This window comes from Cohnella endophytica (assembly GCF_003628305.1).
Classification (GTDB): Bacteria; Bacillota; Bacilli; order Paenibacillales; family Paenibacillaceae; genus Cohnella; species Cohnella endophytica.
Genome location: NZ_RBZM01000002.1, coordinates 345,465 through 403,135, shown reverse-complemented (window position 1 = coordinate 403,135; position 57,671 = coordinate 345,465). Strand labels below are relative to the sequence as shown.

Below are 57,671 nucleotides of genomic sequence, written 5' to 3'. Positions count from 1 at the left end.
GATAGAGGTAGAAAACGGTTCTCTAAATGCCAACCGTTGTCGGCGGGGAGCAGGTGCTTATCGCTCCCAGCTTTAAGGAGATGAGCTATACAATGAAAACATGAACAAATCGACCGATAGGAGACGACTACGATGACCGAGCCTTCCATTCTGGTTCATGCGAGCAAACCGAAAGGTTACGGGAGGGGATCGTTCCGTAAGCTTCCGAACAAATACAAATTGTTTTTGATGGCATTCCCGTTCCTTGTTACGACTTTTATTTTTTTCTATTTGCCGATTAGCGGGTGGATCTATGCCTTTTACGATTTCACGCCGGGTATCCCGCTATCCGATACGCCGTACGTCGGGTTAAAGTGGTTTAAGTCGATCGCCCAAAACCACACCCAGATGGAAGAAGTGCTTCGCGTCATGAAGAACACGGTGGCCATGAGCGCGCTGGGCATCGTCACTTCGGTGTTTCCGGTCATCTTTGCCATCCTCCTCTCGGAAATCCGGACGCCCTGGTATCGCAAGTTCGTGCAGACGTTAACGACGATACCCAATTTCATCAGTTGGATTCTCGTCTATGCGCTTGCGTTCACTTTGTTCTCGGTCGATAACGGCGTCGTCAATACGATTCTTATCAAACTCGGTTTTATCGACGAGGGAATCAATTTTCTGGCGACGAATTCGAACGTTTGGCTTACGATGATCGCCTGGTATTGGTGGAAATCGCTCGGTTGGGGAGCCATTCTGTACTTGGCCGCGATTACCGGAATCGATCAGGAGTTGTATGAAGCCGCGGATGTGGACGGTGCTAGCCGCTTTCGCAAAATATGGCACATTACCGTTCCGGGCATCATTCCGACTTTTTTCGTTCTGCTCATTCTATCGATCGGCAATTTCATTAACAACGGCGTGGACCAATACTTCGCTTTCCAGAATGCGATGAATAAGGATTCGATCGAGGTGCTCGACCTGTACGTGTACAACATCGCGTTCGCCAACAATTTCCCGTTTGCTACCGCCGTCAGCATGCTGAAGTCGCTCATTAGCATTTTCCTGCTATTCACGGCGAACTCCATGTCCAAGCTAATTCGCGGCGAGTCCATTATTTAGTGAAGGGGGGGAGATCATCATGCGAAAGAAAAAGTCGCCCAAAGATGTGGCGTTCCACGCGATTAATTACGCGTTATTCGGTATTTTCACCTTATCGTGCATCTACCCGTTTTACTACCTGTTTATTAATACGATCAGTTCCAACGATTTGAGCGCTGCCGGTTACATCACGTTCTACCCGAGGGAAATCCACTTCGATAACTATGTAAACGTGCTCAAAATCAGCGGATTAGCTCACGCCGCTTACGTTTCCTTATATCGGACGGTCGTGGGTACGCTGCTTACGGTAGGCGCATCGGCGTTTCTCGGCTATCTGTTCACCAAGAAAGAGATGTGGTTGCGCAGATTATGGTATCGAATGCTCATCGTGACGATGTATTTTAGCGCGGGGCTCATTCCCTGGTACATCACGATGAACAATCTCGGACTTACGAATAATTATTTGGCTTACGTCCTCCCGACGATCATCACCCCTTTTAATATCATCTTAGTCAAAACTTTCATCGAAGGGATTCCCCCTTCTTTGGAAGAATCGGCGGAAATCGACGGGGCGGGCTATACGAAAATTTTTCGGAGCATTATCGTTCCGCTTATCACGCCGATCCTGGCGACGATTACGATTTTCTCCGCGGTAAACCAGTGGAATTCCTTCATCGACACCGCCTTTCTGATGACGGACACGAAATATTACACGTTGCAATTCCTGCTTTGGCGATATTTGAACGAGTCGTCTTCGCTAGCCGCGCTTATCCGGAATTCTCAGGACATGGCGGCCAGCGTGCAGCATATGCAGACGCCGGGATCGGTGAGAATGACCGTAACGATGATCGTCGTGCTTCCGATTCTTATCATCTACCCGTTTTTTCAGCGTTTTTTCGTCAAAGGCATTCTGATCGGCGCCGTCAAAGGTTAGCAGGCTCTTATTGTCGGGTTTAAACCCTATTACCGGGGGTTGAACTAATATCGAACCATTTAAAGGGAGGCACTACCAAAAATGAGATTAAAAAGAACGCTCATTCTCATGCTCGCGATCATGATCGTTGTCGTCATGGCTGCTTGCAGCAAAGGGAATAACGGCGCGAAGGAGTCCGCTCCGTCAACCGAGTCGACGGCTTCCGACAGCTCGCCGTCCGCGTCCGACAATCCGTCGGATTCTGCGTCGGAAAGTCCGTCAAGTACCGGTCTGGACCACTCGCAGACACTTAAGCTGTCCGTGTTCTCGACGACCGCGAATTACGCGGGACCGCAGATCGGCTGGTTCGCCAAAGCGATCAAAGACAAGTTCAACATCGAGTTGGACATCGTCTCCTCCAACTTAACGGGCGGCGATACGAAAATCGCGGCGATGATGGCTTCCGGGAACCTCGGCGATATCGTCATCTGGGGCGACGACAAAAACAATTACCCGAACGCGATCAAAGGCGGCTTGTTGCTCGATCTAACCAAGGACGGCTTGCTGGACGATTACGGCAAGGACATCATGGCGACTTATCCGAAAGCGATCGAAAAAGCGAAAATCGCGTTCGGCGGAGGATCTTCCGTATATGGAATAGGGAACAACGTTGCGAGCAATCCGAGCGGACCGTCCGAAGGGAAAGATATGACGTGGGGGCCTGACTTGCGTTGGGACTTGTACCAAAAGGTCGGTTCTCCGGATATTAACAGCCCGACGGATTACCTTCCCGTACTTAAGAAAATGCAAGAGCTCGAACCGAAAAACTCCCAAGGCAAAAAAACGTACGCGTTTTCCCTATGGTCCGATTGGGACGGCAATTATAAGATGACGCTGGCGAAGCAATTCGCGAACATGTACGGCTACGACGAAATCGTAGATACGGCGCTATATACGAAAGCGGACGAAGAGAAGTACTACGACTTTCTGTCCGAAGAGAGCTGGTACATGAAGTCCTTGAAGCTCTATTTCGACGCGAACCAAATGGGATTGCTCGATCCGGATTCCTTGACCCAGAAATTCGACGACGTAGTCGCCAAGTACAAGGACGGCCGTCTGTTATTCTCTTGGTTCCCTTGGCTAGGCGCGGCGAACTATAACACTCCCGAGAACATCGCCGCCGGCAAAGGCTTCGCGACGGTTCCGTTCAAGGAAGAAGTCATGTATTCGACGGGCTTCAACGTATACGGAGGCAACGGCATCATCTCGATCGGCGCGAAAGCAAAAGATCCGAAACGCATCATGGAATTCATTAACTGGATGTATACGCCGGAGGGCGCGATGCTGTCCGCGGGCAGCGGAACGGCCGTGCCAAACGGTCCCAAAGGTCTGACTTGGGATCTGGATGCCGGAGGTAAACCTTTCGTTACGGATTTCGGTCTGAAAGCCTATGCCGACCAGCAGAACACCAAGCTGCCGGAGGAATTCGGCGGCGGAGACTATTACTATGGCGCGAATCAGATGAACTTCTCGTTCGTCGTGCCGGCGGAGGTTAATCCTCAAACGGGAGAGCCATACGACCATAACCTTTGGGAGTCGTCGATCAAACGCAATCCGAACGCGATCGAGAGCAGTTGGAGGGAGAAATACGACGCGCTGACCGCCAAAGACTATTTCGTCAAAAACAACAAAATCGCGGTCGCTCCTCAAGGATTCACTGGCAAGGAACCGCTAGTCATGGACAAAACGCTGGAGCAAAAAAACAAATTGATCGGTACGGTCATCCAGCAATATTCATGGAAGCTGGTATACGCGAAAAACGAGGAACAATATAACAAGCTGAAGCAAGAAATGTTGGATAAGGTCAAAGGTCTCGGTTATGACGAGGTTATGGCATTCTCCATCAAGAAGGCTGAGGAATTGTTCGAAGCGCGCAAAAGCGTGAAATAAAAGCAGGTAAGTAATATCGGCGTCGACGCGTCTGGCAGAGGGGAATTCCGCTTTCTGCCAGCTTGTCGTCGCTAGCCTGATAGAGTCGGAAATATGGTATAATCCGGGAATAGAGGCGCTTACGAGAGGGAGAAACCATTCAGGATGCTTGGACTTGGACGCGTTGTCTGGCGAAATCGGATCGCCGTACGTTCATTAAGAAGAACGCTCGTGATCTATTTGATGATCGGCTGCTTGCTGCCGCTCGTCTTGGTATGCGCGCTTACGTATTCCTCGATCTATTCGATTCTTATGGGCAAAATTCAAAGCGGAATCAGCGCCAGCTTGCAACAAGAGTCCGCGAGCCTCGAGAATACGATCAATAACCTCGATTTCGCTTCCAAGCAATTCGCGCTGGACGGCCAGATCGTCGACGAAGTTTCGGCTTTTCTTCAGGAAAAACAAATTTTCCGCAAATCGCAAATCATGGCGTCGATAAACGAAAAAATGAACCTCGTCAATTTTACGAATCCGTATTTGGGCTTAACGGCTTACGTATTGCCGGGAGCCGACGATCAAATTTTATTCTCGAACCTGAGCATGGACCCGACTTTCGATAGCGGTAAGCTTCCGAGCTTCATGGTATATAACGGAGCCGAGTATTTCGGTCCTCACAAAACGTTATATCGGGACGGCTCCAATCTCGTATTCTCGGGTTTAAGAGTCGTGCGAGCGACGGGCGACCGTAAAGTGTACATCTATTTGGAGACGAATTACAGCCTGTTTCGCAAAATATTAAGCCAGCAATCGTACGGCATGAAAGTTAACCATCTGCTATTCAACGAGCAAGGCAAGATGACTTACATGGAAGATAAGGACGTTCCGGACGGTATTCAGAATTTGAAATGGAGCGATCCGTCCGACGTCCATAAAGAATATAAGGGATATCATCTGTTCCGTTATCTGAGTCCGCAAGGGTGGCAATTGATCGCCGCGGTGAAGAAATCGACCTTTAACAGCGAGATCTATTCCTGGATCGCGAAAATGATCGTCGTGGCGCTGTCCACGTTTCTCTTCGCCGCCTTGCTCGCCTACTTGATCTGGAGGCAGGTGTATAAGCCGCTTCGCAAGGTCAACGTGGAAATCGTTCGCATGGCGGAAAACCGGACGACTCCGGTGTCGTTCACGAGCGTAGCGGAGTTCGACCTCGTATTGAACAACTTTCAAGAGATGAAAACGCAAGTAAACGAATTGATCGACGCCGTGGCGAACAACGAGAAGCAGAAAAGCCAGTTCGAGATCGAGAAGCTGCTTAGCCAGATTAACCCGCATTTTCTTCACAATACATTGAATACGGTCCAATGGCTCGCTCGCTTGAACGGTCAGAAGGAAATCGATAAATTAGTGACGCTGCTCGTCAAGGTGCTGCATTACAACTTAGGCAAGCAAAGCTTGATCGTTACGGTCGGGGAAGAGCTCGAAGCGATTCAACACTATATGGAGCTCCAAAGAATCCGCTATGATTACGAATTCGAGTTCCACGTGGATGCCGACGAAGACGCGTTGTCCGTCGCGGTTCCGAGATTCCTGTTACAGCCGATCGTGGAAAATGCGATCTATCACGGAGGCAGCGAAAGAAACGGCAAGGTGGACGTGTCCGTACGTTCGTTGGGGGCCGATCGCGTGATGCTCAGCGTAGAGGATAATGGAATCGGAATGGAACCGGAAGCTATAGGAAAGCTCTTGAACGAGGATGAAGGGTCCAAACGAAGAGGATTAGGAATCGGTCTTTCCTACGTGAATCGCATGCTCAAGCATTATTACGGAGATCTGGTCCAGTTCGATATCCAGAGCGAGCCCGGCGTAGGGACGAAAATCTTGATCGTCATTCCTAGGAAAGCGAAGGGGGAGTTCGATGATTAGGGCGGTCGTCGTCGATGACGAGAAGCTGGTGCGCAAAGGGTTTATCTCATTGATCGACTGGGAGCGATTAGGCATCGTCATGGTCGGGGAAGCCGCGGACGGGCGTTCGGCGCTGGAGTTGCTGGAGAACGTCGATGCCGATTTGCTGTTCACGGACATTACGATGCCGGGTTTATCCGGGTTCGAACTCATTAAAGAGGTAAGGCATCGTTTTCCCCGGGTTAAATCGGTAGTGCTGACTTGCCATCACGAATTCGATTTCGTGCAAGAGGCACTGAGATTGGGCGCAATCGATTATATCGTGAAAACGTTATTAGAGATGGATAACGCGGACGAGGTCGTTAACCGGATCGTCGAACGTTATGAATGGGAAGAAGGCAATCGCGCCACTTTCCTATCCGACGTTAATCAGAAGCGAGTTCTGGCCTCCTCGGCACTCCTGTTTCTTCCTTTGTCCGAGGAAATGGAAAGTACGCCGTTGTTCCAGCTTGGAATCGTCCGTCGTAATCCATTGGAGGAGATCAATCGAATCTGGTTGGCGCAACTCGTACATCCTCCGACTCAAGAAGATTTGAATCGCGAGCTTTCCCGCGAATTGCTTGCAAACTGGCAGGTAGCGATCGTGACGGGGTTGGATGACGCGGCGTTGGAAGACGTGCGCGTAACGATCGGCGGCAAGCTTCCTCTCTATCTCTTTTACCAAGAGGACGACATGGAAGTGCCGGCACGGGTCGCTTATGGAGAACTTTCCCGGATATTCCGGAAACCAACCGGCGAAGCCAATAACTTGGGAATGGGTCTGAGATGGACGCTTTACGCGGGCGAATGGGATAATTTTGTGCGCGCCGTGGACGAGGAACGGCCGGAACCCGCGGAGCTAATCCGGCTCGCGGAAATGCTGTGCAGGGATTGGCAGGGGACGTTATTAACGCACAGGGATGCCGAGAATTTACTTTCGGGGTTCAGGCGCAACCGGAACTGGTCCGATTGGAGGCAGTGGTTTAAAAGGTACTCCGAAGTCATACAACTGCGAATGCTGGATTTGTCGATGTCAAAAGAAGTGATGCTCTGCCTCATTCGGGCCATTTCGTATATGAAGCGGAATGCCGGCGACAAGATCAATCAAGCAGATGTAGCGTCCTACGTCAATATGAGCCGAAGCTATTTCAGCCAATGTTTCGCCCGGTTAGCGGGGCAATCGTTCGGCGTCGTGCTCCGGGACTTGAGGCTCGCCAAAGCCAAGACGTTATTGCTGGAATCCTCCGCGCCAATTTACGAGATCGCCTCCATGGCGGGCTTCGAGGACGATAAGTACTTCAGTAAGCTATTCCGGGAGCGGGTAGGCAAGCTTCCGACCGAATACAGGGCGGATTGCGGCAAGGAGGCGGGGGTATGAGAGCGAGAGCCGATCAGAGGGCTTACGTTGTACTTTTGTCCCGCTTGCTCCTGATGCTCGCCATGCTTATACCGTTACTGATTTCCTGTTCGAATGGAAATTCGGCGCAGCAGGAAGGGCAAGGCGAAACGTCGGGAGATGGCGTATTCCCCTCCATTCCGTCGATCGAGGAGGATCCGGCATACGGCAAGTACGACGAACCGATTACCGTAAATATCGGTTTTAAAATTCCGGACGAGAAGAACGCAAGCGGAGAAACAAACGATAACAACCCGGTATCCCGCTATTTCGAGAAAATCACGAATATTAAAGTCGTTCATACCTGGGAGGCGAAACGGGACGATTCTTTCCTCCAGAAAGTCAACCTGGCGATCGACAGCGGCGACCTTCCCGATGCGATGGTCGTCGATCGCAATCAATTGCGGAAGCTGATCGAGAACGACATGATCGCGGATTTGACGGACGTTTATCGCGAATACGGTTCGAGCTTAATCAAAGCCATGTACGATTCGACGAAGGGCATCGCGTTGCAGGATGCTTCCTCCGGCGGCAAGTTGTACGGGCTTCCTAACGTGGCAATCGATGCGGATGCTCCGTCTTTGCTGTGGATTCGTCAGGACTGGCTGGAGAAGTTGCATCTGGCGCCGCCCAGAACGTTCGACGACTTGGCTAGAATCGCCCAGGCATTCGCGTACGGAGATCCGGACGGAGACGGCAAGCGGGACACGATCGGTTTACCGGGGGACAAGAAGGTCGTCCATGGGCAGGACAAAGCCGGACTAAACGGCTTCGATACGTTATTCAGCGCGTACCACGCGTTCCCCAAAAATTGGATCAAGGATAGCGACGGGAAAGTCGTGTACGGTTCCATAACTCCCGAAAATAAGGAAGCGCTGACGATGTTGGCGGATTGGTATAAGCGGGGGATTATCGATAACGAGTTCGTTTTATACAGAGAAGCGCAAGAGCCGATCGTCTCCCATAAAGCCGGCATGTTTTTCGGGCCGTGGTGGGCGCCCTACTGGCCTTTGGCCGAAGCCGTCGCTAACGATACGAAAGCGGAATGGCGTGCGTACGCCGCGCCCGTGGACGGGGACGGCAAGTTCGTAACCCATATGTCGCCGACGACGGATCGCTTTCTGGTCGTACGCAAAGGATTCGAGCACCCCGAAGCGGTCGTCAAAATGTTGAACGCCTTTACGCGGCTCGAAAGAAGGCAGGACCCGAATTCCGGAGAAGTAAAGAAGCTGGATTCGTTTTCCGCGCAAACGGGAGTTCAGTTACGAAGTTATTATCCGTTCGATTTGTTGCTCGATTACGCGGACGCCATTACGCAACGATACGTGAATATTCAGAAGGCGTTGCGGAGCGAGATCGATTATTCTTCCCTCGATCCGGATACGAAGCTCATCTACGAGCAGTCCGTAGCCGAAATGGATAACCCAAAGAAAAACATGGACGGATGGAAGGCGGCCAAAGCTTACGAGTATGGCGGCGGCGTTCTTTATACGACGGACATGGTTCAAGTCAGAGGCATTTTCTACGGGACGACGAAAACGATGGAGACGAAATGGGCGGCGCTGCAGAAGCAGGAAAACGATACGTTCTTGAAGATCATTGTAGGCGACCAGCCGATAAGCGCGTTCGACGATTTCGTCGCGGAGTGGAAAAGGTCGGGCGGGGACATCATTACGGGAGAAGTTGCGAGAATCGTGAACGGGAAATAAAAAAAGAGCTTGCTGCCTCTTCGAAGGAGGTTGCAAGCTCTTTTTGAGATCGACGCGTTGAAAGGGCGGCAGATTATAAGCGGATGATAATCGACGCCGTACCTACGACAGAGCTAACAAGTGTGCCTTGCTCGTGAGCGGTCGCAAGGCCGTTATCGACGCTAGCGACGGAAGAAATGCCGCGAAGCAACAGTTGCCAGCCGGAATCCGCCGTACCTTCGCTAGTAACCGTAATCGTATTGCCTCTCCGGCTAGCTTGGACCGATAGGCGTGGATCTCCCTGAGCGGAGGGGATATCGGCCGTGGCGACGGCCCCGTCTTGCAGCGCGAACAAGTGTAGCGTCGCTCCGTCGGCATACTCGTAGTCCGGGCGGCTATCTTCATTCCCTACGGCGATCAGACTATTCTCGCGGGCAAAGAGCGGAAGGCTGAAGTAATCGTAAGTTTCTTTGCGCCACGAACCGCCTTGCACCTGCTCGCCGGATAAGAAGTGCGTCCAAGTTCCTTGCGGCAAGTAATACGTCGCTTCGCCTTCCGGATTAAAGATCGGCGCCACGAGAAGAGAGTCCCCGAGCATGTATTGGCGGTCGACATAATCGCACGTTGGATCGTCGCCGAACTCGAGAATCATCGCCCGCATAAGCGGGATGCCGATGCTGGAGGATTCGACCGATTTGCCGAACAAATAAGGCATCAAGCTCAGCTTCAGTTTGGTGAAGAAGCGAAGCACGTCGACCGCTTCTTCGTCGTATAACCAGGGCACGCGATAAGACGTGCTGCCGTGCAATCGGCTGTGGCTGGACAGCAAGCCGAATTGGACCCAGCGTTTGTACAGATCCGGCGGAGAGCTCTGTTCGAATCCGCCGATATCGTGGCTCCAGTAGCCGAAGCCGGACAATCCAAGCGATAAGCCGCCGCGTAGGCTTTCCGACATCGACTCGTAGGTCGCTTCGCAATCCCCGCCCCAATGCACCGGGAATTGCTGGCCGCCGGCCGTAGCCGATCGGGCGAAGAGCGCCGCTTCGCCTTTGCCCCGTTTTTCTTCGAGCAGTTCGAACACGACCTTATTATACAAATGCGTGTAATAGTTGTGCATAGGCTGAGGGTCCGAACCGTCGAAATAAACGACGTCGGTCGGAATTCGTTCGCCGAAATCGGTTTTGAAGCTGTCGACGCCCATGTCGAGCAAAGCTCCGAGCTTGCTCTTGAACCACTCGCATGCGGCAGGGTTCGTGAAGTCGACGATCCCCATTCCGTATTGCCACAAATCCCACTGCCAGACGCTTCCGTCGGCGCGTTTCAATAGGTAGCCATTTTCCATGCCTTCGTCGAACAAAGCGGAGCGTTGGGCGATGTAAGGATTAATCCAAACGCAAATATGAAGTCCTTTGGCTTTCAGACGTTGCAGCATGCCTACCGGATCGGGGAATACGCGCTCGTCCCACTCGAAGTTGCACCATTCGTATTCCTTCATCCAGAAACAATCGAAGTGGAAGACAGCAAGCGGTAAGTCGCGTTCGGCCATGCCTTCCACGAAGCTCGTCACCGTCGCTTCGTCGTAATTCGTCGTGAACGAAGTCGTGAGCCACAAGCCGTACGACCAAGCCGGAGGCAAAGCGGGTTTGCCGGTCAAGGAAGTATAATTCGACAATACGTCTTTGAGGGTATCCCCTCCGATCAGGAAATACTCCAGGCTTTCGCCTTGTACGCTGAATTGGGCTTTCGAGACGATCTCCGAACCGACCTCGAACGATACAAGCTCGGGGTGATTGACGAATACGCCATAGCCGCGGTTTGTGACGTAGAAAGGAACATTCTTATACGCTTGCTCCGATGCGGTACCGCCGTCTTCGTTCCACATATCGACGACTTGCCCGTTTTTGACGAACGGGGTGAACCTCTCTCCGAGGCCGTATACCGTCTCGCCGACGCCTAGCGACAATTGCTCGCGGAAGTGGTGAACGCCGTCATCCCCTTTGACGTAAGCCGTCGAACGCGTCCCGCTGCCGGTCAAATGTTTTCCTTTATGGGTATAGGTGATTTTAACCGGATTCCGCTTCGTAATCTTCACTACCGTGTTTCCGCTTGCGAGGCTTACGAATTCCTCGTTGTTGTCGATCGTGACCGAAGCGTTGCCTGTTACATGTAGATCGAACGAATTCGGTCCTTTCCGAAATTGTCCTTTATGATGGTAAAATTTCGCTTTGATCACGTCCGGCATCGGAGAGGAGAACTCCATCGTCATGAGCGGCTCGTTCAGCGTGTTGCCCCGGTTTTCGAGATGTCTATGCGTTGCATACACCGTAATGGAATTCGTCCCTATGCGCACATCGTGAATTTCAAAGGGGCTAAACAGTTGGTATCCTTTACGCGTCATCCAGTAACCATCGGTAAATTTCATCGTCCCATCATCCCTTCTTATCGAAATTGTTTATTTTATCTTTATTAATGACATTATAATGATTTTCGGAAGCGGAATCTTGCATTATAATGCTTATTAATAACACGATTATGATTATATGGAGAATAAAACATGGATCAGAGGCATTTGAGGGAAAATCGTCGTCACGGCACGCCTCAATTTCCGCTTGCGGTGTATGAAATGGATTGCAAACCCAACGAGACGATTCTGGACAACCATTGGCATGATGAAGCGGAATTTCTCTGGGTCACGAGCGGCAAAGCCGTGTTTCAGATCGGTCTCACAACGTTCGCACTTCAAGCGGGAGAAGGGATATTCATACCTTGCGGAGAAGTGCACGGCGGTTATTCGATAGACGAAAATCACTGTTCTTTCAAAGCTGTCGTTTTTCATATGAGCTGGCTTGCGGAATCGAAAGATGCCATCGCGACGCGATTTTTTCAGCCTTTGCAGAGAAGGGAAGCCGCAATCCCGCCCAAATACGATTCTGGTTCGCAATGGGGCATTTCCATGCTATTGCACCTGAACGAGATTTATCGACTGGTCGAATCGGGTGATGCTGCCAAGGAACTGCGGACGAAATCCGAATTGTATTTACTGTTCGCGGATCTGATCACCAATGGGGTATGGACACGCCGAGATCCCGCGACACCAGTCGATACGCAGACGACCGATCGATTGAAAAGCGTAGTAAATTATATCGAGAATTATTGCGGACAGCCGTTAAACATCCCCCAGCTAGCTTCCCTAGCGGGAATGAGCGCCGGTCACTTCGGTAGAGCGTTTAAGGCTTTTATGAGGAAAGCGCCTATGGATTACGTAAACCATTATCGAATTCGGCAGGCGGCGTTTTTGCTGCAAAACTCGGATCTGTCCGTCGCGGAGGCGGCAATGGAAGTCGGAATCGATAATTTCAGCTATTTTAGCAAGCGATTTAAGTCGGTATACGACTGCACGCCCTCGCAATTCCGCAAAAAATTTAGGAGTCTTTAAGGTATTTATCCGAAATTCTGATATAGTAAAAATGGTCGATTGGCAAATAACGAGGAGGTCATACAGAAAATGACTGAACGTAACGAAAATGAATTGAACGATAAGACTAAGTTAACGAACGCCGAAGAGGAAAACGAACTCGAATTAAATGAGACGGAAGGCGTCGACTCGGAAATCGGAGCGCAAGACTTAGCGGACGAAGAACTGGAGGCGACGAGCGCCGAGACAGCGGCGGCGATTGCGGCTCCGGTCGTGCCCGTCGCGTCAGCCGCGCCAACTGCGTCTACCAAGAATCCCGCGGCCGTTGCCGTACCTTGGATTATCGCGGTTATCGCGATCGCAGCGTTCTTATTCGTGCTTCTAAAAAACCCATCGGACGATTTGAACAAAACCGTCGCGAAGATGGACGGCATCTCTGTGAAAAATTCGGATGTGTTGAACGCGATTTCCAAGCAGATGGGAGAAGATCAATTCAGCTCCTACGTGGACAGAACGGCGGAGCAGATTTTGGTAGACTCCCAGCTAGATAAAGCCGGCATTAAAGTGAAAGACGAGGACATTCAGAAAGCGATCGACAGCATCAAGCTGAGCAACAACATTGCGTCCGACGAAGATCTTACCGCTGCGCTGCAGCAATCCGGCATGACGCTTGAAGGCTTTAAGGAGCAACTCAAACCGGAAGTAGAACTCAAATTGCTATTCGATAATCAAAACAAAGCATCTGAAGACGATTTGAAAGCGTACTTCGAGAAATACAAGGATTCGAAGTTCGCAACGACTCCGAAAGAAATCAAAGCCTCGCATATTTTGTTGCAAACGAAAGAAGAGGCGGAAGCGGTTCTGGCCGAGCTTAAAGCCGGCAAAGACTTCGCGACGCTTGCCAAAGAAAAATCCCAAGACACGGGTTCCAAAGATAACGGCGGCGATCTCGGATTTTTCGGCAAGGGCGTTATGAATTCGGGCTTCGAGACAGCGGCATTCGCGCTTGCCAAAGGCGAAATGAGCGGCGTCGTGGAAGCCGAGAGCGGATTCCACATCATCAAAGTTACGGACGTGAAGGAAGCGGTCATTCCCGCTTACGACGACGTGAAAGAAAAAGTCAAAGATGCTTATTATCAAGAGAAGTACAGCACCGACGGACAAGCATGGCTCGAGAAGTTGAAAAAGGACAACAATTACAAAAACCTTCTCGTCAAGGCTGCTGAACCAGCGGCTTCCGCTTCTCAGGAAGCATCGCCGAGCGCAAGCCCAGCAGCCAAGTAATCCGCGTAACTTACTTGTAAGACAACAGCTTGTTCGATCCTCCGGTAGTTGAGGTCGAACAAGCTGTTTTTCGTTATTGTTAAACTTTAAGATAACCTTAAACGTTTCTTAAGATGTGTAAAACCTTGCCGGACTAGCGGACACGAAGATGAAGGATGCGGTATAGTGGGAAGCATAAAGCATAAAGAAAAAACGTCAAGCAAAGGAGATTTTCTCTGTAATGGCCAAATCTATTCTCATCGTTGACGATGATCGCGAAATCGCCAACTTAATCGATATTTATTTGAAGAACGAAGGTTTCGATACGGCGCAAGCCCATGACGGGGAAGAAGCGTTGGCGAAGCTATCCGAGAAACCTTTCCATCTCATCGTCCTCGACGTGATGATGCCGAAGATGGACGGAATGGAAGTTTGCAGGCGTATACGAGAGAACGGCTCCATCCCGATCATGATGGTAAGCGCCAAGGCCGAGCATATGGACAAAATTCTCGGGCTCATGACGGGAGCCGACGATTACGTCGTTAAACCGTTTAATCCGCTGGAGCTTGTCGTTCGGGTCAAGACGTTGCTTAGGCGCGCTTACCAATACGTCCAGCAAGTCCTCCCGGGGGAGGAAGAAGGATTGCTCAGAGTTAACGAGCTAACGATAAACAAATCCACGCACTCCGCGGAAGTGGAAGGGCGTCCCGTTCATTTGACGTCGACGGAATTCGGCATTTTGCATTTGTTGGCGAGCAACCCCGGTCGCGTTTTTAGCGCGGAGGATATTTTCCAACAAGTATGGAAGGAGAAATATTTCGAATCGAACAATACCGTGATGGTTCATATCAGCAAGCTAAGGGACAAGCTCGAGCAGGAGCTTGGACGCAAGCTGATTACGACGGTATGGGGGGTGGGCTACAAAATTGAGAGCTAATATCGCGATTCGAATGGCTTGGCGACTAGTCTGGCAAATTATTATGAGTTCGGTGCTCGCTGTCGCAACTTGTTATTTGTGCCTCATTATATTAGAGCGTATGACTCGGGGGGATGCCGGTTCCAGAAGCTTTCTTATTAGCGTGTACCGCGTATTCGGACAGACTCCGATTATGTTATTCGGTTGCTTCGTCCTATTCGTTGTATACATGGTGCTGCTTAATTGGAGGCGTTACAGTTATTATGACCAGTTGAGCCATTCCGTAGAGCATCTTGCCAAGGGCAATTTCGACGACGTCGTCCCCGTGAAGCAAAATAACGAATTAACCGTTTTATCGGAAAATATGAACCTGCTAGTCGAGGAGCTAAAGCGTTCGTTGGATGAAGAAAGGCGAACGGAGCAAACGAAAAACGAGTTGATCACGAACGTTTCTCATGACTTGCGTACTCCGTTGACGTCGATCATCGGATATTTGGGTTTGATCGAGCAAGATCGGTACCGAGACGAAGTAGAACTGCGCTATTACGTTCAGATCGCGTACGCTAAGGCGGAGAGGCTAAGAGGACTCATCCATGATCTGTTCGAATACACTCGCATGCGCCACGATGCCGTACCGTTAAACGAGAAGTCGTTTAATCTCGTCGAGATGATGAATCAATTGCTCGTTCATCACCGGTTGGCATTGGAGAACGCCAAGATGACGGGCAAGCTGATCACGAACGCAAGCGAACTAATAATAATGGGAGATCCGGACAAACTCGTGCGAGTGTTCGAGAATCTGCTTTCCAATGCCATTACTTATGGTTACGCCGGCGGAAAAGTCGAGATTTACTTGAACCTACACAACGAGGCGGCCGTCGTGGATATCGTGAATTACGGCGAGGCGATCCCATCGGCGGCTCTGCCGCATCTGTTCGATCGATTCTACCGAGTAGACAAGTCCAGAACGGAGAACAGTGGGGGATCCGGGCTGGGGCTTGCCATCGCCAAAGGTTTCGTCGAGAGGCATGGCGGAACGATTTCCGTTACTAGCGACGTCGATGGCACGAACTTCCGCGTGAGGCTTCCGCTTTCTTAAGGGAATCTTATGATTTGCTTTGAGTTTGCTTAAAAAGTTCCTTCTACAATAAGATTATCGCTTGTTGTTCAGGGGGAACCGGATATGATAAGAAAACGCAAAGCGCTCGCGACGGGTCTGATCCTCGTGGTCGTTTGGCTCATATGGAACAAAGGGTCTTTAGGTTTAACGAGAGTGGACGACGGGCCGCAGCTTGAGGTAGCTTCCGCGGTCATGATGGATGCGGAAACGGGCAAGTGGCTTTATCGAAGCCATGCGAAGGAACCTCTTCCTCCCGCTAGCATGTCCAAGATGATGACGGAGGTTCTCGTGCTCGAGAGTACGAGAAGCGGCGATGTCGGATGGGACGACCTGGTAATGGCCAGCGACTATGCGGCGCATGTCGGAGGTGCCGGCATGGGGCTTGCGGAAGGTTCGAAAACGTCCGTAAAAAGATTATTCAATGCGATGGCGATTCATTCGGCCAATGACGCGGCGGTGTCACTAGCCGAGTACGTAGCGGGCACGGAGGCGGAGTTCGTGGTCAGAATGAATAAAAAAGCCGCTGAAATCGGGCTGTCGGCGAAGACGCGTTTCGCGAACGCAACCGGATTGCCGAGCTCCGACTTGGAGGGGTTCGCGACCGCTTCGGCTGATTATGACACGGTAATGACTGCGGAAGACGTCGCGATATTGGGACGATATTTAATCGAGACGTATCCGGAAGTATTGATGGTTACGAAGAAGCAGTCGGCGGACGATTCGGACAAAGGACCGTTGCAAACGACGAATGAGATGCTGCCGGGTCAAAGGTTCGGCTTGAAAGGAAACGAAGGGCTCAAAACGGGGTATACCAAAAGCGCCGGATACTGTTTCACGGGCTCCACCGTCATAAACGGGCGTCGCTATATTACTGTCGTGATGGGCGCGAGCACCGCAGAAAGTCGGTTCACCGAAACGAAGAAGTTGCTCGACTATGCGAAGGAGGCTGCATGATGAGCGACTATGAACGACGAATCGAGTGTTTAAAAGCCGTCGAAGTGTTATGTTATTCGTTATGCATGAACCTTCTTGACGAGGAAGTTTTAGCCGCGCGAGCGGCGAAGTCGGCCTTATTCGATCTGTTCGCGGATGACCGAATGATCGTTCTGCAAGGCGCGGACAGGGATCGTTTAGTGCGCAAGCGGTCGATTGCCAGAGCGCTCGAGCTTATGGCAACGCAAAAAGGCACCGTTCCCTCGGTAGGGTAACAGTGCCTTTAAAGCCGATTCATCGACTACTCGCGAGAGCCGTCCGTAACGTTTCCTCCGTCCAATCGCTCCGTAAACTCGCTGCGTTCCGGACGAGGAGGACGCGGCGTACGAGGGCGGAAGCGCGAGGACAAGTAATTATGCTTGCGGTCGCGGAAGAAAATCCAACCTCCGATAAATCCGATGCCGATCAGGAAAAGTATTGCGCCGCCGATAAATCTACCCCATGAAAAATCGGGAGTACTCGTGTCGACGCCGCCCATTATGGCGAAATAATCGTATAAGGCGTCTTTCATCAGCAGAAAGCCATAGGCTGCCGCTATGCCGGGGATTACCAAGAGCATGATGGCAATGAGGCGCTGTATGATCAGTTTCATAAGATGATAAGGCCCTCCTTCCAATCCTTTAATCATAACGAAAAGGCGAAGTTTTGTCCATGTATGGCAACAAGCTCCTACTGAATCCCCTATGATCAGACAGAATCCTATGGTATTATGACACAAGAAAACGAGAGATAGAGAGAGGAGTTCGGGTAGTGGTATTTTCCAGTTTATTCTTCTTATATTTGTTCTTACCGATACTGCTTATTGCCTATTTCGTATTTAAGAATACGACGTACCGGAACTGGATCCTGATCTTCTTTTCCTTTGCCTTCTATGCATGGGGAGAACCCGTATGGATCATCTTGTTATTGTTAGCTTCGATAATTGGTTATTTATTCGCGCTAGGAATCGAGAAATATAGGGGTACTTGGCTGGCCAAAGCACAGTTCATAGCCGCGGTCGTCGTTAACATTGGAATATTAGGATTTTTCAAATACGCAGGTTTCTTGGTCGACAACGTCAATGCGATTTTACCGTTCGATATCCCTCATCCCGAGGTTACGTTGCCGATCGGAATTTCTTTTTTCACTTTTGAAATCATTTGTTACTTGACCGACGTCTATAAAGGTACGATCACCGCTCCTCGATCGCCGAAGAAGCTCTTGTTGTATGTATCCTTCTTCCCGCATCTGGTCGCGGGGCCGATTATTCGTTATTCCGATATTCAGCATCAGATCGATAATCCAAGAGTGACGATGGCCGGCTTTAGCGAAGGGATTACGCGCTTCATGATCGGTCTCGGCAAGAAGGTCATCATCGCGAATCTGCTCGGAGAGAGTGTATCGCAAATGCTGAATCCATCGTCAGGCTCGGCTACCGTGCTGGGCATCTGGTTCGGAGTATGTTTGTTCGCCCTGCAAATTTATTTCGATTTCTCCGGTTATTCGGACATGGCGATTGGACTAGGCAAAATGTTCGGATTCAATTTGCGCGAGAACTTCAATTATCCGTATATTTCGAAATCCGCGGGAGAGTTCTGGCGTCGTTGGAACATGAGTCTAGGCGGATTTTTCCGGGATTACGTGTACATTCCACTAGGCGGCAACCGAAAGTTTTACTTGCGCAATTTGTTCGTCGTCTGGTTCTTGACCGGCTTCTGGCATGGCGCTAGCTGGAACTTCATCATTTGGGGTTTGTATTTCGGGTTGCTGATCTATTTGGAGCGGGTATTCCTTGGCAAATGGTTGGAGAAAGGTCCTCGATTCGTCGCGCATCTTTATTCGACGCTCGCGATGCTGATCGGATGGGTATGGTTTTACTTCACCGACCTTCATCAAGCGATTAAAGCATTACTGACGATGTTCGGCTTGTATCATAGGAATTTCTATTCGACGGAAATGCAAATTTACTTCAAAGAAAACGTATTGCTGTTCATCGTTGCGATTATCGCTTCGACGCCGCTCATGAAATGGACATTCACCCGCCTCGCCGAATCCAATCCGAAACTCGGGGCAGGTTTGCAAGGAGTCGGCGTACCGGTGCTCAACATCGCGATTTTGATCATCGCGACGATCTTGCTCATCGGCAGCACGTATAATCCGTTTCTTTATTACCGGTTCTAACGAGGAGGGTGGAAATGAAACTGCAAGTCAAACTCAATCTTCTGTTATTCTTGGTGTTCATATTCGGCTTCGGCGCCGTGAATTTATTAGGAAAAGGATCTCAAGGGGTTTCCCAGCTCGAACAACGGGACATCGCGAAGAGCCCGGAATTCACGGTCGATCGATTTTTCGGAGGGGAATACACTCGGGATTACGACAACTATTTCTCCGACAACTTCGCTTATCGGACTTCGTTAGTTCAGGTGGGAACGAGCTTGAAAGAGCTTAAAGGATTCCAAGGCGGGGATGGGGCATCCATTATCGTGCAAGGCGGAGATAACATGGCCGTCGATCTGAACAAAAACGGAGGCGACAACGGAAAAGGAGATGCGAATGCCGGAACGACGCCTGGAGACTCCAGCACCGTTACGGATGCCAGTGCGGTGAAATACTTGGTGCTTAAGGACCGGGCGTTTACCTTGTTCACCTATTCCGCTTCGGCCGCCGAGATGTACGCGGAAGCGCTCAACCGCTTCAAGAAAGAAGTCGGAACTAACGTGAACGTTTACTCGTTGCTCGCTCCTACATCCGCCGAGTTTATCGACAACGACAAGTACCGGGCCATGTCCGCGTCGCAAAAAAAAGCGTTCGACCATATCAACGAGCGACTTGATGCTTCGATCGGCCAAGTCAACGCGTACGGCGCGCTCGACCAGCATCAGAGCGAATACGTATTCTTCCGCACGGATCATCACTGGACGGCGCTAGGCGCGTATTACGCATACGTCGAGTTTATGAAAACGATCGGCGAGAAGCCCGTGGCGCTCGATAAGTACAAGAAAGTGACGATGGAAGGATTCCTGGGTACGGCTTACAAAGCGACCCTCAGCGACAAGCTCAAGTCCCATCCCGACACATTGACGTACTACACGCCGTTTACCGATTACAAATACACTTTGTATTCGACCGCGGATAAAGCGATCGATCATAAAGTCGTAGACGCAAAATACGGCAAACAGAGCAGCTCCTATTACGCGGCTTTCCTCGGGGGAGACTTCCCTTGGGGCGAGATCGACACGAAGGTCAAGAACGGTAAAAGCATTGCCGTCGTCAAGGACTCTTACGCCAACTCGTTCATTCCGTTCCTTCTGCCTCATTACGAGAAAATTTATTATATCGACCCGCGTTACTTCAAACAAAACATGGTCGATTTCGTCAAGAAACAAAAAATTACCGACGTCCTATTCCTAAATAATTCAACCGTAGCCCGCCAGAACGGCATCGCGAAACTGTTGAACGACAAAATGGACATCGGCAAATAAATTAGTATCTCACGCACATTCAAGGGGACCCTCTCGGGTCTCCTTTTTGCTATCCCCTAGGCTCAGTAGACAGCCTCATCGTTGCTCATCCAATCGCTTTTCACGCCATCCCCTTGGCTCAGGAAAATTCCTCGTCGGGTGTCCATTCACTTTTCACGCCATCCCCTTGGCTCAGGATCAACGGCTCGACCTAGCCCAACCGCTTTTCATGGTATCACATGTGCTCAGGATAACTTCTCGATGCTCGTCGAATCGCTTTTCACGCTATCCCATTGGCTCAGGTAAAATGACTCGATGTAGCCCCACAGTTTTTCATGCAATCCCGTTGCACAGAAACAAAGCGCAGGTTACAAGGATGACCGCTTGTGTCCTGAAGTCTATTGTCCGAAATAGGTTTAAGAAATACTTTGTTAGCCGGTCGTCGTAATAAGATTCCGGGGAGCCCTTGGAGGACGATTAGATCGTGGTACAGGTTCATAGCCGATGAGTTCGCGGCAAGTGATTCTTTTGAAGGAGACGCTGTCCTTCAATAAACAGTCGAATAACGAGTTGCGATTCCGATTGTATAAATAACAATACAAATCTAAATAAGCTTGAAGATGCTTCGGACCAATGCCGCGAAAAAGTCGACCTAACCACCATGTGACATTGAATCCAACCCAAGCTAATTTTTTGTTCATGGACCTGCCGTATCTTCTCGTGAAAATGACGGAAGACGCAGAGTGCGGATCGACGTTTTGACGAATAAAAGCTGCGGGATCAGGGCAGTCGTACTTGTCTATTAATGCATGTTTGTTTTGAAGCTTGATTTTCAACTGACCGATATTCCCGTTCGCGGAGTCGGATGTTCCGACCAGGAGATGCTGCTCCTGTTTATGCCATTCCATGTAAGTCGTCATTCGTTTGCAATAAACGGAATCAGAAACTCGAACGATACCGGTTAAAAGTCGCTCCGACTCCGCACGACCCATTGCGTAGCGAATTTTATGGCATATTAGCCAAGCCGTCTTATAAGTCACGCCTATTTTTTCCGATAGCTGAATCGCATTGATGCATAGGTCCTGAGTGTGGAGAAATATAGCTTGAAACCACAGACGCAAGGGTGTCCGGCTGCCTTCCATGATCGTTCCGACGATAAGGGAAGTTTGCTTGCGGCAAGAACGGCATTCGTATAATGGCAATCGGCGAGAGGTAATTAAATAATACAAAGAATGATCGCAACGCGGACAGCGAAAACCTTCGGGCCATCGGACATGAAATAACGATGAAATGCAGTCGTCCTCTTTAGCGAAACGCTGAGAAAACAATTCGAATTGTTCCGCTGCAATCCGCAAACTCATGTCAGATCACCCCCGATCTAAAGGTTATATTTCATAATTTAATTATAGCAAACATATGTTCGTATTTAAAGATAAAAATTCCAGAAATTACTTAATAAAATCGGTGTGCGTGAAATTGTTGTTACTATTATGCTGAAATGTACCATTCCCCTGAGCGACAGGGATATCGTCAAAAACGATGTACGGAGAGCCCATCTATTTTCTGAGCGTAGGGGATATCGTCGAAAGAGAAGGGGGAGGTAGGTTATTGGGTTCCTGAGCTAGCGGGATAGCGTCAAAAGGGGTAATTCGTAGGAGAAAGCGAAGTGATCTGAGCGAAGGGGATAGCGTAAAAAGGAGTAATGCGTTGGAGGTAGCATGGTGATCTGAGCGAAGGGGATAGCGAGAAAGACCAATGAATACGAGGTCGGAGCGACAAGAGCAAACGGTTGATGGTAACAAGAGGTTTTGTCCCCGAGCGGAAAAAAGGGTACAATGGTGGAGTCAGTTTACATACGGAGGGGAAACTATGCCAATCGAAGTCGATGTCGCCGTACTGGGTGGCGGGCCGGGGGGCTATACGGCCGCGGTTAAGGCGGCACAAGCCGGACGCAGCGTCGTTATAATCGAACGCGACAAACTCGGAGGAACATGTTTGCATAGAGGATGCATTCCAAGCAAGTCTTTGCTTAGAAGCGCGGAAGTATACGCCACGATCGGACAAGCCGCCTCATATGGCGTTTCAATACCTGAAGGTACGACGATTGCCGTGGATTGGAAGGCAGTCCACAAACGGAAGGACGATATCGTTTCCCAGCTGTACAAAGGCTTGCAGGCCCTGATGAAACAACATCGCATTGAAGTCATCAACGGGAGCGGGAGAATTACCGGTCCTTCTATTTTCTCGCCGCGCAGCGGCGCGATCGCCGTAGAGCTCGAGAATGGGGATTCGGAGACGATCGTACCGAAGAATGTCATTATTGCAACGGGTTCGCGCCCGCGCAAGCTTGAGGGCATTCCGTATGACGGCGAACGTATCGCGACTAGCGACGAAGCTTTGGATTGGTCTACTCGGCCATCATCTATCATAATTATCGGCGGCGGCGTTATCGGTGTGGAATGGGCTTCGATGCTGAGCGACTTCGGAACAAAGGTTACGTTAGTCGAAACAGCGGATCGCGTGCTTCCTACGGAAGATAAAGACGTCAGCGCGGAAATCGCGAAAGCCTTGAAGAAAAAGGGGGTCACGATCCTCGCGGGAGCCACTTTCATCACGGAAAGCTGCAAATTGACGGATAATGGCGTGCGCGCGGAAGTTTCCGTCAAGGAAGAGGTTGTGGCGATCGACGCTGAGAAAATGTTGATTTCCGTCGGCAGACAAGGAAACGTCGAGAATCTCGGACTCGAGAATACGGATGTCAAAGCGGACAAAGGGTTCGTTAAAGTCAATCCGCTTACGCTTCAGACCGGGGAGTCGCATATTTATGCGATCGGGGATTGCATAGGAGGCATACAGCTTGCACACGCCGCGATGCACGAAGCGGCCATAGCGGTTGAACATCTATTGGGCAAGAAACCGTCAAGAGCGGCTGATCGGGACATTCCGCGCTGTATATATTCCAAGCCTGAGGCTGCTTCCATCGGATGGACGGAGGCGGACGCCAAAGCCCAAGGCATGAAGGTAAAGACGGCGAAGGTTCCTTTAAGGGCGATCGGGAAATCTCTCGTATACGGGGAATCCGACGGGTTCGCCAAAGTCGTCGCAGACGAGACGACGGGCGATCTGCTCGGCGTACACCTTGTCGGAGCTCATGCAACGGAATTGATCGCCGAAGCTTCCTTGGCTAAATTGCTCGATGCGATTCCATGGGAAATCGGAAGAACGATCCATCCTCACCCGACTTTGTCGGAAGCGATGCAAGAAGTCATGTTAGCCGTCGAAGGCGCCGCGTCGCACGGATAATGCGTTTATAAAACCAGCTCAACCCCCGGGATAAGAGATAAGCTTCGCGCCGATAAGACGGCGTTGTTGGCAAAATCATCCGCATCCGAGGGTTGGGCGTTTCTTTTTGCTTCCGAGGGGAGTATAATAGGTTTTAAGCTCAAGTATTAAGACCAGGTTATAAATTCTAACAATAGCAGGAGGACGCGCCCATGAAACAAGCAGGTTCCGTCCAGCACAACCATCGCCACAACGCGCTAGGCTTAACGGACGAGCGCGCGGTCGACATGTACAAGACGATGATGCTAGCCCGTCGTTTCGACGAGCGGGGGCAATTGCTGCAACGCGCCGGTAAAGTCAACTTCCACATCTCGGGAATTACCCAGGAACCATCGCAGGTCGCAATGGGGTATGCCATGGATCTGAAGCATGATTGGTTTTTACCGTATTATCGGGATTACGGTTTTGTTCTATCCCTGGGGATGACGGTTAAAGACCTGATGCTTTCGATCTTCGCGAAAGCGGAAGACCCGAATAGCGCCGGACGCCAGATGCCGGGGCACTTCGGTAGCAAGAGACTTCGGATCGTGACCGGCTCAAGCCCGGTTACTACGCAAGTTCCCCATGCTACGGGATTCGCATTGGCGGCGAAAATGCGCAAAGAGCCTTCCGTCGCGATCGTGACCTTCGGAGAAGGTTCGAGCAACCAAGGCGATTTTCACGAAGGCTGCAACTTCGCCGGAGTTCATCGTTTGCCGGTTATTTTCGTATGCGAGAACAATCAATACGCGATCTCCATGTCGGTGGATAAACAAACCCGCGGACGTATTTGCGATCGTGCTTTAGGCTACGGCTTCCCGGGCATCCGGGTGGACGGCAACGATCCGCTTGAAGTGTACCGAGTCGTAAGCGAAGCTCGTGAACGCGCCATTGCCGGCGAAGGACCGACTCTCATCGAGATTATGACTTACCGGGTTACCGCGCACTCGACTTCCGATAACGATATGGCTTACAGGACCAAAGAAGAAGTAGATTTGCATAGAGCGAAAGACTCCTTGCCCGTGTATAAGCAATATTTGACGGATGCGGGATTGTGGTCGGAGGAGCAGGAAGCCAAGCTTCAGGCGGACATTCGCGCGGAGATCGACGAAGCGACCCAGTACGGGGAAAACGCTCCGTTCCAACGGGTAGAGGACGCGTTCCGCTTCGTATACGCGGAACAGAGCGGGGAGGGACACTAATGCCGGTTATCGAATATATCGACGCGATCCGATTGGCGATGAAAGAAGAAATGGAACGGGACGAGAACGTGTTCATCATGGGCGAGGACGTCGGCTTAAAAGGCGGCGTATTCGGAACGACCAAAGGCTTGCAGCAGCAATTCGGCGAGCAACGGGCGATCGATGCCCCGCTGGCGGAGTCCGCCATCGCGGGAGTCGCGATCGGCGCCGCCATGGCAGGCATGAAGCCGATTGCGGAAATGCAGTATTCGGACTTTATGTTCCCGGCAACGAATCAAATCATCAGCGAAGCGGCCAAAATCCGCTATCGCTCCAATAACGACTGGGATTGCCCGATCGTCATCCGCGCTCCAATTGGGGGCGGCGTATTCGGAGGCTTGTATCATTCCCAATGTCCGGAATCGGTTTTCTTCGGCACGCCGGGACTTAAGATCGTAGTGCCCGCGACGGCATACGATGCCAAAGGACTCCTGAAAGCCGCGATCCGCGATCCGGATCCGGTCATTTTCTTCGAGAACAAGAAGTGTTACCGTCTGATCAGCGACGAAGTTCCGGATGGAGATTACGTCGTTCCGATCGGCAAGGCGAACGTCATGCGCGAAGGCTCCGATCTGACGATTATCGGTTACAGCATGCCTCTGCACTTCGCGATGCAAGCGGCGGAGGAGTTATCCCGGGAGCATGGGATCGAAGCTCATATTTTAGACTTGCGCACGATCCAGCCGCTCGACCGGGAAGGCATTCTCGAAGCGGTATCCAAGACGGGGAAAGTCCTTATCGTTCATGAAGACAACAAGACGGGCGGAATCGGTGCCGAAGTTGCGGCGATCATCGCGGAGGAACTGTTGTACGACCTGGACGCTCCGATTCGCAGATTGTGCGGGCCCGACGTGCCTGCGATGCCGATCAACCCGCCGGGGGAGAAACACTTCCTGTTGAACAAAGAAAAGCTCAAAACCGCGATGCTGGAGCTCGCGCGCTACTAAGCCGGAGTAACTGCCCGGTCTAGGGAGGAGAACTTACGAATGGCGAAAAAAATCATCGAAATAACGATGCCGCAGTTGGCGGAATCGCTCGTATCCGCTACGGTTGACCGTTGGCTCAAGGAACCGGGCGACCAGATCGAGATGTACGAGCCCATCTGCGACCTCATCACCGATAAAGTGAACGCCGAATTGCCAGCTACCGTCAAAGGAAAGCTAGTGAAGCATCTCGTCGGATCAGGCGAGACTGTCGAGGTCGGAGCCGCGATATGCCTCGTGGAGATCGAAGTCGCTGACGGAGGGGAACAAGCCGACCCTGGTGCGGGCAAGGTTGAGGAAGCTGTCGCGGGAGGGCAAACCGCTTCCGCGGCACGACCGCCAATCGTCGCGGCTTCGAGCGCCGCGATCATTGACGAGAATGCGCCGATGAGGCTTCGCTATTCTCCGGCGGTTCAAAGGTTGGCTGCCGAGAGGCAGATCGATCTTAACCGCGTGGCCGGGACGGGAGAAGGCGGACGTATTACACGCAAAGACGTACTATCCGCCGCGGAAGCGGGTAACGCCGCGATCGGTTCCCCGGCGAACGCGCCGTCTACGGTTCATGCATCTTCGACATCGTCCGCTAGCTCGTCCGTAACGCCGATCGTGCCGATGGATCCGAAAATTCCCGTACGTTCGTCCGGCATGCATCTGTCCGAATCTCCGCGGATTCCGTCCGTCGAAACGCAAGGGCAAGAGATGCCCGGACGCGGAGAATATTTTATCGACGTCACGCCGGTCCGCAATACGATCGCGACCCGCATGCGTCAAAGCGTCAGCGAAATTCCGCATGGCTGGATGATGATCGAAGTCGACGTTACGAATCTCGTCGTGCTGCGCAACAAGCTGAAGGACGAATTCCGTCAACGGGAAGGCATCAACTTAACGTACATGCCGTTCTTGATCAAAGCGGCGGTTAACGCGATCAAGGATTATCCGATCATGAATTCCGTTTGGGCGGTCGATAAAATCATCGTCAAACGGGAGATCAATATTTCGCTCTCCGTCGGTACGGAAGACTCGGTCGTCACGCCGGTCATTCGCCAGGCCGATCAGAAAAATATCGCGGGAATCGCTCACGAGATCGACGATCTGGCGCGTCGTACCCGCGACAAGAAGCTCAAACTGGATGACGTTCAAGGCGGTACGTTTACGGTGAACAACACGGGCTCGTTCGGTTCCATTTTGTCGCAGCCGATCATCAACTATCCGCAAGCGGCGATCCTCACCTTCGAATCGATCGTCAAGCGTCCCGTCGTGATCAACGACATGATCGGCGTACGATCCATGGTTAACCTGTGCTTGTCGCTGGATCATCGGATTCTCGACGGCGTTATCTGCGGACGTTTCCTGCAGCGCGTCAAAGAAAATCTCGAGAGCTACAACCAAGAAACGAAGCTTTATTAAATCATGATGGCCCGGTCTCGCGTTTGCGCGAAATGCCGGGCCGTCCGTTTGCGATGTCCGATTTCGATAAGCTACAATAGAAAGGGAGTCGCGAAAGGAGGGCAAATGGCATGCGGAAGCTGGATACCGATTGGCTTTCCAGAATGGATTACGGCGAGGCTTGGGATCTTCAGAAAAAACTCGTCAAGGAAATCGACCGCGAAGAGAGGGAAGATACGTTACTTCTCTTGGAGCACGATCCGACTTATACGATCGGATCTGATCGCCATCCGGAGCATTTGCTATACAGCAAAGAGGAACTTGCCCGCAGAGGCATCTCTTTGTTCGAAATCGACCGGGGCGGCGACATTACTTATCACGGACCCGGCCAATTGGTCGGTTATCCGCTTCTTTACTTGGACGCGGTCGGACTCGACTTGCACCAATACTTACGGAATCTCGAAGAAGTTCTAATCAAGATGCTTGCGGAATTCGGTATCGAAGGCGGCAGAAAGCCGGAATATACGGGAGTATGGGTCGGAGATTCCAAAATCGCGGCGATCGGCGTGAAGTTCAACAAAGCCCGGACCCGCAGAGGATTCGTGACGAGTCACGGGTTCGCGCTGAACGTCAACCGGGACGTGGAGCAGGAAGGCTTTCAAGGCATTATCCCGTGCGGGATTACCGAATACGGAGTGACCTCGATCGAAAGCCTGATCGGAAAGCGGTTGACTCCGGAAGAAGTCGGAATCCGCGTTCTCCCTCACTTCGCGGAAATATTCGGTTACGCCGAACCTACTCGAGCAGGGAGCCTAAGCTCATTAACAACGTAGAAACGAGCATGACTATCAATGTGCCGTAAACGACGATTTTGAACCATTTTTTGTTCATCGGAAAGTCATCCTTTCAATAATTGCTTGTCCACAAATACTATTGTAACGAAAGCTTCGTCAGGAGGAAAGAACATGGTGCAAAAAGAACGTTTGATCGCGGAATTCATGGAATTGGTGAGAATCGATAGCGTAACGAAATACGAAACGGAAATCAGCAAGGTGCTCTTTCGCAAATTCGAAGATTTAGGACTTGAAGTCACGGAAGACGACGTTGCCGAGAAAATCGGACACGGAGCGGGCAATTTGTTCGCGTGGTTGGCTCCGACTGCGGGACACGAGAATGTCCCTGTTATTTTGTTCACTTCCCATATGGACACCGTGTCGCCCGGCAACGGAATCAAACCCCGCTTGGACGACGACGGCTACATTCGCAGCGACGGAACGACGATTCTCGGTGCGGACGATAAAGCGGGCTTGGCGGCGATTTTCGAATCGCTTCGAGTGCTGAAGGAGCAAAACTTGCCTCACGGGGGCATTCAATTCGTCATTACTTCGGGGGAAGAGTCGGGGTTGCTCGGTTCGCGGGCGATGGACGGTTCCCGTCTTCGCGCGAAGTTCGGCTACGCGCTCGACTCCAACGGAGAAGTCGGAGCGATCGCGGTGGCAGCGCCGACGAATTCCCGCCAATATATTACGATCAAAGGCAAAGCCGCGCATGCGGGCGTGAATCCGGAGGACGGAATCAGCGCGATCCAGGTCGCTTCCAAGGCGGTATCCCGCATGAAGCTCGGCCGCATCGACAGCGAGACGACCGCTAACATCGGTCGGTTCGAAGGCGGGGGCGAGGTCAATATCGTCACCGATACGATCAAGATCTACGCCGAGGCCCGCAGTCAGGTACAGGAGAAAATGGACCGTCAAATCGAAGCAATGAGGGAAGCGGTAGAGAGCGCGGCCAAGGAATACGGAGCCGAGTTTGATTTCGAGACGGCAACGATGTATCCGGCCTATTCCTACGGCGATGGCGACGAAGTCGTCGAGGTGGCCAAATCGGCCATCCAAGCGATCGGCCTTGCACCTCGGATGTTCCCGTCCGGCGGCGGAAGCGACGCGAACGTATTTAACGGCAACGGTGTACCGACCGTTAACCTGGCGGTCGGATACGAATATATTCACACGACCAAAGAACAGATCAAAGCCGACGACATCGTGAAAGTAACGGAGCTCGTCATTGCGATCGTTAACGAAACGTTAAAGAAATAACGGATTGGAAACATACAAGAGGCAGCGCCCTTGCAAAGCTAAGCTTTGCCGGGGCCCTGCCTCTTCGTCGAATCGTCGGCGATTAAATCGGAGACCAATGTCAGTCCTCCATGTTGCTTGCGCTCCTGGCGAAGCGCGTAACGAATTTCCCAGGCTTTGCCGACGAATTGGAGCTTATTGGGCGAAACGTATTTTTTCAACATCGGTTCTCGGCCTCCTCTATGCGGGCTTGCAATCCATTGGACAAGCCTATATGTTGAACTTATGCGCAAATACTTACTTTCATGTCTGGAGGCTTATTCATGAGCGATAAGAACGAGCAACATCTTCACCCTTTTTATGAGAAAACTTTGGAAACGAAACCGATTTTCGAAGGAAGAATGATTTCGTTGCAAGTGGATACGGTACTTCTGCCGAATGGCGAGACGGCTACCCGCGAGATCGTCCGACATCCCGGAGCGGTGGCCGTGGTAGCTATCCTGGACGATAAAATGCTCGTCGTAGAGCAGTTCCGCAAACCGCTCGAGAAAGTTCAAGTCGAGATACCGGCGGGCAAACTGGACGCGGGAGAAGAGCCCGAAGCGGCCGCGCTCAGGGAGCTGGAGGAGGAAACGGGATATCGTGCGAGAAGCATTACCCATCTGCGTTCGTTCTCCACTTCTCCGGGCTTTGCCGAAGAAATCGTACATCTATACTTCACTAGCGATCTGGAGCGCGGAGAGATGCATCTTGATGATGAGGAATTCCTGACGTGCGAGGCCATTACGTTGGATGAAGCACAGCGATATATCGAGGAAGGGCGGATCTGCGACGCCAAAACCTTGCTCGCCGTCTACGCTTGGCGCATGTATAAGCTAACGGGATCGTTCTAATGGAGCTCCGGCCCTATTTCGCGGATTTGCACGTGCACATCGGGAGAAGCCAGGATGGGCAGCCGGTCAAAATTAGCGGCAGCAAGGAGCTTACCTTCCGGAACATCGCCAAGGAAGCCTCCGAACGCAAAGGCGTAGAGTTGATCGGGATCATAGACTGCCATTCGCCTGGCGTTCAGAAGGATATGATCGATTGTCTGGAATCCGGCGAGATGGAGGAAATCCGAGGCGGAGGCATCCGCTACCGTGACACGACGATCGTGCTGGGAATCGAGATGGAAGTAAAGGAAGAGGGAGGCGGACCTTTTCATCTTCTCGGCTATTTGCCGACTTTGGAAGCGATGCAAGAATGGACGGCGTGGATGAAGCCGCGCGTGAAGAACATTTCGTTAAGCTCGCAACGTATCTGGATTACGGCAAGGGAGCTTCAGAGCGAGTTGCTCGCCAGGGGCGGGCTGCTCGTCCCCGCGCACGCGTTCACGCCGCACAGGGGGTTGCTAGGTTGTTCGGCGGATCGGTTATCCGATCGGCTGGATCCGGACGGCATTGCTGCAGTCGAATTGGGGCTAAGCTCGGATACGGCGATGGCCAGTCGAATATCCGAGCTTGATCGCTATCCGTTCCTGACGAACTCGGACGCCCATTCCACGGGAATGATAGCTCGGGAGTGCAACGAGCTCATACTGGGAGAACCTTCGTTCGAAGAGCTGGCGATGGCGCTGAAGAACAGGGGAGGACGACGTATTGCGGCAAACTATGGGCTTCATCCTCAGCTCGGGAAGTATCATACGACTTCTTGCGGCAAATGCGACAAGGCCTTAACCGAAGCGGAAGAAGCTTTCGGCGTATGTCCGGCATGCGGGAGCGACAGACTGGTGCGAGGCGTATCGGGACGAATTCGGCAGTTGGCGGATCGTGACCGTCCATACGGTCTCGAAAGTCGTCCTCCTTACCGGCCTCAGGTTCCTCTATCCTTTTTTCCCGGAATCGGACCGGTCAAACGCGAGCGTTTATTCGCGGAAGTCGGCACGGAGATGGAAATCCTGCATCGCGTGGCCAAAGAACGGCTAATTCCGATCACGGGAGAGTCGATAGCAGACATGATTATCGACGCCCGGGAGGGAAAAGCCGTATTCACGTCCGGAAGCGGGGGCACTTACGGCACGTTAGCCCGCTCATAATTCCGGCTTGTCCGTCATACACATAGGCACGAGGCGTGTCTGGGTTGAAGGACGAGGAGGAAGCTTCCATGCACATCAAGCTGTGGAATTTGTCGGCTCGGGATAACTTGAATTTGTACGTATTCGTCGGAGTTCTCGTCATTGTAGGAGCAATCTTCGGGGCGATGCTCGTTAACGCGCTAACGTTGGAGCAGCAGCAGGAGCTTGCCGATAATCTCGGCGCGTACTTGTCGTCGGTTAAAGACCCGCAGCATACGTCCGCGGCAACTTCCTTTTGGGATAGCTTCTGGTTTTATGGGAAATGGCTGTTATTGATCTGGTTTCTGGGCTTGTCGGTCATCGGACTTCCACTCGTGCTCGTGCTGGATTTTCTGAAAGGCGTGCTGATCGGATTCGCTGTCGCGCTGTTGGCGCAGCAGTTGGCTTGGAAGGGCGTATTGTTCTTCTTGGTCGCTACCGCCCCGCAGAACGCAATCATCGTTCCGGCGCTCATGATCGCAAGCATCTCCGCGGCAAGATTCGCTTATTTCGTCGTTCGAGAGCGATTATTCCGGCGTAAAGGGCAGCTAATGCCTCCATTCCTCGCGCACACGGCCGTAACGGGAATGATGCTTCTCATGCTGATCGTTGCTTCGCTCTATGAAGCTTTTGTTTCCCCGCGAATTTTGGAGCGCGTCGCGCCGACGTCTCCGGCTGTTGTGGCGGTGGAAAATACGACTTTTTCTTCCAAATGACGCTGCGAGGTTTGACTTAACTAAGAGGCTCATCCTATAATGAAAGGAAGTGTACCAGCGACCGGAGGGGGAAACCATGGAAGCCCGCATCGATAAAATCAAACAACAACTGCAGTCCCAGGGCTACAAGCTAACCCCGCAGCGGGAAGCGACGGTTCGCGTACTCCTTGAGAACGAAGAAGACCATCTGAGCGCGGAAGACGTGTTCATGCTCGTAAAGGACAAAGCGCCCGAAATCGGCCTTGCTACCGTGTATCGCACCTTAGAGTTACTTAGCGAAATGCATATCGTCGAGAAGATGAATTTCGGTGACGGAGTTGCCCGTTACGATCTGCGTACGGATAGCAATAAGCATCACCACCATCATCTAATCTGCGTCAAGTGCGGATCCATGACGGAGATCATGGAAGATTGGCTAGGGCCTCTCGAAGAGCGCCTAGAGCTGGAATATCGGTTCTCCGTGCTCGATCATCGTCTGGACTTCCAAGGCGTCTGCGCGAAATGCCAGGCAGCCGAATCGGACAAACCTAACTCCTAACGCGAATCGAAGAGGCTACCCCGGATTAGACGGGGTAGCCTCTTTCACGTTATCGGATAGTTATAATCCTATTAATCTTTAGACAGTTGCAGGCGGATCTGGCTCTCGATTTTTTCGGGCGTATCGGTAGGGGAGAAGCGTTTGACGACTTTGCCATGTCGGTCGACGAGAAACTTCGTGAAATTCCATTTGATGCTTTTTAATCCAAGGAATCCGGGTGCGGCTTTCGTTAGATGTTTATAGAGCGGGTGAATGCCGCGGCCCTTGACGTCGATTTTGGCGAACAGGGGAAAGGTAACGCCATGATTGATCTGGCAATGTTCGGCGAGCTGATCGCCTTCCAACGGCTCCTGATTGGCGAATTGGTTGCTAGGGAAGCCTAAAACGGCCAAACCTTCGCCAGCGTAGGTCTCGTGAAGCCGTTGCAACCCTTTGAATTGGGGAGCGAAGCCGCATTTGCTTGCCGTATTCACGATGAGCATAACTTTGCCTTCGTAATCGGACAGATTAAGAGCCTCTCCTCGCGCGGATTGTACTGGAATATCGTATAAAGACATGATTATCGCCTCCCGGCCGAAATGATCGATCGTCATTTCCCTTGTTATAAATTAAATTGTATACAATCTTTATGGGGGTGTCAAGGTTTTGACACGCTCTGGCGAAGATGATATATTAATGGCGATTAAATTGCATGCAATCAATCGAGGCGAGCGAAAGCGAGAGAAAGGAGGCGTCGATGGGTACCGATTCGGTATTAAAGCTAGACAATCAACTGTGTTTCGCGGTATACGCTTGCGCTAGGGAGATCACGAAGCTGTATCATCCGTTGCTGAAGGAAATCGGACTTACCTATACCCAATACATCGCGATGTTGGCGTTGTGGGAAAAGGATCGGATCACGGTTAAGCAGCTAGGACAGAGACTGTACTTGGATTCCGGAACGCTAACGCCTCTGCTGAAGAAGCTGGAGCAAACGGGTCTTCTTACGAGGGTAAGGGATAAACAAGACGAACGCAGCGTCATCATCGCTTTGACCGAAAGAGGGACGGCGCTTAAGGATAAAGCGCGGGCAATTCCGGAGCAATTATTTTGCCAAGCGGGAGTGTCCTCCGGGGAAGCGGAAGCGTTACGCGCCCAAATTACCGAGATGTTGAAAAAAGTACAGCAAAATCCGTCACAATAAATTACCAAAACATATTGGGAGGAATAAAAATGTCTATTTATTCGTTCACGAATCGCAAGGCAAACGGTCAAGAAGTCAATCTTGGCTCATACGAGGGCAAAGTTCTACTGATCGCCAACACGGCCAGCGAATGCGGGTTGACTCCTCAATACAAGGAACTGCAAGAGTTGCATGAGAAGTATGGAGATCAGGGGTTAGTCGTTCTAGGTTTTCCTTGCAATCAATTCGGAGGACAAGAGCCTGGCACTTCTGCGGAAGCCGAAGCGTTCTGTAGCATCAATTACGGCGTCACCTTCCCCATATTCGAGAAGGTGGACGTAAAAGGAGAGGACGCGGATCCTTTGTTCCGTTACTTGACCGAACAGACGGGCGGAGAAATCACATGGAATTTCGCTAAGTTTCTCGTTGACCGCCAAGGGCGGGTAGTGAAGCTAATCGAACCTCCGGTTAAGCCGCTTGAGATCGCGCCGGATATCGAGAAGCTATTAGCCGAGTAAAAAGATAAGGGGCAGTCGAGTGAACGCAATCGAACTCGGCAGCCCCTCTTTCATTATCGTTGCATCCACCGATCGTACCATTGCCTCGTTTCCGGCGAAGGCAGCGTGGCATACTCCTCCCGGAACATTGCGAATAATCGATCGTAAGTACCTTTCACTCTTTGCGCGTCGAGGTTCTCGGCATGAATCTGCATCATGGCCAAGTAGGCTTCCTCCAAGTAAGGAAATCTCTTTTCGATCATTTCATAAAGCCCGAGCGCTTCCTTGCGGCAATCCGCTTCACGCCATACTCGTCCAACCTCGAGCGCATGCCATATCCAGAGATCGCGAAGCCTGATTCTTTCGCTCTCGGCCCATCTATAATCGTGCTCCGCTAGATAATCCCCAGTGTAGTCCATTAGCCACTTCTGATACAGCGCAGCCGTCTCCGAGTTCAATTCGGGCATATTTAATCCGGCGTTCTCCCATTCTTGAACGTCGTATGCGGCGTCCGCGAGATCTAAATAGTAGTCCGAACCGCTATTCGTCAGCTTGATCGACAATTCGGCGGATTCGAGCGATTTGCGGACCTGATAGATAGTCGTATACAACTGCGTGAAAGCTTTTTTGTAATCCGTATCCGGCCATAGGAGCTCCAGCAATATATCTTTCCGGACGGGTTGGTTGCGCTTGTACGCCAAGTAAGCGAACAATTCTTGGGAACGGGCTGTTCTCCACGAGAAAGGCTCGGCTTTGCCGTAATCGATATGCAATCGTTGCATGCATCGAATCGTTACGACGTTATTCGCGAGGGGGATCGACGTCCCCAGTTGTCGGTGTTGACCGATTCTGCGCACCGTTTGGGCTAACCGTTCGGTGTTGATCGGTTTAAGTATGTAGTCCAGGGCTGCCAGCTCGAAAGCTTTAACGGCGTATTCTTCATATGCGGTAACGAATATGATAAAGGGATCGCAATCGAACCCATGTAATTTCTCCGCGGCTTCGATGCCCGACATTCCCGGCATTTCGATATCGAGGAAGACGATATCGGGCTTTAACGATTCGATCGCTTCAAGGGCTTCGCTCGCGTAATTAAAGGTCGCGACAACCTCGATTCCGCCGATTTTTTCCAATTGTCTGGATAAGTCCTTCAGCGCCAAGTTTTCGTCGTCGACGAGAATCGCTTGCATGTTAAGGCCCCTTTTGCACGTTATGTACTTAATAGACGTACGTATATTTATCATAAGCAATCCAATGTAGGAAAACAATGAAAATCAACGAACGAGGACGGCGATGACAATAGATATATTCTCGAGCTCTGGTCATTCTATAGAGGATGAGACAGAAGCGTATTAGGCGGGAGGAAACGAATATGATCGTTGGATTGCCGAAAGAAATCAAGAAGCAAGAATACCGAGTCGCCCTAACCCCGGCGGGTTGCGAGATGATCGTGCGTCAAGGTCAATCCGTCGTCGTGCAGCCAGGAGCCGGCAACGGGAGCGGTTTCGCGGACGAGGAATACGTCGCCGCAGGCGCTAAGCTAACGACGGATGCGGCCGAGGTATGGGCTCAGGCGGATCTTATCGTAAAGGTAAAAGAACCGTTGCCGGAAGAGTTCGGTTTTTTTCGCAAAGAGCAGCTCTTATTTACGTATTTGCATCTGGCGGCCGCGCCGGAATTGGCCAGGTCGCTTATGGCGAGCGAAGTTACCGCGATCGCTTACGAGACGATACAAGCGACGAACGGCAGTCTGCCGCTCTTGACGCCGATGAGCGAGGTGGCGGGAAGGATGGCGGTGCAGGAAGGAGCAAAATTCCTGGAGGCTTTCCAAGGAGGCAGAGGCGTTCTTCTAGGCGGAGTTCCGGGCGTACCTCCCGCCGAAGTCATTATCATCGGAGGCGGGATCGTCGGCACGAACGCGGCCAAGATGGCGCTCGGACTTGGAGCGGAAGTGGTCGTGCTCGAGAAAAACGGAGATCGGATGCGCTATTTGGACGACGTATTCCAAGGACGATTGCGGACGCTTATGAGCAATCCGTATAATATCGCCCAAGCGGTGAAGAAAGCGGATCTGCTTATCGGGGCCGTTCTCGTACCCGGAGCGCGCGCGCCGAGGCTTGTCAGCGAAGAGATGGTCAAGACCATGAAAAAAGGCGCCGTTATCGTAGACGTCGCCGTAGACCAAGGGGGCTCTATCGCGACGATCGACCGCGCAACGACGCATGAAAATCCAACGTACGAGAAACACGGCGTCATCCACTATGCCGTCGCCAATATGCCCGGCGCCGTGCCGCGCACCTCGACGTTAGCCTTGACGAACGTGACGATCGATTATGTGCTTCATCTCGCGGCCAAAGGCTTCAGGGAAACGGTGAAGAACAACGCGATGCTTGCGCTGGGCGTTAACGCGTACCGGGGATCGATTACTCATCGCCAAGTCGCCGAGGCGGTCGGCGTTCCTTATATCCCGTTAGAAAGTTTGTGGTGACATGATTTGCTCCCCTTCCTCATACGGATGAGTATGAGCTTGGACGAGAAGGGGAGATGCGCGATGAAACAATCTTACGATAAATGGTGGGAGCGTCTGCAGTTTACGCTCCTGTTTCTTGCGTTAGCCGTATTCATGCACGGTTTTTTCGGCTGGTTCCATAGTTGGCTGAAGCCGGTCGATCCTTATAAAGTTCCGGAAGGCCGTGCCTTCAAGGTGTTTCACGCGGGAGAAGGGGATGATCCTGACAGCTCTCCCGGAGATCGTCTTCGGTTGTTTTATTGGCTGGGAGAGTAATCCCCCGGAAGGATTTGTCCACTATCGCGTGGAATACAAAAACGTGCCGGAAACGGTAGCCCACAGGACTTGCGGTGAAATCGCGAGTAAGGAAGGCAAGGTCGACGGAAATGGAACTGAGAAGCTGGTTAAATAGTTATCTGGAATATTTACTTGAGGAGCGCGGAGTTTCCCGTCATACTTCCCAAGGCTATTCCAGCGATTTATCGGATATGATCGCCTATCTGGAGTCCGCCGGGCTTATACTCCCGAACGAGCTGCGCGCGCATCATCTAACGGGATATCTGAGCAACTTAAAACAAGCAGGCCGTTCTACGGCGACGCTGACGCGCAGAATCGTCTCCATACGATCGTTTTTCAAATATTTAACGATACGCCGGGCAGTGGATTACGATCCGGCTATTCAGCTCGAAGCTCCCAGAATCGATCGTAAGCCGCCTAGAACGGTCGAGACGGCCGATCTGGATAAGCTTCTCGCTCTTCCTGAAACGGAGAACGGCATGAATGGCTTGAGGGATAAGGCGATGCTCGAGCTCCTGTACGCGACCGGCTTGCGCGTAACCGAATTGATTTCTCTCGACGTTAGCCATGTTAGACTCGACATGGGATTTTTGTTATGCTTGGGTTCCGGGGGCAGAGAAAGAATGGTGCCCGTGGGCTCCCAGGCTGCGTTTTGGGTCGGCCGGTATTTAGCGGAAGCGAGAACCGGTATGACGAACTCGGACAAGCCTGTCGAAGCGCTGTTTTTGAACCACCTTGGAACGAGGCTCACGCGCCAAGGCTTCTGGAAAGTGCTGAAGAAGTATGCGGATCAACTGGGCATGATCGTTACTCCCCATACGCTTCGCCACTCTTTTGCGTCCCATCTGCTCGATAATGGCGCGGATATCCGAGCGGTTCAGGAAATGTTGGGACATTCGGAGCCTTCCACGACCCAGATGTATTTAACGGCGGATAAACCGAAAATCAAAGAAGTATACGAGCGCAATCATCCGAGGGCGCGCACTTGATAAGCATCATGCGAATGAAAGAGGGCTAAAATTATGGCATTTCAACGGGTAACGGTAATTGTATTGGACAGCGTGGGTATCGGCGAATTGCCCGATGCGGAGCAATACGGAGATAGAGGCGCGCATACCCTCGGACACATCGTCGAGCGTGTCGAAGGACTTGCTTTGCCGAATATGCGCCGTCTAGGACTAGGCCATATCGCGCAACTCGGCGATTGGCGGCAAGACAACGACATCGTCGGTTATCATGGCAAAATGTCGGAAGTATCCGTCGGCAAGGACACGATGACCGGACACTGGGAGCTTACCGGGCTTCGCATCGACACGCCGTTCCGCACTTTCCCGGACGGATTTCCCGCCGAATTGCTTCGGCAATTCGAAGAAGAGACCGGCAGGTCCGTCATCGGGAACAAGCCGGCGTCCGGTACGGAAATCTTGGACGAGCTAGGAGCCGAGCAAATGAAAAGCGGCGCTTGGATCGTGTACACTTCCGCGGACAGCGTGTTCCAGCTGGCTGCCCATGAGGAGGTCATTCCTCTGGAGGAGCTCTACAACGCATGCCGGGTCGCTCGTCGTCTGACGATGAAGGACGAGTTTTCCGTCGGTCGCGTAATCGCGCGTCCTTACGTCGGCAAACCCGGCGAATTCAAGCGTACACCGAACCGTCACGATTATGCCGTAAAACCTCCGCTGCCAACGGTGCTTAACGCGCTGAAGGCGAATGGGCTGGACGTCATCGCAGTCGGGAAGATCAACGATATTTTCAGCGGGGAAGGCATAACGCGCGCCATTCCGACGAAGAGTAACGCCGACGGCATCGCTACTACGCTGCGGGAAATGAAGTCCGATTTCCACGGCTTCATTTTTACGAACCTGGTCGATTTCGATTCGTTGTACGGCCACCGTCGCGATCCGGTAGGCTACGGACGCGCGTTGGAGGAGTTCGACAGGGCATTGCCCGATCTGATGGCGGCAATGGGAGAGCATGATCTGCTTCTCATTACGGCCGACCACGGCAACGATCCGATTCACGCGGGAACGGACCACACGCGGGAATTCGTGCCGCTGCTTGCCTGGAGCCCTGGCTTCGCCGAGTCGGGGGAAATCCCCGATTGCGCCAGCTTCGCGGACTTGGCCGCGACGATCGCCGACAACTTCGGCGTCAAGTACGCGACGCACGGGAAGAGTTTCCTTGAATTGTTAAAGTAGTAATACTAAAGCTGCCAAAAACGTGCACCAATAGGATTAGAGGAGAGGTTGTCCATGGCACAAGCAACATCGAAAGCGATGATCGAGGAAGCGGCGGCGTTTATTCGCACGACGACGGATGTCCGTCCGGAGATCGGTTTAATCTTAGGATCGGGTTTAGGCGTTCTAGGGGATGAATTAGAGGATGCCGTTACGATTCCTTACGAGGATATTCCTCATTTCCCCGTGTCCACGGTCGAAGGTCATGCGGGAGAATTGCTGATCGGCATGCTCCAAGGACGCAGCGTCATCTTAATGCGCGGACGTTTCCATATGTACGAAGGATACGAGCCGGAACGTACGGCGCTTCCGGTTCGCGTCATGAAGGCGCTGGGCGTAACGAAGCTGCTCGTAACGAATGCGGCCGGCGGCGTTAACATGAGCTACAGTCCCGGCAACCTGATGCTGATTTCGGATCATATCAACCTTACGGGCCGTAACCCGCTTATCGGACCGAACGATAACGCGCTGGGCGTTCGTTTCCCGGACATGTCCAATGCGTATAGCCCGCGCTTGCGCGCGATCGCGAAGGAAACGGTGGCGCAACTGGGTTTTTCCGTTCAAGAAGGCGTTTATGTCGGCTTGATGGGTCCGAACTACGAGACTCCGGCCGAAATTCGCATGTTGCGCACGCTGGGTGTGGACGCGGTAGGAATGTCCACCGTATCAGAGGTTATCGTAGCTAGGCATTCGGGTATCGAAGTGCTCGGAATTTCCTGCATCAGCAACATGGCCGCGGGCATTCTGGATCAGCCGCTCTCCCACGAAGAAGTCATGGAGACTACGGAAGTCGTGAAGGAACAATTTTTATCGCTCGTTCTGAACGTCATTCCGAAAATGTAAGATGACTTCGGTATCGTGAAATAGACTTGTATAGTTTAGTGAATGAGTCCTTAGACCCCGTGCGGTCGAAAGGACTTTTTTTTATTCGACTTTTTTCCTATAAATCTTCGATTCTAACCCTAAATATCAAAAATTGTTCAGAATAGTTGTTGTATAATATTGCGTGGCATGTTGAAAAAGATCGATTTGCGAAGAGTGGTGACGATCGTTTCAATGAAAATGAAAAAAAGGATGTCAGGCCGAATCGTAACCGTTGTGCTATGGTTTGTTGTCTTAGTCGGTTTAGCCATGGCTTATTATCCGAAATTCGATGCCCACGTGCAAGAAAAGAAACAGTTGAAACTTCTAAGCGAGTGGAGTCGGGACATCCGCAAGGAGACGCCTCAATCCGAGATCTCGCCGGCATCGGCGGAAACGGAACTGCCGCAGTGGAAAACCGTGAACGGAAAACGATTGCTAGGTTCTATTCGCATCGAATCTATCAAATTGACCGAACCGATCGTTCGCGGAACGCAAGCGGCTGAATTGCTTGAGGGAGCGGGGACGGTCTTGGACGAAAGAATGCCGGGACAAAAGGGGAATTTCGTCTTGGCCGGGCATCGGAGCTGGACTTTCGGAAGGCATTTCAATCGTTTGGGCGAGCTCAAGCCGGGCGACATCATTGATATCGACACGACGGTAGGCACGTATCGTTATATCGTCTTCGATAGCCGGATCGTAATGCCGGACGACGTGTCTGTTCTTGAGGATGATACTAGCGTTTCTAGATTGACTCTCATTACGTGCGATCCGATACGCAAAGCGACTCATCGATTAATCGTAAGCGCGGAACTTCAAAATAATTAATTAAGAGGAGAAATTCGTAATGAAGAAAGTTAAGTCTTTATTTTTCGTATTTCTAGCCATTACTTTGCTGTGGAATTACGGTTGGCTCCCTAAACCAACGGCAAATGCGGATTCGGATCCGTCGAACGGCATCATTATGAGCTTGTCGACAGACGTGCCGACCGTTCCTTCGGGTAAAGCTTTTACGTACGACATAAAGTTCAGCTTCTCCGGGTTAAGTACGAACACGTTGAATTTCACCAAATTAAAGCTGGAATTTCCTTTGCCCGCAGGCGTTCAATATTTGGGCGACGTGCCGATTCAGGTAATTTCGGGCGTAACGAGGAGCGGCGGCACCGTGATCGACGGAACGACGACGGGAGAAACGCTGACGTTCAGCTTTGATCCGACAGTTCCCGTTGAAGGGGATTCCTATACTTTGCAGGTAAATGCTCGCTACTTGCCTTACGTCACCGCTAACGGGACCCAAACGACGACTTCGGCTAGAATTTATAGCACCGACGATGCCGCTACGGACGTCGAAACGTCGAACGACGTTACGGTAACGGCTACCGCATCGGCCGATTGGAGTCTAACGAAAACGAAGGTTTCTCCGCATCCCATTCCTATGGCCGGCGGAAACGTACAGTACGAACTTTTTTTCAACAATAATCAATCCGCCGACGATATCGGACAATTGGATATCGAAAAGGTAACGCTAACGGACACATTACCCGATCATTCCATATTCGTATCCGCAAGCAGCGGTGGAGTATACGATTCCAGCACGAATAAGGTCACATGGTCTAATCCCGGATCCATGCGCGACGATACGCGTTATTACGTTACGGTAAATTATCCTACTGCGGATTTTAATACGTTCGATTGTTCCGTTCCGGCCAAGTGCGTCGTGAATAACGCCTTGGTCACGTTTAACGCGATCGGTTCGGGCACGATCGTCAATCTTCCGGCTTCCGTAACCCACGGTTTCGTAACGACCCCTTTGGATGACGGGCTGGGCGGCGTGTTCTACAAAAACGTTAATGTCCATCAACAAGAAATATCCAAAGGACAAGACGTTACCTTCTACATAGGCGGTTTTCACAACTACTCTAACACGGTGCTGACGAATGCCAGCATCGTCGACTTGACGCCTCAAAAAGATAAGTCGGGCGTCGCGGTCGATTTTAATGTCAAGTCGATACGCACCGCGATCTTTCAGGATATTCCGAGCCAAAGTTACGACGTCTATTACGCGACGAACGCGATCGGCGACGACTGGACGTTATGGAAACATATTGCCAACAGCAAGACCGCGGACACGCTTAACATTGGCGATCTTCCACCCGGCACCAAAGTAACCGGAGTGAAATTCGACATTCCAGGCGCGTTGCCGATTTCCTTCGCCCAACTGTCCGAATTCGAAATCACTTACACGTTAGACGATAGTTACAATGTGGATGCTGCAGGTCAAAAGGTAGAGAATACTGCGGATCTTTACTACACGTTCGATGGGACGCCGACAGTCTTTCATGATCCTGCAACCGTATTATTGTGGGGAGACCGACCGCTTGTCGAATTGAAGAAAACGCGCCTGGGCGGCAGCTCCTATTCGCCGGATCAAATTATCGATTTTGAAATCAAAGTGACCAACACCGACCTGGCAAGCGATAAATTTTACGATCCGATCGTGATGGACGTGTTGCCTCCTTCATTAACTTACGTGCCCGGGAGCTCGACGATTTTCGCAAGCAGCGGTTTCCCGAACGTCGGTACGCTTGCTTCGCCCGTATTGGGCGTCGCGGGTACCGATACGTTAATGACGTGGAAATTCACGGGATCCGTCGAGATGGATAATAACGATTATTTCGTGATCCGATACAAAGCGAAAGTGAACACGTACGCGGATCCGACTACTTACGTTAACTATGCGGAAGTGACGACGAATTCGATTACCCATCCGTATTTTAACGACTATTGGTTCGATTTGAAGGATGATCTCTTCGACCATGACGGCGATGGTTCGATCGCGGACAAGTTAATTATCAGCGGCGCTCAATTCACGGTAAACGAAGTAGCCGCCCTTGGATCGTATAAGCGAGTTCGCGGAGAATTGGATTCGGGCTGGATGCTCGGACAAGTGCCCGACGGATGGAAAGACGGGGATCCCGGCGATACGCTCGGAACGACCGTTGCGGGCGGTAGAGTCGATTATAAGCTGACCGTTTTCAATAAAGGAAACGTACCGTTAGACCATATCGTCGTTGTCGACGTGCTTCCGAAAATCGGGGACGAAGGCGCGTTGTTAGGCGGTCGGGGTACGACCTGGAACACGGTATTAACGGCACCGCTACCGTCGTTGCCGGCGGATCCGGTAGGCTACACGGTTTATTACAGCACGGATGCCCACCCCAAAATGAACAATCCCGGAACGACGTGGACGACTACGCCGCCCGTCGATTTGACGACCGCAACGGCTTTAAAGTTCGTGTTCGTCGCAACGGATGTGCTGGCCAAGGGAGCTTCCAAAAACATCGTTTGGACGATGAAAGCGCCGGTCGGCGCTCCCAACAAAAAAATCGCTTGGAACTCGTTCGGTCAGCAAGCTTACAAGTTAAGCGGGTCATCGCTAGAGCCTGCCGAGCCTCCTAAAGTCGGCGTGCATATTTTGCCGGACCCGAAGCTGAAGCTCGGGGATTACGTTTGGCTGGATATCAATAAAAACGGGATTCAGGATGCCGGAGAGACCGGCGTTAACGGAGTGCGCGTTGATCTGTTGAAGTCCGACGGAACACCGTTTACGAAGGATTACGATAATGACGGCGTCACGGAGCACGTCCCCGTCTTTACCGTAACGGGAGACGACGATGCCGGCAATCCGGGTTACTACTTATTCCCGAATCTAGATGCAGGGGATTATAAAGTTCAATTTACGATGCCTTCCTTGCAACCGGGCGAATATACATACGGTTCCGGCGCGGATGCATACGTAAATCCGGCGAATCCTTACGATACGTGGACATTAAAAGGAATCGGCGCTACGGATAAAGACTCCAACGTCGGAGGAACGGCGGTGACTCCGGACCAAAGCGCAACGATTGTTTCCGACGTCGTTCATTTGACGGCTAACGATTTCTCGATCGATGCCGGTCTTTATCCTCCGCTCGGGGCGATCGGCGATTACGTCTGGGAAGACACGAACGGAAACGGCTTGCAGGATGAAGCGGCAAGCAAAGGAATTAACGGCGAGACGGTCGAGCTATTAAAAGAAACGACTCCGGGTACGTGGGTTTCGCAAGGTACGAGGATCACCGCGAATAACGGGGGAAATCCGGGCTATTACGAGTTTACGGGATTGCTGCCGGGCAAGTACAAGGTTAGATTCCCTCAAAAGGTGACGATCGGCGGCATCGATCGCGTCTTGACCTTCAAACAAAAAGGAACCAACAAAACGACGGATTCCAATCCGGGCACGAACGGAGATTCGGACGTCATCGATCTCCAACTCGGCGAAATTAACCATACGATCGACGCCGGATATGTACAACCGGTTCAAATCGGGGATTTCGTCTGGGAAGATACGAACGCGGACGGGATTCAGGATGCCGGAGAGCCGGTAAAAAGCGGAGTAACGGTTAATTTGCAGGACGGCTCCGGTAATCCGGTTAAAGAGCTGAACGGGACGACGAATCGGACTGCGTTGACCGACGCTTTCGGAAATTATCTTTTCAAGGACCTTCTCCCGGGAACGTATAAAGTAGAGTTCGTATTGCCGACCGGCTACGGATTTACTAAAAAAGGCTTGGGAGGGAATTCCGCGCTAGATTCCGACGTGAATAGGAGCACCAATAACTCTCCTACGCTTCAAACAAAGGGAACCACGAATAACGTAAGCCTTCCGAATCCGGGCGATTCCAATCTGAACGTGGACGCGGGTCTCGTGAAATTGTTGTCTTTAGGAGATTTCGTATGGAAAGATCTGAACCGCAACGGAATTCAAGACGCCGGAGAAACCGGCGTGAGCGGCGTGTCCGTCGTCTTGCATTACGAGGACGACGCGAACGTCGTCCCGACTAGCAATTATCGAACGGCTACGACGGATGCGAACGGCAAATATCAATTCGATCATTTGTATCCGGGAAAATACACGGTCGATTTTACCCGTCCGGCAGGGTATTTGTTCACGAGCGCGGCGCAGGGCGCAGATAGGGCGAAAGATTCCAATCCGATCGTTCCCGCGCTGCCGTCCGCGACGAAAGCATCGACGCCGCAAATTACGTTGTCCGGTACGGACGATATGACGATCGACGCGGGATTGATTCCGTTAGCTTCGATCGGCGATTTCGTATGGTTGGACGTGAACGGTAACGGCCAGCAAGACGGCGGAACGGAGGTCGGCGTAAGCGGAGTGGTCGTTCAGTTGTTGGACGCCGTATCGGGACTTCCGGTGGCGAACGACGCCTATAATCAACCGATCGCTTCGCAGACTACGGGAACCGACGGATTGTACAAATTTTCCAATTTGCCTAACGGATCTTATAAAGTAAAATTCACGCTGCCGACAGGCTACTGGTTCACCCAGGTTCATCAAGGCGCTACGGCTACGGACTCCGATGCTATCGAACAGCCTGCCGCGCCGCCGAGCACGAATAAAGTCGGAATCACGAATGCCGTAGCGTTGGATTACAGCTATGACAATACGATCGACGCAGGGGTACGTACGTTAGCTTCGATCGGGGATCGGGTTTGGTTGGATTCCAACGGCAACGGCGTTCAAGATGCCGGCGAAATCGGAGTGAACGGCGTTAAAGTGGAATTGTATCAAGTCGATCCGCTCACTCATGTCTATACTCACGTAACGAGCGACGTGTACGGAAACGACATTTCATTCGTTACGACGGCTAATAAAGGACCCGACAAAGGATATTATCGGTTCCCGAATCTGATGCCGGGTACTTACCGCGTGAAGTTTACCGATCTTCCGACCGATTATGAATTTACGAGCAAAGGATCGAACGGCTTGCTGCATCCCGAGTCGGATTCCGATGCGAATCCGAACAAGCTGGATTCGGATTACGGAATGACTCAAGAGGTTATTTTGGCTTGGAGCGAGCAATACGACAATCTCGACGCGGGCATATTGACCCGCACCGAGATCGGAGATTACGTATGGCTTGACGAGAACGCGGACGGCATCCAGGACGCGACCGAACACGGGGTCGAGAATGTCGTCGTTAACCTTCTCGACGGCAGCGGCAACTTGTTATTCACGACGACAACGGATGCCGACGGCAAATACTTGTTCACGAACCTGTGGCCGGACGATTTTATCGTCGAATTCAAGTTGCCGAGCGATTATTACATTTTCTCCCCGAAAGATACGGGAGGCAACACGGCCGTTTCCGACGAACTGGATTCGGACGCGGATTTAACGACCGGACGCACGGAGACGGTTACGCTTGCTTCCGGAGACGTCAAACTGGGTTACGACGCCGGCCTCGTCAAGCTTGTCTCTCTTGGAGATTTGTTGTGGGACGACAAGAACGGCAACGGCAAACAGGACAAAATCGATCCTGCCGATCCGGCGAGTCCATTAGAACCGGGGGTTGCCGGAGTCACGGTAAGTCTATTGAACAATCTGAATACCGTAATCGCCACCACGGTAACCGACACTAACGGGAAATATTTGTTCGAGAAGCTGTTGCCGGGCACTTATAAAGTAAAGTTCGCACTGCCGGCAGGTTATATGTTCACTGCTAAAAACGCGGCGAGCGATACAATCGATTCTAACGTCAATCCTTCGACGGGCATTACGGACTCGATTATATTGCCGCCGGGCAAAGACGATATGACCATCGACGCGGGGATCGTCAAACTCGCGGCGCTCGGCGATTATGTCTGGATGGACCGTAACCTTAACGGTATTCAAAACGCCGGAGAACCCGGGGTCGACGGTGTTACCGTCGAACTTATGGCAAACGACGGAGTTACTCCGGCCACGGATAAGGACGGAAACCCGATCGCATCGGTCGTGACGAGCAGCGGAGGCGCCTATTATTTCGGAAATCTCGTGCCCGGTACTTATGTCGTTAAGTTCGATATTCCGGCAGGCTACGTGGCTACGCAGCGAAAAGCAGGTTCGGATGACAACATGGATTCCGATATCGGGACGAACGGATTGACTTCCGCTATTACTTTAGTGCCGGGGCAAGTGAAATTGAGCGTAGACGCAGGACTTGTCAAACTCGTCACTCTCGGAGATACCTTATGGTTGGACGATAATATAATCGGATCTCAAGACGGAGAGCCGGTCGCTACCGCGGCGTCCAACGTCACGGTCGGTCTTTATGACGAGAACGGCGCCCCTATAATGGCCGGAGCGGTGCCGGTTACAACGACGACGGATATGAACGGCAAATATTCGTTCGCCGATTTGTATCCGGGCAAATACAAAGTGAAGTTCGATTTGCCAAGCGGGTATATTTTCACGAGACAATACGCAACGGGTGCTAGCGCGTCAACGGATTCCAACGTGAACGAAGCAGGCTGGACGGACGTCATCACTTTAATTGCCGGGCAAGACGACCTCACGATCGACGCGGGTATCGTGCTACCGGCTTCCATCGGCGATTATGTATGGGAAGATTTGAACCAGAACGGAATTCAGGACGTTGGAGAAAAGGGCTTAAACGGGTTAAAAGTCGAGTTGCTGGCCGAAGACGGTACCGTTATCCGTACGACGACAACGGCCGACAACGCCGGAGTCCCGGGTTATTATAAGTTCACTCAGCTGATTCCGGGTAAATACCGCGTGAAGTTTACGGTTAAGCCGGCCTATATGTTTACGATTAAAGGTGCGGGTACCGGTTCGAACAATTCGGATGCGGGCTTAGACGGAACTACGGATTACGTTACGCTGTTACCGGGAGAAGACAACGCGGACATCGATGCGGGAATGTATTTGGCGCCGGTCATCGAATTGTCCAAGCTAGGAGATTTCGTGTGGCTGGATCAAAACGGGAACGGTATTCAAGATCCCGGTGAACTTGGCTTAAACGGCGTTCAGGTGGAACTCTATAACATATACAACGCCGTTATCGCGACTACCGTTACGGAAAACGACGAGAACGGCAAAGCCGGATTCTATGAGTTCAAAAATTTGCTGCCTAACGACTATTCGGTCAAGTTTATTGTCCCGGACGGTTACGCCTTATCCCCCTATCTCGTCGGCAATGACGACAAGATCGATTCGGACGCCGGAACGGATGGATTAACGGCCGTAATCCATCTGCAACCGGGCGTCTATAACAAGACAATTGACGCCGGTCTCGTTAAATTGGCTTCCGTGGGCAATTACGTCTGGATCGATGCCGACAAAAACGGGATCCAGAACGCGGGCGAAGCGGGTCAAGACGGGATTCAAGTGACGTTGTACAACGAGGAAGGATCGGTTGTTGCAACCGCGATAACGGAAAATGGAGGCTATTATGAATTCTTGAAGCTCTATCCGGGCAAATATCGAATTAAGTTCGATCTGCCTCAAGGATATAAGTTCACGAAATCGAGAGCCGGCAACTCCATTGAAACGGATTCCAACGCGGATAAAGACGGTTATACGGAATTGTTTACGCTATCGGCCGGGCAACGCAACTTGACGATCGATGCGGGGCTCTATCTGGCAAAAGCAGCCGAGAAGCCGCCTGTAAATTCAGGCAACGACAACGGTAATCCTTCCGGCGGAAACGAAGAACAAGGCGGAAATAACGGGAATTCCGGGCATAACAAGGGCGATGGAAAATCGGGAACGCCTGCAGGGGACAATCACGGTAAGAACGGCTATGGCGGAAAGAACGCCTTACCGCAAACCGGCGAATCCAGACCGTTGCTCCCGATAATCGGTTACGCGCTCTCGCTTTCGGCAATCGGGATATTATCCGCTAGGTGGTACCTGCGAAGAAAAATCGCAAAATCTTTCAATCAATAGCCGTAATCGACGAACAAGCCCCGAGAGATCGGGGCTTTTTTTCGTTTTCGTTTCGCGATGGCATTTCCCTCATGGGAATATTTACCCTTCCATCGGGACAGACTTAATACTAAATAAAACGATGGCTATTAAGCGGCCACAGGAGGGAGAACCACATTTGACAAGATTGCATGGTGGGAAACTGAAATGGAAATTACTCTCGGGGGTACTTTCGTTAGTCCTTGCCCTTCCGACTCTCGCCGTAGCGAAGGAACCTACGCCGAAATCGGCGGTTACCGACATGGCCGCGAGCGCGAAATCCGCGATTCTAATGGATGCGGATAGCGGAACGGTAATCTACGAGAAAAATAGCGATATCTCGTTGCCGCCGGCAAGCATTACGAAGATTATGACGATGCTGCTTGTCATGGAAGCGCTCGACGAAGGGAAGCTGAAGCTGACCGATAAAGTTCAAGCGAGCGAATACGCATCCTCGATGGGAGGATCGCAAATATTTCTGGAGCCGGGCGAGGAAATGACGGTCGACGAAATGCTGAAAGGCGTCGCCATGGCTTCCGGCAACGATGCTTCGGTCGCTCTCGCGGAGAAACTCGCAGGCAGCGAACAGCAATTCGTGGCGATGATGAACGAGAAGGCACGCGATCTCGGCATGAAAAACACGAAGTTCGTAAACTGTAACGGGCTTCCCGCCGAGGGGCACGTCTCCTCTGCGCGCGATATCGCGCTCATGTCGCGCGAACTGCTGAAATACGAAGGAATTACGAAATATACGGGAATGTACCAAGATTATTTACGCAAGAGTAGTCCGAAGCCGTTTTGGCTCGTAAACACGAACAAGCTTGTCCGTTTCTACAGCGGGGCGGACGGGCTGAAGACGGGATTCACGAGCGAAGCGAAGTTCTGTTTGTCCGCGACGGCCCGCAGGGACAACTTGCGTCTGATCGCCGTCGTAATGGGCGAACCGAACACGAAAACTCGCAATGCCGAGGTATCGCATTTGTTCGATTATGCTTTTGCGCAATATACGAACATTCCGCTCTACAAGAAAGGCGATCCGATCGGTACATTAACGGTGCAGAAAGGCAAGGTCGACAAAATACCGCTGACCGCGAAACATTCGTATAGCGTCCTATTGAAAAAAGGAGACGCGGGTAAAGGCATTCGCCAGGAGCTCGTGCTTGAGCCGAATATCAAGGCACCCGTCGAAATCGGCCAACCGATCGGCAAACTGATCGTCTATCGGGGAGATGAAGTGTTGTCGGAGTTTCCGGTAGAATCGCCGTTGGCCGTTAGCCGAGCCGGTTGGTGGACGATGCTGCGCAGGGCGACCGGCAAGTTGTTTCTCTCCGAATAAGTGCCTAATCGGGCGGTTTGACGGGAATAACGTCGCCGCCTCTTTGGCTTGATTTGTCGAAGGAGGCGATGTTGCTTCTAGTTTTGTCGGAGGGCAGGAATGGGAGAGCCTTCCGTAGAATTGGAGACAAGGCAAGGACATGCGGCAGAGCGTTGCTCGCGCGATTGGGGAAGGGGATATGGGCATGAGCTTACAGGTCGAGCTGGAGCAGCATCGTAATGTTTTGATCGTTCGTCTGCGAGGAGAATTAGACCATCATACGGCGGATATCGTCCGGTTTAAGATGGAGGATGCGATTTTGAGAGGCAGGTGCGACCACGTCGTCCTGAGCTTAAGGGAGTTGCAATTTATGGACAGCTCAGGTCTAGGCGTTATTCTCGGGCGTTATAAGCTCGTCAAGAGCCGTGGCGGGAAAATGGTCGTATGCGACGTTCAAACGGGCGTGAAACGTTTGTTCGAGCTATCCGGCTTATTCAAGATTTTATCCTTCTACGACACCGAGCGTTTAGCGCTTTCCAGTCTGGAGGTCGTATCATGAGCGGACATAATCAGATGAAGCTGACGTTTGCGAGCAGATCGGAGAATGAAGCGTTCGCTAGAGTTACGGTGGCGGCGTTTATCTCGCAGATGGATCCGACGTTGGAGCAATTGGACGAAATCAAGACGGTCGTCTCCGAGGCGGTTACGAATGCGATCATTCACGGTTACAACGGCAGCGCCGAAGGGCTAGTAACGGTCGAAGCGGAAATCGACGGATTGATGGTAACGATCGCGATCAGCGATCAAGGCAAAGGCATCGAGGATTTAGAGTTGGCTCGCCAACCGTTATACACGTCCCGTCCGGAGCTTGAACGATCGGGCATGGGGTTCACGATCATGGAAAATTTCATGGACGAGTTCGACGTCGTCAGTTCCCCGGAAGGCGGAACCTCGCTTAGGATGAAAAAAAGGATCGAATCGAAAAAAGCGCTGTTTAATTAATAAACCGTGCGGCAGGGGTTGGAGGCATGGACTCAGAATGGAAACGATCGTCGCCGCCGGCTTACTTGGATGACAATGAAGTGAAGCGCCTAATCGCGCTTAGTCAATCCGGAGATACGACCGCGCGGGATACGCTCGTCAATAGCAATATACGTTTAGTATGGTCGGTCGTGCAACGGTTCTCGAATCGGGGCTACGATAGCGACGATTTGTTCCAGATCGGTTGCATCGGACTGCTGAAGTCCGTCGACAAGTTCGATTTATCGTACGAGGTGAAATTCTCGACCTACGCCGTGCCGATGATCATCGGAGAAATCCAGCGCTTCCTGCGCGACGACGGCACGCTGAAGGTTAGCCGCTCGCTCAAAGAAATGGCGAATCGCGTGCGCAAAGTAAAAGACGAGCTCTCGAAGCGGCTCGGCCGCGCGCCGACGATCGGCGAGGTGGCGGAGGAGATCGGCGTAACGCCCGAAGAAATCGTGTTTGCCCAAGAAGCGAATAAACCTCCGTCGTCGATCCACGAGACGGTGTTCGAGAACGACGGGGATCCGATCACGCTCATGGATCAGATCGCCGACGAGTCGCAGGAACGTTGGTTCGACAAGCTGGCGTTGACCGAAGCGATTCAAGGACTGAGCGATCGAGAGCGGCTAATCGTATATTTGCGGTATTTCCGCGATCAGACCCAGTCGGAAGTCGCCGGGCGCCTAGGAATATCCCAAGTGCAAGTCAGCCGGCTGGAGAAAAAGATATTGCAAAGCATCAAAGACCAGATCGCGCAATAGCGACGGGTCGGGGGAAGGCATCCATGGCGAATAAACATACGAAGAGCAGGCCAATTGTCCGGCAGTCGCGGATAGGGCCTGCTTTTTTTCATATCTAGGCCCATTGTGTACCATACTAAACGAAATGCTGGCAAAGGAGGGATGCGCAGGTGAGTTCCTCGAATGCGGACGAATCCAGAGTCGTGTACGTGCGAATGCGTCGCAGAGCCGTCGTGCGGCCGAAATCCGTCGTCCTTCTGGGGGACGTGGCGAGATTGGTCACCGAGGAGCGCTTGCATGAAAGGTTAAGAAAGTTGCCGCTTCACGGCATTACCGAGAAGGACGGCAATTTACTGCTGATCGACATGCTTCAGGTCGTGAAGGCGATTCGCGAAGCGGAGCCGGGGTTGATCATCGAGACGTTCGGCGAGCCGCACGTATTGCTCGAGATTTCGCCCGCCGGAACCGTGCAGCCGCGCAAGTTAATCCTCGTGCTGGCTTGGCTATTGCTGTTTTTCGGTTCGGGGATGGCCATGATGAACTTTCATGCGGACGTGAACATGCCCGCCGTACAGCATCGGATCACGGAGTTAATTACCGGCAAGTCGGTTTCGCATCCGTGGCTCTTTCAGATTCCTTATTCGATCGGGGTTGGAATGGGCATGCTGTTGTTCTTTAATCGTCTGCTTCGCAAGCGCCTTAACGACGAACCGAATCCTCTCGAGGTCGAAATGTTCATGTATCAGGAGAATGTTAACCATTACGTCATTACGGAAGAGTACCGCAAAAAACACGATGAACGGGAGGAGGGAGCGGGTGGTTGACGTCTTGCAAGGCGTCTTGTTGGGCACAGTCGGCCTGGCGGGAGGCTTCGCGGTCGGAAGCGCCTTCGTGGCGCTCTTGATCGTGCTGGATCTCATTCCCCGGCTCGTGCAACTTACGAGAGCCTATCGGCGCTCAGCCGCGTTCGAATCCGCGATCTTGTTAGGAGCCCTGTATTGGAGTTGCGCGGATCAATTCGATTGGTCGATGAAGCTCCATAACTATTCCTTGTTGCTTCCCGCCATCTTCCAAGGCTTATTCGTCGGGATGTTCGCCGCGGCGCTGACCGAAGTGCTGAACGTCATTCCGATCGTTTCCAAAAGATTCAAGCTAAAGCCCTATTTATTGTCGTTATTGATGGCTATGGTGCTAGGCAAAGTGACGGGATCGATAGTCGATTGGTTATGGCTGCATCCATAGAGGAGAGTGAACTTAGATGGAACCTACCGAACACGGAAGCATGGACTTGGGCCAGGAGGAAAATCCGGGAGTTCCCCCGGCGCCGGACGAGAACGGCGAAAGTGAGAGATTAACGGAAGAGCGACATATTCGGGAGACGAAGAAAGCGGAAGAAATCCCCGCATTCAAATACGAGCCGAAGCGCTCATCCAAAAGACGTAAAGGCCGTAGAAGCGGGAACGAGCACGAGACGGAAAAGGAGGATGAAGGCGCTGAGGCGGCGGACGAGCATAACTCCGAGGAGGGGGGCGAAGCAACCGGCGAGATAAGATCCCGGGACGATCAAGGCACCAAGGACGATCAAAGCGCGAACAACGAGCAACCGGGCTTTAAGCCATCCGACTCCGAGCAGACCCGGAAGCGGCAGAAACGCATACCCGACGACATCGAGTCGTGGAAAGAGCTGTTGGTCGAGACGATCGGTCTGGACAAAAGCTTCGAGGTGCAAGTTCGAGACATGATCTTCGGCGGCAAGCGCGTAGCGCTTCTGTTCCTGAGCGTATTCGCCAAAGACACCTCTTTGATGGAAATTATCAAGCGGCTTACTTACCTAGAACCCGACAGCACCATGGATCACGACGCGATGAGGATATTCCTGGAAAATTACGTTCCGGCGATCCAGATCAAGAAATCGACCTCGTTCCCGCAGATGATCGACGAGGTGCTAATGGGCAATACGGCGTTCTACGTCGACGGCGAGCCCGCCGTCTTGCTGATCGACGCGAAATCTTATCCCGCGCGAAATCCGGAACAACCTTCATTAGAAAAAGTCGTGCGGGGAAGCCAAGACGGATTCACGGAAACTTTGATCGTAAACGTTGCGCTCATTCGCAGGCGTCTGCGGGATCCGAACTTGCGCTTTGAAATTCTCAAGGTAGGCAGACGCACGCAGACGGACGTCTGCATCGGCTATATCGACGATATCGCGAATACAAACCTGGTCGAATCGATCCGCGATAAAATCAAAGCGATCGACGTCGACGGTCTGCCTCTGGCGGATAAGCAATTGGAGGAAATGACGGTCAGCAGCAGCTGGAGTCCTTTTCCTCTCGTTCGATACACGGAAAGGCCGGACGTAGTGGCCGCGCAACTGCTGGACGGAAGCGTCACGGTCATCGTGGATACTTCTCCGAGCGCCATTCTGCTGCCGACGACATACTTCGATCTCGTGCAGCATGCGGAAGAAAACCGTCAAAATCCGTTTATGGGCACCTATATGCGCTGGGTGCGATTCCTGGGCATGTTCGCTTCTCTTTTCTTGATGCCGCTCTGGTTTCTGTTCAACGACAGACATATGATTCGACCGCAATGGCTGTGGTTCGTGGGCGCGGAAAAGGTAGGACAGATTCCGTTGATCTTTCAGTTCCTTATCGCGGAAGTCGGAGTCGACCTGCTTCGCCTCGCCGCCGTTCATACGCCGGCTCCGCTCGTCACGGCCATGACGTTGCTGTCCGCCATCTTGATCGGCGATATCGCCGTCAAGACCGGGCTATTCATCAACGAAGTCATTCTGTACATGGCGGTATCCGCGATCGGAATGTTCGCGACGCCCAGTTATGAATTGGGGCTGGCCAACCGAATAATCAGACTGGGATTATTGCTTGCCGTGTTCTTTTTCCACGAGATCGGATTTGTCGTCGGCACGACTTTCGTGTTCTTGTTTCTCGCGTTCGAGCGTTCATTTAACGCGCCCTATCTATGGCCGTTTCTTCCGTTTAACGCGAAAGCTTTCAGCGGCATCCTTTTCCGGAAACCGTTATCTTCGAATAAGAAGAGGTTGTCCATCTACCGGACCAAAAAACAGCGCAAGCAACCGCAGTAAAGTCAATAATGCAAATGATGTGATAAATCCTCCATTTCCCGCAAGGCGATTTTCCGATATACTCAGGTTATTCGAGCAAATACCGGAATCCGGTCGAATGGCCGCCGGAATTATCGCTAAAGGGGAATAAGATATGTTTTTGCATGGTACGAGTAAAATAAACGGCAAAGGTCATCTAGAAATCGGCGGTTGCGACGTAACGGACTTGGCGCGCGAATTCGGTACGCCGCTCTATATCGTGGACGAGGCTCTCGTGCGCCAACGCGCCAGCGAATTCATGGAAGCTTTCCGCTCGACGGGACTTCGCCATCAAGTCGCTTACGCTTCCAAAGCGTTCTGCGTCATGGCGATGTGCCGCGTAGCCGAAGAAGAAGGCATGAGCCTCGACGTCGTGTCCGACGGCGAACTTTATACGGCGCTGCAAGCCGGCTTCCCGGCCGAGCGCATCCATTTCCACGGAAACAACAAGACGCCCGAGGAGATCGTAATGGCGCTTGACGCGAACATCGGCTGTTTCGTCGTGGACAATTTCAACGAGCTTCACCTTCTGAACGCGCTAGCCGCGGACAAAGGGAAACGCGTTAACGTCTTGCTGCGCATTACCCCGGGGGTAGAAGCGCACACGCACGATTATATTTCCACGGGTCAGCAAGACTCGAAGTTCGGCTTCGATCTCGGCAACGGCACGGCTTTTATCGCGATCGAAACCGCGATCGGCTTGCCGAACCTGAAAGTGCTGGGCGTGCATTCCCATATCGGTTCGCAGATTTTCGAAGTCGAAGGCTTCCGCATGGCGGTAGAGAAAGTCGCCGCGTTCGCGGTCGAGATTCGCGACAGATTGAACCATACGTTTACCGTCCTTAACTTGGGCGGAGGTTTCGGGATCCGCTACGTGGAAGGCGATCAACCCCTACCGGTCGGCGTATACGTCCAATCGATCGCCGAAGCTGTGCGCACGACTTGCGAGAACGCGGGATTCCCTCTGCCGGAAGTATGGATCGAACCGGGACGCAGCATTATCGGCGATGCCGGCACGACGCTGTACACGGTAGGGACAAGCAAAGACATTCCCGGCGTACGCAAATATATCGCGGTCGACGGCGGCATGACGGACAACCCGCGTCCGGCGCTGTACGAGTCGAAGTACGAAGCGGTACTTGCGAATCGCGCGAACGACGCGCTGGAAGAAGTCGTCTCCGTAGCCGGCAAATGCTGCGAGAGCGGAGATATGTTGATCTGGGATCTTAAGCTTCCGGCCGTACAGTCCGGCGACCTGCTTGCCGTATTCTGCACGGGCGCATACAACTATGCCATGGCGAGCAACTACAACCGGATTCGCCGTCCCGCCGTCGTGTTCGTCAAAGACGGCAAAGCGGATCTCGTCGTCTCGCGCGAGTCCTACACGAACATCGTCGGCAACGACATTATTCCGCAACGCCTGCAGAAGCAAGCCGTCGCGAAATAAGCGATGTCCGATCGGACATCGGCCCGCTAATCGGGCCGGTGTCTTTTTGGCGTCGCCGGGGAACGTTCTTCGCATGGGAAGTTCCTTCTCCGAGAAAATTGGTGTACAATAAAGCGAATTGATTCAAGGAGGTAAACGATTTGTCTAAACAAGCGGTAATTAAATTGGCTAACGGCAACGAGGTCGTATTGGATCTTTTTAACGAGGATGCTCCGAATACGGTCGCTAACTTCGAGAAGCTTGCGAACGAGGGCTTCTACGACGGCATTCCTTTCCATCGCGTTATTCCGGGATTCGTAGCGCAAGGGGGCTGCCCGAACGGCAACGGAACGGGCGGACCCGGATATTCGATCAATTGCGAGCATAACAAGAACAAACACGAGCGCGGAAGCTTGGCGATGGCTCATCGCGGACCGAACACGGGCGGTAGCCAGTTCTATATTTGCTTTAATCCGCAGCCACATCTTGACGGCGTACATACTGTTTTCGGCAAAGTATCGTCCGGCATGGAGCACGTCGACGCCCTGAAGGGTCAAGAAAAAATGGATTCGATCCGCGTAAGCTAATTCGCTTGCGACGCTTCATCTCCTCCCGCGCTTTTGCCCGTCGGCAAACAAGTGCGGGTTTTTCTTTTTCGTTTCCGTCCATACTAACGCCGTACTTGCATGGGGTTTAATTCCAAGTTCACGGCTTGCAATTTAGACGGCATGGTGGTACACTTTCTTTCAATAAGTTGCTTACCTTCGGGGCGGGGCGTAATTCCCCACCGGCGGTGATCGGCACGATGAACCAACGGCGAGCGAATTGCCGATGCGTTCGCGGCCGTCAGTCCGTGACCCGTAATTGCTGCTACCGGTTAACCGGCGAGCGTAATTCGGTGGACCTGGTGCGAATCCGGGACCGACAGTTAAAGTCTGGATGGGAGAAGGAAGCACAGCGCGGTCATGCCGTGTCCATAAGATGCAACGAAGGCGTAGCGATCAGAGAAAGAAGAACGTCGTGCTTATTTGTTCTTTTTTTCACAATCCTGCGCTCCGAAGGGCTGTTTCAGCTTGCCCGAACAACCGTACCCGATCATCCGCGCTTAATAACCGCGGGTTTGTTCGTGAACGTTTGTTCCCGCCATCGAATATCCGGACAGGTATGAAGGTTTATTTAACGCTGTGCATCTAACACCCCCGAGGTTACGAACTCGGGGGTTTTTTTA

Annotated in this window: 49 protein-coding genes, 1 pseudogene and 1 riboswitch; of the genes and pseudogenes, 42 read left to right on the top strand and 8 right to left on the bottom strand. The window is 52.0% G+C overall.

What is annotated here, in order from left to right; genetic code table 11:
- The first annotated feature begins 132 nt into the window (after window positions 1–132).
- The 6 genes from D7Z26_RS03995 (at window position 133) to D7Z26_RS03970 (ending at window position 8,965) form a co-directional block, all read left to right on the top strand.
- Window positions 133–1,098, top strand: a complete 966-nt coding sequence (locus tag D7Z26_RS03995) for an ABC transporter permease (protein WP_120974767.1) — start codon at window positions 133–135, stop codon at window positions 1,096–1,098.
- 19 nt (window positions 1,099–1,117) lie between these two features.
- Window positions 1,118–2,011 (top strand): carbohydrate ABC transporter permease, encoded by an 894-nt coding sequence (locus D7Z26_RS03990; protein ID WP_120974766.1) that lies wholly within the window; start codon window positions 1,118–1,120, stop codon window positions 2,009–2,011.
- 81 nt (window positions 2,012–2,092) lie between these two features.
- On the top strand, window positions 2,093–3,940 hold the full coding sequence (locus tag D7Z26_RS03985) for a type 2 periplasmic-binding domain-containing protein (protein ID WP_120974765.1): 1,848 nt from the start codon (window positions 2,093–2,095) through the stop codon (window positions 3,938–3,940).
- Between the two features lie 144 nt (window positions 3,941–4,084).
- Window positions 4,085–5,842 carry a sensor histidine kinase gene (locus D7Z26_RS03980; RefSeq protein ID WP_120974764.1) on the top strand — a complete coding sequence of 586 codons (1,758 nt, stop codon included), beginning with the start codon at window positions 4,085–4,087 and terminating at the stop codon, window positions 5,840–5,842.
- Window positions 5,835–7,238, top strand: a complete 1,404-nt coding sequence (locus D7Z26_RS03975; RefSeq protein WP_120974763.1) for a response regulator transcription factor — start codon at window positions 5,835–5,837, stop codon at window positions 7,236–7,238. The genes D7Z26_RS03980 and D7Z26_RS03975 overlap by 8 nt, the downstream gene beginning before the upstream one ends.
- Window positions 7,235–8,965 carry an extracellular solute-binding protein gene (locus tag D7Z26_RS03970; protein WP_120974762.1) on the top strand — a complete coding sequence of 577 codons (1,731 nt, stop codon included), beginning with the start codon at window positions 7,235–7,237 and terminating at the stop codon, window positions 8,963–8,965. The genes D7Z26_RS03975 and D7Z26_RS03970 overlap by 4 nt, the downstream gene beginning before the upstream one ends.
- 73 nt (window positions 8,966–9,038) lie before the next feature.
- Here the strand turns inward: D7Z26_RS03970 and yicI are convergent, their stop codons facing one another.
- Entirely contained in the window at window positions 9,039–11,366 is a 2,328-nt protein-coding gene (gene yicI / locus D7Z26_RS03965; protein WP_120974761.1) for an alpha-xylosidase, read from the bottom strand.
- Between the two features lie 132 nt (window positions 11,367–11,498).
- On the opposite strand from yicI, the gene D7Z26_RS03960 reads away from it, so the two are divergent.
- The 6 genes from D7Z26_RS03960 to D7Z26_RS03935 all read left to right on the top strand — a co-directional run bounded on the left by D7Z26_RS03960 (window position 11,499) and on the right by D7Z26_RS03935 (window position 16,866).
- Entirely contained in the window at window positions 11,499–12,380 is an 882-nt protein-coding gene (locus D7Z26_RS03960; protein ID WP_120974760.1) for an AraC family transcriptional regulator, read from the top strand.
- Window positions 12,381–12,449: 69 nt separating this feature from the next.
- Window positions 12,450–13,643 carry a peptidylprolyl isomerase gene (locus D7Z26_RS03955; protein WP_120974759.1) on the top strand — a complete coding sequence of 398 codons (1,194 nt, stop codon included), beginning with the start codon at window positions 12,450–12,452 and terminating at the stop codon, window positions 13,641–13,643.
- Window positions 13,644–13,863: 220 nt separating this feature from the next.
- Window positions 13,864–14,559 carry a response regulator transcription factor gene (locus tag D7Z26_RS03950; protein ID WP_120974758.1) on the top strand — a complete coding sequence of 232 codons (696 nt, stop codon included), beginning with the start codon at window positions 13,864–13,866 and terminating at the stop codon, window positions 14,557–14,559.
- Window positions 14,549–15,637, top strand: coding sequence for a sensor histidine kinase (locus D7Z26_RS03945; protein WP_120974757.1), 1,089 nt, complete (start codon window positions 14,549–14,551; stop codon window positions 15,635–15,637). Before D7Z26_RS03950 ends, D7Z26_RS03945 begins: the two co-directional genes overlap by 11 nt.
- A gap of 84 nt (window positions 15,638–15,721) precedes the next feature.
- On the top strand, window positions 15,722–16,612 hold the full coding sequence (locus D7Z26_RS03940; RefSeq protein ID WP_120974756.1) for a D-alanyl-D-alanine carboxypeptidase family protein: 891 nt from the start codon (window positions 15,722–15,724) through the stop codon (window positions 16,610–16,612).
- Window positions 16,612–16,866, top strand: a complete 255-nt coding sequence (locus tag D7Z26_RS03935) for a hypothetical protein (protein WP_120974755.1) — start codon at window positions 16,612–16,614, stop codon at window positions 16,864–16,866. The genes D7Z26_RS03940 and D7Z26_RS03935 overlap by 1 nt, the downstream gene beginning before the upstream one ends.
- 26 nt (window positions 16,867–16,892) lie before the next feature.
- Here the strand turns inward: D7Z26_RS03935 and D7Z26_RS03930 are convergent, their stop codons facing one another.
- Window positions 16,893–17,243: a DUF2627 family protein gene (locus D7Z26_RS03930; protein ID WP_120974754.1), complete on the bottom strand. Its 351-nt coding sequence runs from the start codon at window positions 17,241–17,243 to the stop codon at window positions 16,893–16,895.
- A gap of 158 nt (window positions 17,244–17,401) precedes the next feature.
- Between D7Z26_RS03930 and D7Z26_RS03925 the strand changes: the two genes are divergently transcribed.
- Window positions 17,402–18,811, top strand: coding sequence for an MBOAT family O-acyltransferase (locus D7Z26_RS03925; protein WP_120974753.1), 1,410 nt, complete (start codon window positions 17,402–17,404; stop codon window positions 18,809–18,811).
- 14 nt (window positions 18,812–18,825) lie between these two features.
- Window positions 18,826–20,112 carry a DHHW family protein gene (locus D7Z26_RS03920; protein ID WP_120974752.1) on the top strand — a complete coding sequence of 429 codons (1,287 nt, stop codon included), beginning with the start codon at window positions 18,826–18,828 and terminating at the stop codon, window positions 20,110–20,112.
- Window positions 20,113–20,522: 410 nt separating this feature from the next.
- Here D7Z26_RS03920 and D7Z26_RS27655 read toward each other — a convergent pair whose 3' ends face one another.
- Entirely contained in the window at window positions 20,523–20,999 is a 477-nt protein-coding gene (locus tag D7Z26_RS27655; RefSeq protein ID WP_233566601.1) for a hypothetical protein, read from the bottom strand.
- A gap of 318 nt (window positions 21,000–21,317) precedes the next feature.
- Window positions 21,318–21,452: pseudogene (locus D7Z26_RS28060) on the bottom strand (transposase); the annotation flags it as partial.
- 508 nt (window positions 21,453–21,960) lie between these two features.
- On the opposite strand from D7Z26_RS28060, the gene lpdA reads away from it, so the two are divergent.
- The 5 genes from lpdA (at window position 21,961) to lipB (ending at window position 27,855) form a co-directional block, all read left to right on the top strand.
- Window positions 21,961–23,394 (top strand): dihydrolipoyl dehydrogenase, encoded by a 1,434-nt coding sequence (lpdA, locus tag D7Z26_RS03910; RefSeq protein ID WP_120974750.1) that lies wholly within the window; start codon window positions 21,961–21,963, stop codon window positions 23,392–23,394.
- Window positions 23,395–23,585: 191 nt separating this feature from the next.
- Window positions 23,586–24,614 carry a thiamine pyrophosphate-dependent dehydrogenase E1 component subunit alpha gene (locus tag D7Z26_RS03905; RefSeq protein WP_120974749.1) on the top strand — a complete coding sequence of 343 codons (1,029 nt, stop codon included), beginning with the start codon at window positions 23,586–23,588 and terminating at the stop codon, window positions 24,612–24,614.
- Complete coding sequence (locus D7Z26_RS03900; protein ID WP_120974748.1) at window positions 24,614–25,600, top strand: alpha-ketoacid dehydrogenase subunit beta; 987 nt, start codon at window positions 24,614–24,616, stop codon at window positions 25,598–25,600. Before D7Z26_RS03905 ends, D7Z26_RS03900 begins: the two co-directional genes overlap by 1 nt.
- 39 nt (window positions 25,601–25,639) lie before the next feature.
- Window positions 25,640–27,043: a dihydrolipoamide acetyltransferase family protein gene (locus D7Z26_RS03895; RefSeq protein ID WP_120974747.1), complete on the top strand. Its 1,404-nt coding sequence runs from the start codon at window positions 25,640–25,642 to the stop codon at window positions 27,041–27,043.
- A 110-nt stretch (window positions 27,044–27,153) separates the two neighbouring features.
- Complete coding sequence (lipB, locus tag D7Z26_RS03890) at window positions 27,154–27,855, top strand: lipoyl(octanoyl) transferase LipB (RefSeq protein ID WP_120974746.1); 702 nt, start codon at window positions 27,154–27,156, stop codon at window positions 27,853–27,855.
- Here the strand turns inward: lipB and prli42 are convergent.
- Window positions 27,818–27,913 (bottom strand): stressosome-associated protein Prli42, encoded by a 96-nt coding sequence (prli42, locus tag D7Z26_RS28055; RefSeq protein ID WP_158602181.1) that lies wholly within the window; start codon window positions 27,911–27,913, stop codon window positions 27,818–27,820. The two genes, lipB and prli42, sit on opposite strands and share 38 nt — an antisense overlap.
- Window positions 27,914–27,987: 74 nt before the next feature.
- Here prli42 and D7Z26_RS03885 point away from each other — a divergent pair, with 74 nt between their 5' ends.
- The gene (locus tag D7Z26_RS03885; RefSeq protein ID WP_120974745.1) at window positions 27,988–29,118 is read left to right on the top strand and encodes a M20/M25/M40 family metallo-hydrolase; all 1,131 of its coding nucleotides are present in this window, start codon (window positions 27,988–27,990) and stop codon (window positions 29,116–29,118) included.
- 38 nt (window positions 29,119–29,156) lie between these two features.
- Here D7Z26_RS03885 and mciZ read toward each other — a convergent pair whose 3' ends face one another.
- Window positions 29,157–29,321 (bottom strand): Z-ring formation inhibitor MciZ, encoded by a 165-nt coding sequence (gene mciZ / locus D7Z26_RS03880; protein ID WP_407643481.1) that lies wholly within the window; start codon window positions 29,319–29,321, stop codon window positions 29,157–29,159.
- 99 nt (window positions 29,322–29,420) lie between these two features.
- Here mciZ and D7Z26_RS03875 point away from each other — a divergent pair, with 99 nt between their 5' ends.
- The 4 genes from D7Z26_RS03875 (at window position 29,421) to fur (ending at window position 32,443) form a co-directional block, all read left to right on the top strand.
- Entirely contained in the window at window positions 29,421–29,990 is a 570-nt protein-coding gene (locus D7Z26_RS03875) for an NUDIX domain-containing protein (RefSeq protein WP_120974744.1), read from the top strand.
- Entirely contained in the window at window positions 29,990–31,171 is a 1,182-nt protein-coding gene (locus D7Z26_RS03870; RefSeq protein ID WP_120974743.1) for an endonuclease Q family protein, read from the top strand. Before D7Z26_RS03875 ends, D7Z26_RS03870 begins: the two co-directional genes overlap by 1 nt.
- Window positions 31,172–31,239: 68 nt before the next feature.
- A complete protein-coding gene (gene spoIIM, locus D7Z26_RS03865) occupies window positions 31,240–31,905 on the top strand; it encodes a stage II sporulation protein M (protein WP_120974742.1) in 666 nt (221 codons plus the stop codon).
- A 76-nt stretch (window positions 31,906–31,981) separates the two neighbouring features.
- Entirely contained in the window at window positions 31,982–32,443 is a 462-nt protein-coding gene (gene fur, locus D7Z26_RS03860) for a ferric iron uptake transcriptional regulator (protein ID WP_120974741.1), read from the top strand.
- Window positions 32,444–32,514: 71 nt separating this feature from the next.
- Here the strand turns inward: fur and D7Z26_RS03855 are convergent, their stop codons facing one another.
- Complete coding sequence (locus D7Z26_RS03855) at window positions 32,515–33,000, bottom strand: glutathione peroxidase (RefSeq protein ID WP_120974740.1); 486 nt, start codon at window positions 32,998–33,000, stop codon at window positions 32,515–32,517.
- A gap of 179 nt (window positions 33,001–33,179) precedes the next feature.
- Here D7Z26_RS03855 and D7Z26_RS03850 point away from each other — a divergent pair, with 179 nt between their 5' ends.
- Window positions 33,180–33,626 (top strand): MarR family winged helix-turn-helix transcriptional regulator, encoded by a 447-nt coding sequence (locus tag D7Z26_RS03850; RefSeq protein ID WP_120974739.1) that lies wholly within the window; start codon window positions 33,180–33,182, stop codon window positions 33,624–33,626.
- Window positions 33,627–33,655: 29 nt separating this feature from the next.
- The gene (locus D7Z26_RS03845; RefSeq protein WP_120974738.1) at window positions 33,656–34,123 is read left to right on the top strand and encodes a glutathione peroxidase; all 468 of its coding nucleotides are present in this window, start codon (window positions 33,656–33,658) and stop codon (window positions 34,121–34,123) included.
- A gap of 53 nt (window positions 34,124–34,176) precedes the next feature.
- Here the strand turns inward: D7Z26_RS03845 and D7Z26_RS03840 are convergent, their stop codons facing one another.
- Complete coding sequence (locus tag D7Z26_RS03840; protein ID WP_158602180.1) at window positions 34,177–35,292, bottom strand: response regulator; 1,116 nt, start codon at window positions 35,290–35,292, stop codon at window positions 34,177–34,179.
- A 182-nt stretch (window positions 35,293–35,474) separates the two neighbouring features.
- Here D7Z26_RS03840 and ald point away from each other — a divergent pair, with 182 nt between their 5' ends.
- The 16 genes from ald to D7Z26_RS03760 all read left to right on the top strand — a co-directional run bounded on the left by ald (window position 35,475) and on the right by D7Z26_RS03760 (window position 57,030).
- Window positions 35,475–36,590 (top strand): alanine dehydrogenase, encoded by a 1,116-nt coding sequence (ald, locus tag D7Z26_RS03835; protein WP_120974736.1) that lies wholly within the window; start codon window positions 35,475–35,477, stop codon window positions 36,588–36,590.
- A 63-nt stretch (window positions 36,591–36,653) separates the two neighbouring features.
- Complete coding sequence (locus tag D7Z26_RS03830; RefSeq protein ID WP_120974735.1) at window positions 36,654–36,887, top strand: DUF4227 family protein; 234 nt, start codon at window positions 36,654–36,656, stop codon at window positions 36,885–36,887.
- A 110-nt stretch (window positions 36,888–36,997) separates the two neighbouring features.
- Entirely contained in the window at window positions 36,998–37,897 is a 900-nt protein-coding gene (locus D7Z26_RS03825; RefSeq protein ID WP_233566599.1) for a tyrosine recombinase, read from the top strand.
- Between the two features lie 33 nt (window positions 37,898–37,930).
- Window positions 37,931–39,106 carry a phosphopentomutase gene (locus D7Z26_RS03820; RefSeq protein ID WP_120974734.1) on the top strand — a complete coding sequence of 392 codons (1,176 nt, stop codon included), beginning with the start codon at window positions 37,931–37,933 and terminating at the stop codon, window positions 39,104–39,106.
- Between the two features lie 54 nt (window positions 39,107–39,160).
- On the top strand, window positions 39,161–39,988 hold the full coding sequence (locus tag D7Z26_RS03815; RefSeq protein WP_120974733.1) for a purine-nucleoside phosphorylase: 828 nt from the start codon (window positions 39,161–39,163) through the stop codon (window positions 39,986–39,988).
- A gap of 213 nt (window positions 39,989–40,201) precedes the next feature.
- Window positions 40,202–40,834, top strand: coding sequence for a class D sortase (locus tag D7Z26_RS03810; protein ID WP_158602179.1), 633 nt, complete (start codon window positions 40,202–40,204; stop codon window positions 40,832–40,834).
- 19 nt (window positions 40,835–40,853) lie between these two features.
- Window positions 40,854–48,797, top strand: coding sequence for an SdrD B-like domain-containing protein (locus tag D7Z26_RS03805; RefSeq protein ID WP_120974731.1), 7,944 nt, complete (start codon window positions 40,854–40,856; stop codon window positions 48,795–48,797).
- Window positions 48,798–48,978: 181 nt separating this feature from the next.
- On the top strand, window positions 48,979–50,151 hold the full coding sequence (locus D7Z26_RS03800; protein ID WP_233566639.1) for a D-alanyl-D-alanine carboxypeptidase family protein: 1,173 nt from the start codon (window positions 48,979–48,981) through the stop codon (window positions 50,149–50,151).
- Window positions 50,152–50,335: 184 nt separating this feature from the next.
- Entirely contained in the window at window positions 50,336–50,689 is a 354-nt protein-coding gene (gene spoIIAA, locus D7Z26_RS03795) for an anti-sigma F factor antagonist (RefSeq protein ID WP_120975018.1), read from the top strand.
- Entirely contained in the window at window positions 50,686–51,132 is a 447-nt protein-coding gene (gene spoIIAB, locus D7Z26_RS03790) for an anti-sigma F factor (RefSeq protein WP_120974729.1), read from the top strand. Before spoIIAA ends, spoIIAB begins: the two co-directional genes overlap by 4 nt.
- A 26-nt stretch (window positions 51,133–51,158) precedes the next feature.
- Window positions 51,159–51,917, top strand: coding sequence for an RNA polymerase sporulation sigma factor SigF (sigF, locus tag D7Z26_RS03785; RefSeq protein WP_120974728.1), 759 nt, complete (start codon window positions 51,159–51,161; stop codon window positions 51,915–51,917).
- Between the two features lie 149 nt (window positions 51,918–52,066).
- A complete protein-coding gene (locus D7Z26_RS03780; protein ID WP_267900962.1) occupies window positions 52,067–52,720 on the top strand; it encodes a stage V sporulation protein AA in 654 nt (217 codons plus the stop codon).
- Window positions 52,713–53,138 (top strand): stage V sporulation protein AB, encoded by a 426-nt coding sequence (locus D7Z26_RS03775; protein ID WP_120974727.1) that lies wholly within the window; start codon window positions 52,713–52,715, stop codon window positions 53,136–53,138. Before D7Z26_RS03780 ends, D7Z26_RS03775 begins: the two co-directional genes overlap by 8 nt.
- A 16-nt stretch (window positions 53,139–53,154) precedes the next feature.
- On the top strand, window positions 53,155–54,999 hold the full coding sequence (locus tag D7Z26_RS03770) for a spore germination protein (RefSeq protein WP_233566597.1): 1,845 nt from the start codon (window positions 53,155–53,157) through the stop codon (window positions 54,997–54,999).
- 133 nt (window positions 55,000–55,132) lie between these two features.
- Window positions 55,133–56,464, top strand: coding sequence for a diaminopimelate decarboxylase (gene lysA, locus D7Z26_RS03765; protein WP_120974726.1), 1,332 nt, complete (start codon window positions 55,133–55,135; stop codon window positions 56,462–56,464).
- A 140-nt stretch (window positions 56,465–56,604) separates the two neighbouring features.
- Window positions 56,605–57,030, top strand: coding sequence for a peptidylprolyl isomerase (locus D7Z26_RS03760; protein ID WP_120974725.1), 426 nt, complete (start codon window positions 56,605–56,607; stop codon window positions 57,028–57,030).
- A 169-nt stretch (window positions 57,031–57,199) separates the two neighbouring features.
- A riboswitch (FMN riboswitch) is annotated at window positions 57,200–57,398 on the top strand.
- Window positions 57,399–57,671: the final 273 nt, after the last annotated feature.

Excerpts from the sequence above, each read along its gene's own strand:
- D7Z26_RS03875 (WP_120974744.1), top strand. The coding sequence starts at position 29,421 with ATGAGCGATAAGAACGAGCAACATCTTCACCCTTTTTATGAGAAAACT.
- mciZ (WP_407643481.1), bottom strand. The coding sequence starts at position 29,321 with ATGTTGAAAAAATACGTTTCGCCCAATAAGCTCCAATTCGTCGGCAAA.
- fur (WP_120974741.1), top strand. The coding sequence starts at position 31,982 with ATGGAAGCCCGCATCGATAAAATCAAACAACAACTGCAGTCCCAGGGC.
- lpdA (WP_120974750.1), top strand. The coding sequence starts at position 21,961 with ATGCCAATCGAAGTCGATGTCGCCGTACTGGGTGGCGGGCCGGGGGGC.
- D7Z26_RS03830 (WP_120974735.1), top strand. The coding sequence starts at position 36,654 with ATGAAACAATCTTACGATAAATGGTGGGAGCGTCTGCAGTTTACGCTC.
- D7Z26_RS03895 (WP_120974747.1), top strand. The coding sequence starts at position 25,640 with ATGGCGAAAAAAATCATCGAAATAACGATGCCGCAGTTGGCGGAATCG.
- lysA (WP_120974726.1), top strand. The coding sequence starts at position 55,133 with ATGTTTTTGCATGGTACGAGTAAAATAAACGGCAAAGGTCATCTAGAA.
- lipB (WP_120974746.1), top strand. The coding sequence starts at position 27,154 with ATGCGGAAGCTGGATACCGATTGGCTTTCCAGAATGGATTACGGCGAG.
- D7Z26_RS03980 (WP_120974764.1), top strand. The coding sequence starts at position 4,085 with ATGCTTGGACTTGGACGCGTTGTCTGGCGAAATCGGATCGCCGTACGT.
- D7Z26_RS03930 (WP_120974754.1), bottom strand. The coding sequence starts at position 17,243 with ATGAAACTGATCATACAGCGCCTCATTGCCATCATGCTCTTGGTAATC.
- D7Z26_RS03920 (WP_120974752.1), top strand. The coding sequence starts at position 18,826 with ATGAAACTGCAAGTCAAACTCAATCTTCTGTTATTCTTGGTGTTCATA.
- D7Z26_RS03955 (WP_120974759.1), top strand. The coding sequence starts at position 12,450 with ATGACTGAACGTAACGAAAATGAATTGAACGATAAGACTAAGTTAACG.
- sigF (WP_120974728.1), top strand. The coding sequence starts at position 51,159 with ATGGACTCAGAATGGAAACGATCGTCGCCGCCGGCTTACTTGGATGAC.
- D7Z26_RS03820 (WP_120974734.1), top strand. The coding sequence starts at position 37,931 with ATGGCATTTCAACGGGTAACGGTAATTGTATTGGACAGCGTGGGTATC.
- D7Z26_RS03855 (WP_120974740.1), bottom strand. The coding sequence starts at position 33,000 with ATGTCTTTATACGATATTCCAGTACAATCCGCGCGAGGAGAGGCTCTT.
- D7Z26_RS03805 (WP_120974731.1), top strand. The coding sequence starts at position 40,854 with ATGAAGAAAGTTAAGTCTTTATTTTTCGTATTTCTAGCCATTACTTTG.
- spoIIAA (WP_120975018.1), top strand. The coding sequence starts at position 50,336 with ATGAGCTTACAGGTCGAGCTGGAGCAGCATCGTAATGTTTTGATCGTT.
- yicI (WP_120974761.1), bottom strand. The coding sequence starts at position 11,366 with ATGAAATTTACCGATGGTTACTGGATGACGCGTAAAGGATACCAACTG.
- D7Z26_RS03935 (WP_120974755.1), top strand. The coding sequence starts at position 16,612 with ATGAGCGACTATGAACGACGAATCGAGTGTTTAAAAGCCGTCGAAGTG.
- D7Z26_RS03815 (WP_120974733.1), top strand. The coding sequence starts at position 39,161 with ATGGCACAAGCAACATCGAAAGCGATGATCGAGGAAGCGGCGGCGTTT.
- D7Z26_RS03900 (WP_120974748.1), top strand. The coding sequence starts at position 24,614 with ATGCCGGTTATCGAATATATCGACGCGATCCGATTGGCGATGAAAGAA.
- spoIIAB (WP_120974729.1), top strand. The coding sequence starts at position 50,686 with ATGAGCGGACATAATCAGATGAAGCTGACGTTTGCGAGCAGATCGGAG.
- D7Z26_RS03960 (WP_120974760.1), top strand. The coding sequence starts at position 11,499 with ATGGATCAGAGGCATTTGAGGGAAAATCGTCGTCACGGCACGCCTCAA.
- D7Z26_RS03840 (WP_158602180.1), bottom strand. The coding sequence starts at position 35,292 with ATGCAAGCGATTCTCGTCGACGACGAAAACTTGGCGCTGAAGGACTTA.
- D7Z26_RS03845 (WP_120974738.1), top strand. The coding sequence starts at position 33,656 with ATGTCTATTTATTCGTTCACGAATCGCAAGGCAAACGGTCAAGAAGTC.
- D7Z26_RS03990 (WP_120974766.1), top strand. The coding sequence starts at position 1,118 with ATGCGAAAGAAAAAGTCGCCCAAAGATGTGGCGTTCCACGCGATTAAT.
- D7Z26_RS03825 (WP_233566599.1), top strand. The coding sequence starts at position 36,998 with ATGGAACTGAGAAGCTGGTTAAATAGTTATCTGGAATATTTACTTGAG.
- D7Z26_RS03770 (WP_233566597.1), top strand. The coding sequence starts at position 53,155 with ATGGAACCTACCGAACACGGAAGCATGGACTTGGGCCAGGAGGAAAAT.
- D7Z26_RS03985 (WP_120974765.1), top strand. The coding sequence starts at position 2,093 with ATGAGATTAAAAAGAACGCTCATTCTCATGCTCGCGATCATGATCGTT.
- D7Z26_RS03870 (WP_120974743.1), top strand. The coding sequence starts at position 29,990 with ATGGAGCTCCGGCCCTATTTCGCGGATTTGCACGTGCACATCGGGAGA.
- D7Z26_RS03975 (WP_120974763.1), top strand. The coding sequence starts at position 5,835 with ATGATTAGGGCGGTCGTCGTCGATGACGAGAAGCTGGTGCGCAAAGGG.
- D7Z26_RS03940 (WP_120974756.1), top strand. The coding sequence starts at position 15,722 with ATGATAAGAAAACGCAAAGCGCTCGCGACGGGTCTGATCCTCGTGGTC.
- D7Z26_RS03950 (WP_120974758.1), top strand. The coding sequence starts at position 13,864 with ATGGCCAAATCTATTCTCATCGTTGACGATGATCGCGAAATCGCCAAC.
- prli42 (WP_158602181.1), bottom strand. The coding sequence starts at position 27,913 with ATGAACAAAAAATGGTTCAAAATCGTCGTTTACGGCACATTGATAGTC.
- D7Z26_RS03810 (WP_158602179.1), top strand. The coding sequence starts at position 40,202 with ATGAAAATGAAAAAAAGGATGTCAGGCCGAATCGTAACCGTTGTGCTA.
- D7Z26_RS03995 (WP_120974767.1), top strand. The coding sequence starts at position 133 with ATGACCGAGCCTTCCATTCTGGTTCATGCGAGCAAACCGAAAGGTTAC.
- D7Z26_RS27655 (WP_233566601.1), bottom strand. The coding sequence starts at position 20,999 with ATGGAATGGCATAAACAGGAGCAGCATCTCCTGGTCGGAACATCCGAC.
- spoIIM (WP_120974742.1), top strand. The coding sequence starts at position 31,240 with ATGCACATCAAGCTGTGGAATTTGTCGGCTCGGGATAACTTGAATTTG.
- D7Z26_RS03905 (WP_120974749.1), top strand. The coding sequence starts at position 23,586 with ATGAAACAAGCAGGTTCCGTCCAGCACAACCATCGCCACAACGCGCTA.
- ald (WP_120974736.1), top strand. The coding sequence starts at position 35,475 with ATGATCGTTGGATTGCCGAAAGAAATCAAGAAGCAAGAATACCGAGTC.
- D7Z26_RS03970 (WP_120974762.1), top strand. The coding sequence starts at position 7,235 with ATGAGAGCGAGAGCCGATCAGAGGGCTTACGTTGTACTTTTGTCCCGC.
- D7Z26_RS03850 (WP_120974739.1), top strand. The coding sequence starts at position 33,180 with ATGGGTACCGATTCGGTATTAAAGCTAGACAATCAACTGTGTTTCGCG.
- D7Z26_RS03885 (WP_120974745.1), top strand. The coding sequence starts at position 27,988 with ATGGTGCAAAAAGAACGTTTGATCGCGGAATTCATGGAATTGGTGAGA.